General features: G+C 40.2%; 57 protein-coding genes and 2 pseudogenes (1 of these 59 running past the window's edge). 48 read left to right on the top strand and 11 right to left on the bottom strand.

The annotated features are described in order from the left end of the window. Positions 1–2538, top strand: the 3' portion of a protein-coding gene (locus K5Q29_RS02565; protein WP_105139460.1) for a S8 family serine peptidase. The gene continues 2211 nt to the left of window position 1, outside the view; only the last 2538 of its 4749 coding nucleotides appear in the window; its start codon lies beyond the left edge, outside the window; the stop codon is at positions 2536–2538. 43 nt (positions 2539–2581) lie between these two features. On the opposite strand, the gene K5Q29_RS02560 is transcribed toward K5Q29_RS02565, so the two are convergent. Beyond that, positions 2582–3445: an NAD(P)H-hydrate dehydratase gene (locus K5Q29_RS02560; protein ID WP_105139459.1), complete on the bottom strand. Its 864-nt coding sequence runs from the start codon at positions 3443–3445 to the stop codon at positions 2582–2584. A gap of 97 nt (positions 3446–3542) precedes the next feature. Between K5Q29_RS02560 and nth the strand changes: the two genes are divergently transcribed. From nth to lepA, 24 genes are all read left to right on the top strand, one after another. Then, positions 3543–4166 (top strand): endonuclease III, encoded by a 624-nt coding sequence (nth, locus tag K5Q29_RS02555; protein WP_024384233.1) that lies wholly within the window; start codon positions 3543–3545, stop codon positions 4164–4166. Positions 4167–4451: 285 nt separating this feature from the next. Then, positions 4452–5435: a GMP reductase gene (gene guaC, locus K5Q29_RS02550; protein WP_014637970.1), complete on the top strand. Its 984-nt coding sequence runs from the start codon at positions 4452–4454 to the stop codon at positions 5433–5435. Between the two features lie 69 nt (positions 5436–5504). Then, positions 5505–6854, top strand: coding sequence for an MATE family efflux transporter (locus tag K5Q29_RS02545; RefSeq protein WP_205032585.1), 1350 nt, complete (start codon positions 5505–5507; stop codon positions 6852–6854). Positions 6855–6951: 97 nt separating this feature from the next. Beyond that, on the top strand, positions 6952–7470 hold the full coding sequence (gene rimM / locus K5Q29_RS02540; protein ID WP_105139457.1) for a ribosome maturation factor RimM: 519 nt from the start codon (positions 6952–6954) through the stop codon (positions 7468–7470). Continuing rightward, positions 7460–8185 carry a tRNA (guanosine(37)-N1)-methyltransferase TrmD gene (trmD, locus tag K5Q29_RS02535; RefSeq protein WP_024406314.1) on the top strand — a complete coding sequence of 242 codons (726 nt, stop codon included), beginning with the start codon at positions 7460–7462 and terminating at the stop codon, positions 8183–8185. Before rimM ends, trmD begins: the two co-directional genes overlap by 11 nt. A gap of 30 nt (positions 8186–8215) precedes the next feature. Continuing rightward, positions 8216–9271 carry a histidinol-phosphate transaminase gene (locus K5Q29_RS02530; protein ID WP_172699674.1) on the top strand — a complete coding sequence of 352 codons (1056 nt, stop codon included), beginning with the start codon at positions 8216–8218 and terminating at the stop codon, positions 9269–9271. A gap of 102 nt (positions 9272–9373) precedes the next feature. Next, positions 9374–10123, top strand: a complete 750-nt coding sequence (locus K5Q29_RS02525; RefSeq protein ID WP_014637965.1) for a DeoR/GlpR family DNA-binding transcription regulator — start codon at positions 9374–9376, stop codon at positions 10121–10123. Then, positions 10120–11031: a 1-phosphofructokinase gene (gene pfkB, locus K5Q29_RS02520; RefSeq protein WP_105121183.1), complete on the top strand. Its 912-nt coding sequence runs from the start codon at positions 10120–10122 to the stop codon at positions 11029–11031. Before K5Q29_RS02525 ends, pfkB begins: the two co-directional genes overlap by 4 nt. Further along, positions 11028–12983, top strand: coding sequence for a fructose-specific PTS transporter subunit EIIC (locus K5Q29_RS02515; protein ID WP_105139455.1), 1956 nt, complete (start codon positions 11028–11030; stop codon positions 12981–12983). Before pfkB ends, K5Q29_RS02515 begins: the two co-directional genes overlap by 4 nt. A 95-nt stretch (positions 12984–13078) precedes the next feature. Then, positions 13079–13453 (top strand): DUF1149 family protein, encoded by a 375-nt coding sequence (locus tag K5Q29_RS02510; RefSeq protein WP_002934959.1) that lies wholly within the window; start codon positions 13079–13081, stop codon positions 13451–13453. 1 nt (position 13454) lies between these two features. Then, positions 13455–14306 (top strand): DegV family protein, encoded by an 852-nt coding sequence (locus K5Q29_RS02505; RefSeq protein ID WP_015646868.1) that lies wholly within the window; start codon positions 13455–13457, stop codon positions 14304–14306. Between the two features lie 8 nt (positions 14307–14314). Beyond that, positions 14315–15082, top strand: a complete 768-nt coding sequence (gene dapB, locus K5Q29_RS02500; RefSeq protein WP_105139454.1) for a 4-hydroxy-tetrahydrodipicolinate reductase — start codon at positions 14315–14317, stop codon at positions 15080–15082. Then, complete coding sequence (locus tag K5Q29_RS02495; RefSeq protein ID WP_105134246.1) at positions 15079–16290, top strand: CCA tRNA nucleotidyltransferase; 1212 nt, start codon at positions 15079–15081, stop codon at positions 16288–16290. Before dapB ends, K5Q29_RS02495 begins: the two co-directional genes overlap by 4 nt. Next, entirely contained in the window at positions 16283–18151 is a 1869-nt protein-coding gene (locus tag K5Q29_RS02490) for an ABC-F family ATP-binding cassette domain-containing protein (RefSeq protein WP_105139453.1), read from the top strand. The genes K5Q29_RS02495 and K5Q29_RS02490 overlap by 8 nt, the downstream gene beginning before the upstream one ends. After that, positions 18152–18487 (top strand): hypothetical protein, encoded by a 336-nt coding sequence (locus K5Q29_RS02485; RefSeq protein WP_105139452.1) that lies wholly within the window; start codon positions 18152–18154, stop codon positions 18485–18487. It begins immediately after the preceding gene. Between the two features lie 95 nt (positions 18488–18582). After that, positions 18583–19542: an ROK family glucokinase gene (locus K5Q29_RS02480; RefSeq protein ID WP_105139451.1), complete on the top strand. Its 960-nt coding sequence runs from the start codon at positions 18583–18585 to the stop codon at positions 19540–19542. A 126-nt stretch (positions 19543–19668) separates the two neighbouring features. Further along, complete coding sequence (locus tag K5Q29_RS02475; protein WP_105139450.1) at positions 19669–19947, top strand: hypothetical protein; 279 nt, start codon at positions 19669–19671, stop codon at positions 19945–19947. 12 nt (positions 19948–19959) lie between these two features. Then, positions 19960–20262, top strand: coding sequence for a hypothetical protein (locus tag K5Q29_RS02470; RefSeq protein WP_105139449.1), 303 nt, complete (start codon positions 19960–19962; stop codon positions 20260–20262). 52 nt (positions 20263–20314) lie between these two features. Then, positions 20315–21154, top strand: coding sequence for a thymidylate synthase (locus K5Q29_RS02465; protein ID WP_105139448.1), 840 nt, complete (start codon positions 20315–20317; stop codon positions 21152–21154). Positions 21155–21405: 251 nt separating this feature from the next. Further along, positions 21406–21918 (top strand): dihydrofolate reductase, encoded by a 513-nt coding sequence (locus K5Q29_RS02460; protein WP_105139447.1) that lies wholly within the window; start codon positions 21406–21408, stop codon positions 21916–21918. 197 nt (positions 21919–22115) lie between these two features. Further along, a complete protein-coding gene (gene clpX / locus K5Q29_RS02455) occupies positions 22116–23342 on the top strand; it encodes an ATP-dependent Clp protease ATP-binding subunit ClpX (RefSeq protein WP_105139445.1) in 1227 nt (408 codons plus the stop codon). 60 nt (positions 23343–23402) lie between these two features. Further along, positions 23403–23990 carry a ribosome biogenesis GTP-binding protein YihA/YsxC gene (gene yihA, locus K5Q29_RS02450; RefSeq protein WP_014638915.1) on the top strand — a complete coding sequence of 196 codons (588 nt, stop codon included), beginning with the start codon at positions 23403–23405 and terminating at the stop codon, positions 23988–23990. A 22-nt stretch (positions 23991–24012) separates the two neighbouring features. Then, positions 24013–24426, top strand: coding sequence for a nucleoside-diphosphate kinase (gene ndk, locus K5Q29_RS02445; RefSeq protein WP_105139444.1), 414 nt, complete (start codon positions 24013–24015; stop codon positions 24424–24426). 296 nt (positions 24427–24722) lie between these two features. Then, on the top strand, positions 24723–26555 hold the full coding sequence (lepA, locus tag K5Q29_RS02440) for a translation elongation factor 4 (protein ID WP_105139442.1): 1833 nt from the start codon (positions 24723–24725) through the stop codon (positions 26553–26555). 49 nt (positions 26556–26604) lie between these two features. On the opposite strand, the gene K5Q29_RS02435 is transcribed toward lepA, so the two are convergent. Next, positions 26605–26787 (bottom strand): 4-oxalocrotonate tautomerase, encoded by a 183-nt coding sequence (locus K5Q29_RS02435; RefSeq protein WP_105139441.1) that lies wholly within the window; start codon positions 26785–26787, stop codon positions 26605–26607. Between the two features lie 134 nt (positions 26788–26921). On the opposite strand from K5Q29_RS02435, the gene K5Q29_RS02430 reads away from it, so the two are divergent. The 12 genes from K5Q29_RS02430 to K5Q29_RS02375 all read left to right on the top strand — a co-directional run bounded on the left by K5Q29_RS02430 (position 26922) and on the right by K5Q29_RS02375 (position 37275). Continuing rightward, positions 26922–28235 carry an excalibur calcium-binding domain-containing protein gene (locus K5Q29_RS02430; RefSeq protein ID WP_105139440.1) on the top strand — a complete coding sequence of 438 codons (1314 nt, stop codon included), beginning with the start codon at positions 26922–26924 and terminating at the stop codon, positions 28233–28235. 386 nt (positions 28236–28621) lie between these two features. Next, positions 28622–29203, top strand: coding sequence for a thymidine kinase (locus tag K5Q29_RS02425; protein WP_012028098.1), 582 nt, complete (start codon positions 28622–28624; stop codon positions 29201–29203). Between the two features lie 279 nt (positions 29204–29482). Then, entirely contained in the window at positions 29483–30562 is a 1080-nt protein-coding gene (prfA, locus tag K5Q29_RS02420; protein ID WP_015646857.1) for a peptide chain release factor 1, read from the top strand. Further along, positions 30562–31395 (top strand): peptide chain release factor N(5)-glutamine methyltransferase, encoded by an 834-nt coding sequence (prmC, locus tag K5Q29_RS02415; RefSeq protein ID WP_105139439.1) that lies wholly within the window; start codon positions 30562–30564, stop codon positions 31393–31395. The genes prfA and prmC overlap by 1 nt, the downstream gene beginning before the upstream one ends. After that, a complete protein-coding gene (locus K5Q29_RS02410) occupies positions 31382–31990 on the top strand; it encodes an L-threonylcarbamoyladenylate synthase (RefSeq protein WP_172699673.1) in 609 nt (202 codons plus the stop codon). The genes prmC and K5Q29_RS02410 overlap by 14 nt, the downstream gene beginning before the upstream one ends. Beyond that, a complete protein-coding gene (locus K5Q29_RS02405; protein WP_015646854.1) occupies positions 31987–32418 on the top strand; it encodes a GNAT family N-acetyltransferase in 432 nt (143 codons plus the stop codon). Before K5Q29_RS02410 ends, K5Q29_RS02405 begins: the two co-directional genes overlap by 4 nt. Before the next feature lie 23 nt (positions 32419–32441). Then, entirely contained in the window at positions 32442–33701 is a 1260-nt protein-coding gene (gene glyA, locus K5Q29_RS02400) for a serine hydroxymethyltransferase (protein ID WP_024400565.1), read from the top strand. Next, complete coding sequence (locus tag K5Q29_RS02395) at positions 33701–34675, top strand: nucleoid-associated protein (RefSeq protein WP_024400566.1); 975 nt, start codon at positions 33701–33703, stop codon at positions 34673–34675. The genes glyA and K5Q29_RS02395 overlap by 1 nt, the downstream gene beginning before the upstream one ends. After that, positions 34676–35275, top strand: coding sequence for a lysozyme family protein (locus tag K5Q29_RS02390; RefSeq protein WP_105139438.1), 600 nt, complete (start codon positions 34676–34678; stop codon positions 35273–35275). A gap of 100 nt (positions 35276–35375) precedes the next feature. Further along, complete coding sequence (locus K5Q29_RS02385) at positions 35376–36134, top strand: SDR family NAD(P)-dependent oxidoreductase (protein WP_015646851.1); 759 nt, start codon at positions 35376–35378, stop codon at positions 36132–36134. Between the two features lie 16 nt (positions 36135–36150). Continuing rightward, on the top strand, positions 36151–36900 hold the full coding sequence (locus K5Q29_RS02380) for a DUF6287 domain-containing protein (RefSeq protein WP_024410072.1): 750 nt from the start codon (positions 36151–36153) through the stop codon (positions 36898–36900). A gap of 21 nt (positions 36901–36921) precedes the next feature. Then, positions 36922–37275 (top strand): HIRAN domain-containing protein, encoded by a 354-nt coding sequence (locus tag K5Q29_RS02375; RefSeq protein ID WP_002943204.1) that lies wholly within the window; start codon positions 36922–36924, stop codon positions 37273–37275. Between the two features lie 20 nt (positions 37276–37295). Here the strand turns inward: K5Q29_RS02375 and K5Q29_RS02370 are convergent, their stop codons facing one another. Further along, entirely contained in the window at positions 37296–38153 is an 858-nt protein-coding gene (locus K5Q29_RS02370) for a hypothetical protein (RefSeq protein ID WP_105139479.1), read from the bottom strand. A gap of 116 nt (positions 38154–38269) precedes the next feature. Beyond that, a complete protein-coding gene (locus K5Q29_RS02365; protein WP_105139437.1) occupies positions 38270–39058 on the bottom strand; it encodes a hypothetical protein in 789 nt (262 codons plus the stop codon). A gap of 195 nt (positions 39059–39253) precedes the next feature. Here K5Q29_RS02365 and K5Q29_RS02360 point away from each other — a divergent pair, with 195 nt between their 5' ends. From K5Q29_RS02360 to K5Q29_RS02345, 4 genes are all read left to right on the top strand, one after another. Beyond that, positions 39254–40951: an AAA family ATPase gene (locus K5Q29_RS02360; RefSeq protein ID WP_105139436.1), complete on the top strand. Its 1698-nt coding sequence runs from the start codon at positions 39254–39256 to the stop codon at positions 40949–40951. Beyond that, a complete protein-coding gene (mcrC, locus tag K5Q29_RS02355) occupies positions 40948–41997 on the top strand; it encodes a 5-methylcytosine-specific restriction endonuclease system specificity protein McrC (RefSeq protein WP_105139435.1) in 1050 nt (349 codons plus the stop codon). The genes K5Q29_RS02360 and mcrC overlap by 4 nt, the downstream gene beginning before the upstream one ends. Positions 41998–42161: 164 nt before the next feature. After that, positions 42162–43184 (top strand): hypothetical protein, encoded by a 1023-nt coding sequence (locus tag K5Q29_RS02350; protein ID WP_105139434.1) that lies wholly within the window; start codon positions 42162–42164, stop codon positions 43182–43184. Beyond that, entirely contained in the window at positions 43174–44790 is a 1617-nt protein-coding gene (locus tag K5Q29_RS02345; protein WP_105139433.1) for a hypothetical protein, read from the top strand. The genes K5Q29_RS02350 and K5Q29_RS02345 overlap by 11 nt, the downstream gene beginning before the upstream one ends. Positions 44791–44997: 207 nt before the next feature. Here K5Q29_RS02345 and guaA read toward each other — a convergent pair whose 3' ends face one another. After that, complete coding sequence (gene guaA / locus K5Q29_RS02340) at positions 44998–46548, bottom strand: glutamine-hydrolyzing GMP synthase (RefSeq protein WP_014637936.1); 1551 nt, start codon at positions 46546–46548, stop codon at positions 44998–45000. Positions 46549–46823: 275 nt separating this feature from the next. Between guaA and K5Q29_RS02335 the strand changes: the two genes are divergently transcribed. From K5Q29_RS02335 to xerS, 7 genes and pseudogenes are all read left to right on the top strand, one after another. After that, positions 46824–47522 carry a GntR family transcriptional regulator gene (locus K5Q29_RS02335; protein WP_105139432.1) on the top strand — a complete coding sequence of 233 codons (699 nt, stop codon included), beginning with the start codon at positions 46824–46826 and terminating at the stop codon, positions 47520–47522. Between the two features lie 101 nt (positions 47523–47623). Continuing rightward, on the top strand, positions 47624–47956 hold the full coding sequence (locus K5Q29_RS02330; RefSeq protein ID WP_002935001.1) for a putative DNA-binding protein: 333 nt from the start codon (positions 47624–47626) through the stop codon (positions 47954–47956). Between the two features lie 12 nt (positions 47957–47968). Beyond that, positions 47969–49543 (top strand): signal recognition particle protein, encoded by a 1575-nt coding sequence (gene ffh, locus K5Q29_RS02325; RefSeq protein ID WP_105139431.1) that lies wholly within the window; start codon positions 47969–47971, stop codon positions 49541–49543. Positions 49544–49737: 194 nt separating this feature from the next. Then, complete coding sequence (locus tag K5Q29_RS02320; RefSeq protein ID WP_105139430.1) at positions 49738–50406, top strand: SatD family protein; 669 nt, start codon at positions 49738–49740, stop codon at positions 50404–50406. A 3-nt stretch (positions 50407–50409) separates the two neighbouring features. Continuing rightward, positions 50410–51154, top strand: a pseudogene (locus K5Q29_RS02315) (DUF3307 domain-containing protein). Between the two features lie 65 nt (positions 51155–51219). Further along, positions 51220–51741 (top strand): AAA family ATPase, encoded by a 522-nt coding sequence (locus K5Q29_RS02310; RefSeq protein ID WP_221876903.1) that lies wholly within the window; start codon positions 51220–51222, stop codon positions 51739–51741. 168 nt (positions 51742–51909) lie between these two features. Continuing rightward, a complete protein-coding gene (gene xerS / locus K5Q29_RS02305; RefSeq protein WP_105139428.1) occupies positions 51910–52980 on the top strand; it encodes a tyrosine recombinase XerS in 1071 nt (356 codons plus the stop codon). A 340-nt stretch (positions 52981–53320) separates the two neighbouring features. Here xerS and K5Q29_RS02300 read toward each other — a convergent pair whose 3' ends face one another. The 6 genes and pseudogenes from K5Q29_RS02300 to K5Q29_RS02275 all read right to left on the bottom strand — a co-directional run. Then, positions 53321–54829, bottom strand: a complete 1509-nt coding sequence (locus K5Q29_RS02300; protein WP_105139427.1) for a phosphomannomutase/phosphoglucomutase — start codon at positions 54827–54829, stop codon at positions 53321–53323. Between the two features lie 176 nt (positions 54830–55005). Beyond that, positions 55006–55947 carry a sensor histidine kinase gene (locus K5Q29_RS02295; protein ID WP_105139426.1) on the bottom strand — a complete coding sequence of 314 codons (942 nt, stop codon included), beginning with the start codon at positions 55945–55947 and terminating at the stop codon, positions 55006–55008. After that, entirely contained in the window at positions 55944–56612 is a 669-nt protein-coding gene (locus tag K5Q29_RS02290) for a response regulator transcription factor (protein WP_024385222.1), read from the bottom strand. Before K5Q29_RS02290 ends, K5Q29_RS02295 begins: the two co-directional genes overlap by 4 nt. A 38-nt stretch (positions 56613–56650) precedes the next feature. After that, complete coding sequence (locus tag K5Q29_RS02285) at positions 56651–56917, bottom strand: type II toxin-antitoxin system RelE/ParE family toxin (protein ID WP_105139425.1); 267 nt, start codon at positions 56915–56917, stop codon at positions 56651–56653. Next, positions 56907–57146 carry a type II toxin-antitoxin system RelB family antitoxin gene (relB, locus tag K5Q29_RS02280; protein ID WP_015646833.1) on the bottom strand — a complete coding sequence of 80 codons (240 nt, stop codon included), beginning with the start codon at positions 57144–57146 and terminating at the stop codon, positions 56907–56909. Before relB ends, K5Q29_RS02285 begins: the two co-directional genes overlap by 11 nt. 179 nt (positions 57147–57325) lie before the next feature. After that, positions 57326–57671: pseudogene (locus K5Q29_RS02275) on the bottom strand (transposase); the annotation flags it as partial.

Below are 57671 nucleotides of genomic sequence, written 5' to 3'. Positions count from 1 at the left end.
CTTGAAGGTTTTGTTCGATTTACAGATGTAGCCGATGGTGGTGATATTGTCAGCATTCCATACGTTGGTTTCCGTGGGGAATTCCAAAATCTAGCCGTTCTAGAAAAGCCGATTTACAATCTTATTGCTGATGGTAAAGGGGGCTTCTACTTTGAACCTGTTGTAGCACAGCCAGATACGGTTGATATTAGCCATCACTACACAGGTCTCGTGACAGGAAGTAAAGAGTTAATCTATTCTACAAATAAGCGTTCTGACTTTGCACTCAAGACCCTCGGAACATTTAAAAACAAAGCAGGGTATTTTGTTTTAGAGCTCGATGAATCTGGTAAGCCTCACTTAGCTATCTCACCAAATGGGGATGAGAACCAAGATTTTCTTGCCTTCAAAGGTGTATTCTTAAGAAATTATACTAATTTAGTCGCAAGTGTCTATGCCGCAGATGATACTGAGCGCAGAAATCCACTTTGGGAAAGTCAACCACAGTCAGGCAATAAAAACTTCTATAGTGGCAATCCTAAAAATCCAAAATCAAGCATTGTTTACCCTACTGAATGGAATGGAACAGACAGTGAGGGGAATGCTTTAGCAGATGGTAAATATCAATATATTTTGACCTACTCATCTGAAGTTCCAGGTGCAGTAGTACAAACTATGATTTTCGATGTTATCATTGATAGACAATCACCAGTTATTACGACCGCAACCTATGATGAAACAAACTTTACATTTAACCCTCGCCCAGCCATTGAAAAAGGAGAGTCTGGTCTATATCGCGAGCAAGTATTCTATCTTGTAGCAGATGCAAGCGGTGTGACAACTATTCCTTCCTTATTAGAAAATGGTGATGTAACCGTTTCTGATAACAAGGTATTTGTGGCACAAAATGACGATGGTTCCTTCACATTGCCTCTTGATCTTGCAGATATTTCAAAATTCTACTACACAGTAGAGGATTATGCTGGTAACATCAGCTATGAAAAAGTAGAGAATCTGATCAGTATTGGCAATGAAAAAGGGTTGGTAACTGTCAATATTCTTGATAAAGACACAAATAGTCCTGTACCAATACTTTTCTCTTACTCAGTCACCGATGAAACAGGCAAGATTGTTGCAGAATTACCACGATATGCCGGCGATACTAGCGTTCTTAAGCTACCATTTGGTACCTACACCTTTGATTTATTCCTATATGATACAGAGTGGTCAAGCCTAGCAGGTGAAACAGAAGCAGTCGTGACGATTTCGGAAGAAAATAGCACTGCCGAGGTGAATTTCTATGTGACTTTGAAAGATAAGGCCAACTTGCTGGTAGATATTGATGCATTACTACCTTCTGGTTCAACCATCCAACTGGTAACTGCTGATGGCCAGACTATTCAGCTACCAAATGCTAAATATTCTAAGACTGATTATGGTAAATTTGTACCAGTTGGTACCTACACTATCCTTCCAACCCTCCCAGAAGGCTATGAATTTTTGGAAGAATTAGACGTAGCAGTACTAGCAAACCAGTCAAATGTTAAGAAATTAACCTTGATTAATAAAGTTGCTTTGAAAGAACTGATTGCTGAACTTGCAGGACTTGAAGAAACAGCGCGTTATTACAATGCTAGTCCAGAACTTCAAACTGCCTATGCTAAAGCATTAGAAGATGCCAATGCAATATATGCCAATAAACACAATCAGGCACAAGTAGATTCAGCAGTTGCCAGTCTTGTTGCGGCGAGAGAACAGCTAAACGGTCAGGTTACCGATAAGGAAAAACTAATTGCTGAAGTATCAAACTACACACCGACTCAGGCAAACTTTATTTATTACAATGCTGAAAATACCAAACAAATTGCCTATGATACAGCTGTTCGTTCAGCACAACTTGTATTGAACCAAGAGAATGTAACACAGGCAGTTGTCAACCAAGCGTTGGCTGACTTGTTAGCAGCGAAAGCCAACTTAGATGGTCAAAAGACTGATATTTCAGCCCTTCGTAGCGCAGTATCCGTTTCTTCCGTATTAAAAGCGACAGATGCTAAGTATCTCAATGCATCTGAGAACGTGAAACAAGCTTATGACCAGGCAGTTGAAGCAGCGAAAGCGATTCTAGCTGATGAATCTGCAAGCCAAGCAAGTGTCGATCAAGCTCTAGCTGTTCTGACAAGCACTCAGGCAGAACTGGATGGTGTTGCTACTTCAACAAATGATGCCAAAGAGCCAGCAAATACTGCCATTGACAAAAAAGATGAAGGCACTGTAACGCCTCCACCTATAGACTCAGAAAAAGTTGATGTACAGGCACCTCCTGTAAAAGATACTGGGAATTCAGGGCATGTACCGATAGGCCAGAAGCCAAACCCTCAACCAACTTTACCTCGTCCAGTCACTTTGCAAGCTAGTCTATCTAGCCCTAATCAAGAAAAACAGGTGACTCAACTACCAAATACTGGAGAAAATGATACGAAATACTATCTTGTTCTTGGTGTCATTATTGGGCTAGGGACTCTGTTAGTAAGCAAACGACGTCATAAGGAAGAAGTATAACCAACACTAGCTTTATCACAAGTTTGCTAAATAATAAAACCGCTTAATCATTGATTAGGCGGTTGTTTGTGTTTGAAATTGAAGCCATTGTCTTTTGGATGTTTCTTGAGACATCAGTTGGCTTTACAAGATAATAATCTTGAGCCAGTTGGTCGGCAATATAGGAGTGGAGGTAGGTTGCTACAAGGATTCTTTCATATAGTTGAACATGGGGAAATTGTACAGCAAATCCTGCAATCATACCTGCAAGAGTATCTCCCATACCTCCTGTTGCTTGGTAGGGACCACCAGCTCCTATTGGAGTGACTTGGTTTGGCTGGGTTTTTAGGATTTGAGTAGCAGAACTTTTAGCTACAAGGATTGTATTTTCTTGAAAAGATTGCAAGGCTTCAAGATTTCTTTGGCTTGTTTGGTCAGCAACCGGAATGGCTGATAACCGTTCCCATTCTTTCTGGTGGGGTGTCAGGATGACTTGTTTACACGGGAAGTTCTTCCTGTTTTGCTTTGCAATTAAGGTAAGGGCTGAGCCATCAAGAACTAAAGTCTGCTGGTCAGATAAATGTTCAAAAACAAAGTCCAATAACTGTTCAGCTCTGCTATTTTCCCCCAAACCTGGACCAATCAATACCAAGTCAGCATTTTCTAAGCTACTTATCAGCAAGGCTTGATCGTCAAATGAAAATGCCATGGCTTCAGGCAGATGACTATGTAAGGCTGGTATGTTGTCTTTTTCAGTAGCAACAGTTACCAAACCTGCTCCACTGTTGACGGTTGCTAGTGCGGCCATGATAATCGCTCCACCATAAGGATACAGTCCACCAATCAGCAAGACTCGACCATAGCTTCCCTTATGGCTATTGCGTGGTCTTGCTTGAATAACCTTTCTACAGAGTTCTTGTAAGTCCATACTTATTCCCCCTTTTCTTCTTATTATATCACGAGGAATGAGATTTATGACAATCCAGATTTTAGATAAATCCAAGTTTTCATGCTATAATGAATTCATGGTATTATCAAAAAAACGTGCAAGAAAAGTTATTGAAGAAATCATCGCTCTATATCCTGATGCTAAGCCAAGTTTGGATTTTCGAAATCACTTTGAGTTGGTATGTGCAGTGCTCTTATCTGCTCAAACTACAGACGCTGCGGTGAATAAGGCAACACCTGGTTTGTTCGCTGCTTTCCCAACGCCACAAGCCATGGCAGCAGCAGAAGTAAAGGATATTGAGCCTTATATTTCTCGTTTGGGTTTGTACCGTAATAAAGCCAAATTTTTGAAAGAATGCGCCCAGCAGTTATTGGAACGGCATAATGGCATTGTTCCGCAGACTCGTGAGGAATTAGAAGCTCTGGCAGGAGTGGGAAGAAAAACGGCCAATGTTGTCTTAAGTGTCGGTTTCGGAATCCCAGCCTTTGCAGTTGATACCCACGTGGGACGGATTTGTAAACACCACGATATTGTCAAAAAATCGGCTACACCCCTGGAAACAGAAAAACGAGTCATGGAAGTCTTACCTCCTGAACTCTGGCTCCCTGCTCATCAAGCTATGATTTATTTTGGACGAGAAGTCTGCCATCCTAAGAACCCTGAATGCGAAAAATTCCCACAATTATATGAATTTGACTAAAAAATCTTCTGTTTTTGAAGATTTTTTTAGTTTTTATATGAAATTGTTTGAGTAAATTCTGAACATTTTTTTAAATTTTATAAGAATAGTAACTCAGAAAAGAATTATACGAATGTTATGTTTTATAAACGAGTCCCAAAAGTGATATATCCGAATATTGTCTAGATAGGTTTCTTTTTTATTGACAAAACACAAACAATAAGCTATACTATATCTTGTAATAAGGAAAAAATACGAAAAACAAACTGTTTTTCTGTTCCAATGTTAAGAAAAAGAGGTAGAAGCATGTTCAACGAAACTCCAGTTTTTGACTACGAAGATATTCAGCTCATTCCAAATAAATGTATCATCAATAGCCGTTCCGAGGCAGATACAACAGTGACTCTTGGGAAATATAGCTTTAAATTACCAGTTGTTCCAGCTAATATGCAGACTATTATTGATGAAGATGTAGCAGAAATGCTTGCCAAAGAAGGGTATTTCTACATCATGCATCGTTTCGATGAAGCTGGTCGTATTCCATTTATCAAACGCATGCACGAGCAAGGTTTGATTGCTTCCATCTCTGTTGGCGTAAAAGAATATGAATATGAGTTTGTGACTAGCTTGAAAGCTGATGCCCCTGAGTTTATCACCATTGATATTGCTCATGGTCATGCAGAAAGTGTTATCAAGATGATCCAGCATATCAAGAAAGAATTACCTGAGACTTTTGTCATTGCAGGTAATGTCGGTACTCCAGAAGCAGTTCGTGAACTAGAAAATGCTGGTGCGGATGCGACAAAAGTTGGTATTGGTCCAGGTAAAGTATGTATTACAAAGGTTAAGACTGGTTTTGGTACAGGTGGTTGGCAGTTGGCAGCCCTTCGTTGGTGCGCAAAAGCTGCCCGTAAACCAATTATTGCGGACGGAGGTATCCGTACCCACGGAGATATTGCCAAATCTATCCGCTTCGGCGCAAGCATGGTCATGATTGGTTCGCTCTTTGCCGGTCACATTGAAAGCCCAGGTAAAACAATTGAAGTTGATGGCGAGAAATTCAAAGAGTACTATGGTTCTGCATCGGAATACCAAAAAGGTGCCTATAAAAACGTAGAAGGTAAGAAAATCTTACTCCCTGCCAAAGGACATTTGAAAGATACTCTGGTTGAAATGGAGCAAGATTTGCAGTCATCTATTTCTTATGCAGGTGGACGTGACATTACCAGCTTGAAGCATGTGGACTATGTTATCGTGAAAAACTCTATCTGGAATGGTGACTCTATCTAGTCAAAGAGGACTTGCAATGCAGGTCCTTTTCTTGTTACAATATTTATAGAAAATTGAAAGAGAATAAGCATGTACCAAACAAGAAATAACAAAGAAAAGCTCTGGCTTTTTATTAAGATTTTTTTACCCATATTAATTTATCAGTTCGCTAATTACTCCGCATCCTTTATCGATACCATGATGACAGGCCAGTATAGTACTATGGATTTGGCAGGTGTTTCCATGGCAACTAGTCTTTGGAATCCGCTTTTTTCATTTCTAACAGGGATTGTATCTGCATTGGTCCCAATCATCGCTCAACATTTAGGAAAAGGTGAAAGAGATAAGATTCGTGAGGAGTTTCATCAGTTTGTCTATCTAGCCATCGGATTAACCATTTTACTCTTGTGCTCGGTCCTATTTATCGCTGTTCCTTCCTTGGCTCAGTTTGGACTTGATGAATCTGTTTTTCAAGTTGGTAGGCAGTACCTCTATTTTATTTCCATTGGCATCCTGCCTCTCTTACTCTTTAGTGTCTGTCGCTCTTTTTTCGACGCCCTCGGCTTGACTCAGCTATCCATGTACCTCATGTTGCTCCTTGTCCCATTTAACAGTCTATTTAACTATCTCTTAATTTATGGGAAAATGGGCCTACCGGCCCTAGGCGGAGCTGGAGCTGGATTGGGTACTGCTTTGGCTTACTGGGCGGTACTGCTAGTAATCGTCATTGTCATGTGCAAAAATAAGACCATTGCTTCTTATGAGCTTTGGCGGTGGAGTCCGATTGATGGGTCTTTACTGAAAGAAGGACTGAAAATCGGACTTCCCATCGGTTTACAAGTCTTTGCAGAAGTAGCAATTTTTGCAGTTGTAGGGCTCTACATGGCTAAGTTTTCAGCCCAGATTATAGCAGCCCACCAGTCGGCTATGAACTTTGCGACATTATTATATGCCTTTCCTGCCTCAGTTTCTTCAGCCCTAGCTATTGTCATTGCTTATGAAGTAGGGGCTAAACGACCACAGGATGTGAAAGCTTACAGCCGTCTAGGACGCCTGGTTGCACTTGGTTTTGCAGGCTTAACACTCACTTTCCTATATTTTTTCCGCTCTAAAGTTGCCTACCTTTATGGTAATGATGCAGAATTTATCCGTCTGACTTCGCATTTTCTTAGCTTTGCCCTCATGTTCCAGTTAGCAGATGCCTTTACCGCACCTATTCAGGGGATATTACGTGGTTACAAGGATACGACTGTTCCCTTTATACTTGGTTTGGTTGCCTATTGGTCCATGACCTTCCCAGTCGCATTCTTGCTTGAAAGATTTTTCCAAATGGGACCAGAAGCCTATTGGATTGGTCTGATTTCAGGGATTTTTGTCTGCGGAATAGCTCTTAATTTGCGCTTGATCAAAATAGCTCATTCTCATTGGTCCGTGAAATAAATTAACTATGAAAGTCGGAGCAATCCGGCTTTTTCTCTCTTGTGAAAATATCTTGCTCATGTTAAAATAAAAGGATAGAAAATCAAATGGAGAAATTATGAATTATTTTAACGTAGGAAAGATTGTTAACACGCAAGGCCTACAAGGGGAAATGCGTGTTTTGTCTGTGACCGATTTTGCTGAAGAACGTTTTAAAAAAGGGGCAAAGCTTGCACTTTTTGATGACAAGAATCAGTTTGTCATGGAAGTGGAAATTGCTAGTCACCGTAAGGCTAAGAACTTTGATATTATCAAGTTTAAGGGCATGTACCATATCAACGATATCGAAAAGTACAAGGGCTTTAGTTTGAAAATTGCCGAGGAAAACTTGACTGACCTTGAAGACGGTGAGTTTTATTACCATGAAATTATCGGCTTGGATGTCTATGAAAATGACCAGTTGATTGGACAAATTAAGGAAATCTTGCAACCAGGTGCTAATGATGTCTGGGTTGTGAAAAGAAAAGGGAAGAAAGACCTGCTCTTGCCGTATATTCCGCCTGTTGTCTTGAACATTGATATTCCAAATAACCGTGTCGATGTGGAACTGCTCGAGGGCCTAGACGATGAGAATTGATATTTTGACCCTCTTCCCAGAGATGTTTGCACCCCTAGAACACTCTATTGTGGGTAAGGCGCGTGACAAGGGCTTATTGGAAATCAACTACCACAATTTCCGAGAGAAAGCTGAAAAGGCACGCCATGTGGACGATGAACCCTATGGCGGAGGACAAGGTATGTTGCTCCGTGCCCAGCCAATTTTTGATACCATGGATAGCATTGAACAAACCACTCCACGTGTTATCCTATTGGATCCCGCTGGGCGTACTTTCAATCAGGCCTATGCTGAAGAATTGGCACAGGAAGAGCAGTTGATTTTCATCTGCGGTCACTATGAAGGATATGATGAGCGGATTAAGACCTTGGTGACAGACGAAATTTCTCTCGGAGACTATGTTCTGACAGGTGGAGAGTTGGCAGCTATGACCATGATTGATGCTACCGTTCGCCTGATTCCAGAGGTCATCGGCAAGGAAGTTAGCCATACGGATGATAGTTTTTCATCAGGGCTATTGGAATATCCTCAATACACCCGACCATACGAGTATCGTGGAATGGTCGTGCCAGATGTATTAATGAGCGGTCACCATGAAAATATTCGTAAATGGCGTTTGGAAGAAAGTCTACGCAAAACCTACCAACGTCGTCCAGACTTGTTAGAAAACTACAACTTTACAGCTGAAGAGTTAACTATTTTTGAAAAAATCAAAGCAGAAGACACAGTTGATTAGACTGTGTTTTTCTTGCTAGAAGGAGAAATGATGAAACGCAAGGTATTTGAACACTACCAACCTTATAAAATCAAACAAAAGGCAAGATTTGATTTAGGAAATAACGAAAATCGTATCATTGATTGGGCCTTTTTGCCACAAGAGACCTTGGAAAATTTGGATGTCAGTCAATTAAGTTTTTATGGGGATAACACTTACTCCGAACTGATTGAGAAATATGCGGCCTATCTTGGAGTGAATCCCAAACAAGTAACAGTAGGTGTGGGCTCTGATCACCTTATTCACATGATTGTTTCCACCTTTATGGAAAAGGATGATACTTTTTTGACTGTCAATCCAGACTTCTTCATGTATGAAACCTATAATCACATGCATGGTAGCCGTTTTGAAGCCATTGATTTGGAAGCAAAAAACGATACACTCGTCCTGCTAGTAGAGAAATTGTTGGCGCGTGCAGAGGAGTTGAAGGCGAAGATAATCATGCTTTCCAATCCTAACAATCCTTCTTCAGTAGCTTATTCGCTAGAAGATTTGGAGAAATTGGCTATTTCTTTTAAAGGGCTACTCGTTGTAGATGAGGCTTATATTGAATTTGCACATGTCGAAAGCTTCATCAGTCGTCTACAACAATTTGACAATGTTTTAGTTTTACGGACCTTATCAAAGGCTTTTGGACTTGCAGGTTTACGAGTTGGCTTTGCGGTAGGAAATGAAGGGTTAATTTATGAATTGGACAAGGTCATTCCCCCATTCAGCTTGTCAAACTTGACTGCAAAAATGGCAGCTGTTGCATTGAATTATACAGACAAAGTTTTAGAAACGGTGGGAGTAATTCAGAATTTGCGAGAAGAAATGATTTTATTCTTGCAAGGGTTAGATAACTGTCAAGTTCTACCTAGTCAGGCTAGTTTTGTAACGTTTAAAGCACCGTGGGCAGAGGAGTTTCATCGACAAGCCTTGGCACAGGATTGGAATTTTAAATACTATCCAACAGGTAAATTAGAAGGGTATATTCGCCTGTCTATTGGCCGTCCAGAAGAAATGGACATGATGAAAAAAATGATTGAGAAACTAGTGGAAGCGTAGATTCTGCTAGTTTTTTTGTTTTTTTGAAAGAAAATGATAGAAAATGATTGACAATGGCAGAAAATCGTGTATAATGATTTTTGTAAACGATTGCAGGAGGTGTTGAACATACTCAAATCAGAACGAAAACAGATTATATTGGAGCGAATACACTCCCAACAGTTTGTTCGGCTAGAGGAATTAATCGAAGTTCTTGATACATCTGAGTCTACTGTACGTAGGGATTTGGACGAGTTGGAAAACGAAGGTAAGCTTCGTCGTGTACACGGCGGTGCTGAAGCGCCAGGAAATTTGCAACTCGAAGAGTCTATTCTAGAAAAATCTGTCAAAAACGTTCAAGAAAAACGAGAGATTGCGGAAAGAGCAGCTCGACAGATTGTTAACGGAGACGTAATTTTTTTAGATGCAGGTACAACAACCGGTGTACTGATTGATTATCTTCAGCAGGAAAATCTGACAGTCGTTACCAATTCTATTCACCACGCAGTGAGGCTGGTTGAACGCAAGATAAAAACAATCATTATAGGTGGTTTTGTTAAGCAATCAACAGATGCTTCCGTTGGAGCAGTAGCATTGGAACAAATTCGACAGCTCAATTTTGATAAGGCATTTCTGGGGATGAATGGTATTGATAAAAACTATTTTACAACGCCAGATATTGAAGAAGCGACCATCAAACGCACTATCATAGACAATGCCAAAGAAAGCTATGTTTTGGCAGATGCTTCTAAAATTGGTCAATTCTCCTTTGTTAAAGTTGCGGCAATCGAAAAATCCAACATTATCTGCCAATCTTCAGAAAGCAGTTTGTTGGACATCATAAAAGAGAAAACGAGGGTAATCGAGGTATGATTTATACAGTTACGCTCAATCCAGCGATTGACTATATCGTTCGTTTAGAACATGTCGAGACAGGCAGTGTCAATCGTATGGAGAGCGACGATAAGTATGCCGGCGGTAAGGGAATTAACGTTAGCCGTGTTTTGAAGCGCTTGGGCTATCCGAATACAGCAACGGGTTTCCTTGGGGGATTCACAGGTCAGTTCATCAAAGATGGATTGATTGCCGAAGGAATTGATACTGATTTTGTTCAGGTTGATCAAGATACACGTATTAACGTGAAAATCAAAGCTGATCAAGAAACAGAAATCAACGGTTTGGGTCCGATTGTGACAGATACACAGTTGGCCGAATTAGAAATGGTCTTAGCAGGATTGACCAAGGAAGACACCGTTGTCTTTGCGGGGTCTGCTCCAGCTAGTCTTGGAAATGAAGTCTACAATAGGCTGATTCCTGTGGCGAAAAAAGCAGGAGCGCAAGTTGTCTGTGACTTTGAAGGTCAAACACTTCTAGACTCATTAGCACATCAGCCACTCTTGGTCAAGCCAAACAACCATGAATTGGAAGCAATCTTCAACGTCGAGTTGAATGGCATTGCAGATATCGAGACCTACGCTAAGAAAATCTTAGATATGGGAGCTCAGAATGTTATCATTTCCATGGCAGGGGATGGGGCTTTGTTGGTCACTCCAGCAGCTACTTACTTTGCCAAACCAATCAAGGGAACAGTGAAAAATTCTGTCGGAGCTGGAGATTCCATGGTGGCAGGATTTACTGGCGAATACGTTCGCTCACAAGACCCAATCGAAGCCCTAAAATGGGGAGTTGCTTGCGGTACGGCAACAGCCTTTTCAGACGATTTGGCAAGTATCGAATTTATTAAGGAAACTTATGAAAAAGTTGAGGTAGAAACACTATGAAAATTCAAGACGTTTTGAGAAAAGATGTCATGTTGCTTGATGTGCAAGCGACAAGCAAGGAAGCAGTTATCGATGAAATGATTACTAGCTTGGTTGACAAAGGTTATGTAACTGATTTTGACGTATTCAAAACAGGTATCCTAAACCGTGAAGCACAAACGACAACAGGTCTTGGTGATGGTATCGCAATGCCACATGCTAAGAATGCTGCTGTAAAAGAAGCGACTGTTCTCTTTGCAAAATCAAACAAGGGTGTTGACTACGCAAGTCTTGATGGTCAACCAACCGACTTGTTCTTCATGATTGCAGCTCCAGAAGGTGCCAACGATACACACTTGGCTGCCCTTGCGGAATTGTCTAAATACTTGATGAAGCCTGGATTTGCTGATAGACTTCGTGCGGCAACAAATCCTGAAGAAGTCATTGCAGTCTTCGATACAGCTGAAGCAGCAGACAAGACTGCCGAAGAAGTGGTTGCAGCACCAAGTGGTGACCGTCCATTTATCGTTGCTGTTACAGCATGTACAACAGGTATCGCCCACACTTACATGGCAGAAGAAGCACTTAAGAAACAAGCAGCTGAGATGGGTGTTGACATCAAGGTTGAAACCAACGGTGCTTCAGGCGTTGGAAACAAACTAACCGCTGAAGACATCAAGAATGCAGCTGGTGTTATCATCGCAGCAGATAAGGCTGTCGATATGCCTCGTTTCAATGGCAAACCTTTGGTATCTCGTCCAGTTGCAGCTGGAATCAAACAACCAGAAGAATTAATTAACCTTATCTTGGAGGGTAAAGCATCAGCCTACACAGCGTCAGAAGGAGCTGCTACTGTGGAATCTTCAGAAAAACTCAGTCTTGGTAAAGCGTTCTATAAACACTTGATGAGCGGTGTTTCTCAAATGTTGCCATTCGTTATCGGTGGCGGTATCTTGATTGCCCTTGCCTTCCTATTCGATGGAGCTCTAGGTGTGCCGCAAGACAGCCTTGGTAGTCTTGGTTCATACCATGAAATCGCAGCTATGTTCATGAAGATCGGTGGAGCAGCCTTTGGCTTCATGTTGCCACTTCTTGCAGGTTACATTGCTTACTCAATCGCTGAAAAACCAGGTTTGGTTGCAGGTTTCGTAGCTGGTGCAATCGCTAGTAGTGGTCTTGCGTTCGGTAAAATTCCTTACGCAGCTGGTGGTGAAGAAACGCTTGCTCTTGCAGGTGTATCATCTGGTTTCTTGGGTGCCCTTGTTGGCGGTTTCCTTGCTGGTGGTGTAGTGCTCGTTCTTCGCAACGCTTTGCGCAACCTTCCAAAATCACTTCAAGGTTTGAATGCTATCTTGCTCTTGCCACTTTTGGGAACAGCAATCACTGGTTTCTTGATGTTCTTCGTCAACATCCCAATGGCAGCTATCAACACAGGTATGAACAACTTCCTTGCAGGTCTTGAAGGTAGCTCTGCTATTCTCCTCGGCCTTGTCCTCGGTGGCATGATGGCAGTCGATATGGGTGGTCCAGTCAACAAGGCAGCTTATGTCTTCGGTACAGGTACACTTGCAGCAACTGTTGCAGATGGTGGTTCTGTTGCCATGGCAGCGGTAATGGCAGGTGGTATGGTTCCACCGTTGGCAGTATTCGTTGCAACCCTTCTTTTCAAAGACAAATTCACACAAGAAGAGCGTAACTCAGGTTTGACAAACATCGTTATGGGTCTTTCATTCATCACTGAAGGTGCGATTCCGTTTGGTGCTGCTGACCCAGCTCGTGCAATCCCAAGCTTTATCGCTGGTTCTGCCCTTGCAGGTGCCTTGGTTGGTTTGTCAGGCATCCAATTGATGGCTCCTCACGGTGGTATCTTCGTTATCGCTTTGACATCTAATCCATTGCTTTACATCGCCTATGTTTTGATTGGTGCGGTTGTATCAGGTGTCCTTTACGGAGCACTTCGTAAAGCTAAATAATTTTGATTGAAACCTTGCTTCTGGCAAGGTTTTTTAGCTATTTCACGAGGATTATGGTATAATGTGAGTATTATTGTTATTAGAGGAGTCTTGAAATGGAAATCATTCGCGATAAAGAATTTGTCAATCAGTATCATTTTGATGCCCGCAATCACGCGTGGGAAAAAGAGAACGGAATTCCGGAAACAAAATTGAAAGTTGACTTTCAATTGATTGAACAAAATCGTGCGGAAAATCGAACATCTATGATTACCATTTTGCGCTTTATGATTGTACTAGATCATTTTGTAATTTCAGGTGCCATGAGTCAGGCCGTTCACTTACCAAATCGATTGGTAGAAGAGCCAACTGAATTTACTGATGAAGAAAAACGTGTTTTGGTAGAGCCTCTTTTGGACATTTTAAAACGAATGACTTATGAGGTTACTGAAATCGCCTTTGATGCACCGGGAGTGAATTTGGAGTTTTAATATGAAATTAGCAGTTATAACTGACTCATCGGCTGTTTTGAATGTTCAAAGTATTGAGCGGGATGACCTGTTTGTCCTAAGTATTCCAGTCAGCATTGATGGGGAAAATTATATCGAAGGGCAAAATTTGACGGTTGAAGAGTTTTATCAAAAAATGGCTTCATCGAAAGAATTACCTAAAACAAGTCAACCGAGTTTGATGGAACTAGAAGAAATTCTGGCTAAATTAACAGAGAAAGGTTATACACACGCACTTGGCTTATTCTTGTCATCAGGTATTTCAGGTTTTTATCAAAATATTCAATATTTGGCTGATGAATTTGAAGGATTAACCGTTGCCTTTCCAGATACCAAAATCACATCGGCTCCTTTAGGCATGATGGTAGAAAATGTTCTCAAATGGGCTGATGCAGGACTTAGTTTTGAAGAGATTACTGGGAAATTGGACCAAGAAATTGGTAAAACAACCGCTTTCATCATGGTTGATGACCTCAATCATTTGGTAAAAGGTGGTCGCTTGTCCAATGGTGCAGCCTTGCTTGGCAATCTTTTGAGCATCAAACCGATTCTGTATTTTACAGGTGAGGGCAAGATAGAAGTGTATGAAAAAGTTCGGACGGAGAAGAAGGCCATTAAACGCCTCTTGGAAATCCTCCAAGAACAAACGACCGAAGGACAGTATCAGATTGCTATCATACACGCCAACGCCCCTCAGAAGGCTGAAAACTTTAAACAGCAGTTGGAAGAAGCTGGGGTGGGAAGTGATTTGCCAATCGTATCATTTGGTTCTGTCATTGGTACGCATTTGGGAGAAGGGGCAGTGGCCTTTGGTATTTCTCCCATTATTGAATAGGAGTTTGCATGACAATTAAGGTAATTATCGCAGGATTCAAAGGAAAAATGGGCTCAACGGCTGTTGAGATGGTCAAAGGTGACACAGCACTTAGTCTGGCTGCCTTAGTAGATCCATTTGCGACAGAAACAGAAGTAGATGGTGTTCCTGTTTTCAAGACCAAAGAAGAAGTTGCCAGCCTAGACGCTGATGTCTGGGTGGATTTTACAACGCCAAAATTTGCCTATGAAAACACCCGTTTTGCCTTGGAAAATGGTTTCGCACCTGTGGTTGGAACGACAGGATTTACCCCTGAAGAAATCGAGGGATTGACCGCCTTGTCTGCTGAGAAGGGCTTGGGAGGTTTGATTGCTCCTAACTTTGCTATTGGCGCCATCTTGCTCATGCAATTTGCAGCACAGGCAGCCAAGTATTTCCCAAATCTTGAAATCATCGAACTACACCATGACAAGAAGAAGGATGCACCGAGCGGAACAGCTGTCAAAACGGCCGAACTCATTTCCCAAGTCCGTCAGTCACAGACTCAAGGTGCAATGGATGAAGAAGAACTGATTGCTGGTGCTCGCGGTGCGGAATTTGACGGCTTCCGTATCCACTCAGTACGCTTGCCAGGCCTTGTTGCCCATCAGGAAGTGATTTTGGGGGCACAGGGAGAAGGATTGACTATTCGTCATGATTCTTACGATCGCATTTCCTTTATGGGCGGTGTCAACCTCGGCATTAAAGAGGTAGTCAAACGCTCACAACTCGTTTATGGTTTGGAACACTTATTATGAAATTAAACAATCTGCCTTCTGAGTTTCAGGAGGCTTTGCCGATTTTAGAGAAAATTAAAGCAGCTGGTTACGAGGCTTATTTCGTTGGCGGTTCCGTTCGTGATGCCATTCTCGGTAGGCCTATTCATGATGTCGATATTGCGACATCCAGCTACCCTCAGGAAACGAAACAAATCTTTTCACGGACTATTGATGTTGGAATTGAACACGGTACGGTGTTAGTGTTAGAGGGGAAAAAGGAATATGAAATTACCACCTTTCGGACAGAGGAGGAGTATGTCGACTTCCGCAGACCGAGCCAGGTTTCTTTTGTGCGTTCCTTAGAAGAAGATCTCAAACGTCGCGACTTCACGGTCAATGCCTTTGCCCTTGATGAGGAGGCACAGATTGTCGACCTCTTTGATGGGATGACTGACTTAGAAAACCGCACCCTACGAGCTGTAGGCATCCCGGCTGAACGGTTTAATGAAGATGCCCTCCGTATCATGCGCGGATTTCGCTTTGCGGCGACCTTGGACTTTGAGATTGAGCCGACGACCTTTACAGCTATGGTTGAAACCGCACCTCTCTTGGAAAAAATCTCTGTAGAACGCAGTTTTATCGAGTTTGATAAACTTTTGATGGCGGATTTTTGGCGAAAAGGCTTACGCGCTATGATTGATTCCAAGGCCTATGATTTCTTGCCTGATTTAGCTGGAAAAAGTGATGAATTAGAGACCATGCTAACAAGCCTAACAGCAGAATTTCGCTTTTCGACTTCTGAACAAGCTTGGGCCATGCTCTTTGTCTGCCTAGGTATTGATAACATCAAGTCCTTCCTGAAAAAATGGAAAACCAGCAATGATTTCCAACGAAGCGTAATCAAGTTGGTAGAGATTTATCAGCTTCGCCAAGCAGGACCTGTTACCAAGCAAATCTGTTTCAAGTATGGCAAAGAATTCTTGTACTTGGTAGAGGAACTCCGTCAGGCACAAGGTCTTGTTACAGATTTTGCAGCAATTGACAAGATTGACCAAGCCTTGACTATCCATGACAAGCATGAAATTGTTGTCAATGGTGGTCATCTGATGAAGGCATTTGACCTCAAACCAGGTCCAGTATTAGGAGAACTACTCAAAGAGGTGGAATTCCAGATTGTGGAAGGACAGCTGGAAAACGAAGAGCAAGCGATTATGACATTTGTGAAAGGAATTTTAGAGAATGAGTGATTTTATCGTTGAACACCTGACTAAATCTGTCGGAGATAAAACGGTCTTTGCTGATCTGTCTTTCATCATTCATCAGGGCGACCGAATCGGGATTATCGGGGTCAATGGTACAGGAAAGACGACTTTGTTGGATGTTCTGTCAGGTCGCATCGGTTTTGATGGAGACGTGTCGCCTTTTCGCACTAAAAATGCCTATAAAATCGCCTATCTGACCCAGGAACCTGATTTTGATGACAGTAAGACGGTTTTAGACACAGTTCTTTCTTCTGACCTCCGTGAAACCCAGCTGATTCGTGAATACGAATTGCTCTTATCTCATTACGATGAAGCCAGTCAAGCAAGACTGGAGAAAGTCATGGCAGAGATGGATTCTCTCAATGCTTGGGAGATTGAAAGCCAGGTTAAAACAGTTCTTTCAAAACTAGGTTTAACAGACCTCAACAAAACCGTTGCTGAGTTATCAGGTGGTCTACGTAGAAGAGTGCAATTGGCCCAAGTCCTCCTTGGCAATGCTGACTTGCTCTTGCTGGATGAACCGACCAACCATCTGGACATTGATACCATTGAGTGGTTAACGACTTTTTTGAAAAATACTAAAAAGTCTGTTCTCTTTATTACCCACGATCGCTATTTCTTGGACAATGTAGCCACACGGATTTTTGAATTGGACCGCGCCAGCTTAACCGAATATCAGGGAAATTACCAGGACTATGTTCGTTTAAAGGCAGAACAGGACGAGCGAGATGCCGCCCTTCGCCATAAGAAAGAGCAACTCTACAAGCAGGAGTTGGCTTGGATGCGCAGACAACCTCAAGCTCGTGCAACCAAGCAGCAGGCTCGTATCAATCGTTTCCATGACCTCAAAGGCGATTTAGCCAACAAGATAGACGATAGCGAACTGGAAATCAATTTTGAAACCTCTCGTATCGGTAAAAAAGTCATTAACTTTGAAAATGTCAGCTTTTCCTATCCTGACAAGCCAATTTTAACGGACTTTAACCTGCTCATTCAAAACAAGGACCGCATCGGTATTGTTGGTGATAATGGTAAAGGAAAATCTACCTTACTCAATCTAATCGCAGGTGATTTGCAGGCAGACAGCGGTAAGGTAGATATTGGTGAAACCATCCGTATCGGTTATTTTTCTCAGACCATCAAGGGCTTGGACGAAAGCAAGCGGGTCATCAATTTCTTGCAGGAAGTGGCAGAAGAAGCTCAGACGACATCTGGTATGGTTTCTATTGCAGAACTCTTGGAGCAATTCCTCTTCCCACGTAATACCCACGGTACCTTGATTGAAAAGCTATCAGGTGGGGAGAAGAAGCGGCTCTACCTGCTGAAAATTCTCTTGCAACGACCCAATGTTCTCTTACTAGATGAGCCGACCAACGACTTGGACATAGCAACTCTGACAGTCTTGGAACATTTCTTGCAGGGCTTTACTGGTCCAGTCATTACCGTTAGTCACGATCGTTATTTCCTAGACAAGGTAGCCAATAAAATCTTGGCTTTCGAAGATAGCGGTATTGAAACCTTCTTTGGCAACTACACAGACTATCTGGATGAGAAGGCCTTTCTGGCTTCCAGCTCTGCCATTTCCTTGGAAAAACCAAAGGAGAAAAGCGAAAAGGTCAAAGAGAACAAGAAGCGGATGTCCTACTTTGAGAAGCAGGAATGGGCAACCATCGAAGAGGATATTGCTGGCTTGGAGGAGCGGATTGCGGAAATCGAGGCGGAAATGCTGACCTGTGGTAGTGATTTTACAAAATTGTCTGATTTGCAGAAGGAATTGGATGAGAAAAATGACCTGCTCTTGGAAAAATATGAGCGGTATGAGTATCTGAGCGAGTTGGAGGGCTAGATGAAAGTTCTTGTCATGTCATATATGGTCATCTATCTCTTGGTGACCTTGGGAGCGGCTTTGTTTAGCTATTTAAAGACCAAAAAAATGAATACACTTCGCTTGGTGTTAACTGTCTTGTGCACGCTTATGCTGGCTATCACGCTTTATTTTTATGGTCAGTCTTATCACGACTTGCAGATGGTGGGGTTTGCTCTAGGATTTACCTTTATTTCTACTCTATTTCTCTATAATGGAACGAAAGAAGGTAGTAATTTTACGACAGTTATGCTCTTTTCCATTGGAAGGTTTATCTTACATATTCAATTTTTAATTTTGCTCTATCTCTTTCGATAGAGCAATTTATTTTTATCCGTACAAATTTTTGAAAAGGCTTTACGCAAACCTTTGCATTGTGTTATAATAAAGAAAATACATTTGAGGTGATGATTATGTCTAAAAAAATTATCGGTATTGATTTGGGTGGTACATCTGTTAAATTGGCCATTTTGACTACTGAGGGAGAAATTCAAGAAAAATGGTCTATCAAGACAAATATTTTAGATGATGGAAGTCACATTGTTCCTGATATTATTGACAGTATTCAACATCGATTTGAAACTCATGGTTTGACAAAGGATGATTTCTTGGGTGTTGGTATGGGGTCTCCAGGTGTCGTTGATAGCGAAGCTGGTACTGTTATCGGTGCCTATAACCTCAATTGGAAAACCTTGCAATTGATTAAAGATCAGTTTGAATCTGCCCTTGGTTTACCATTCTTTATCGACAATGATGCCAACGTTGCAGCCCTTGGTGAGCAATGGGTTGGTGCTGGAAACAACAATCCAAACGTTGTCTTTATGACGCTTGGTACAGGTGTTGGTGGCGGTGTCATCGCTGCTGGAAACTTGATTCGTGGGGTCAAAGGTGCTGGTGGTGAATTGGGCCATATCACAGTTGACTTTGATGAGCCATTTGCATGTACTTGTGGTAAGAAAGGTTGTCTAGAAACAGTTGCTTCAGCAACAGGTATTGTCAATCTCAGCCGTCGCTATGCTGATCAATACGCTGGCGATGCAAAACTGAAACAAATGATTGATGATGGACAAGATGTAACGGCTAAGGATGTCTTTGATTTGGCAAAAGAAGGCGATGATTTGGCTTTGATTGTCTACCGTCACTTCTCAGAATACCTAGGTGTTGCTTGTGCAAACATTGCTGCAGTCCTCAATCCTGCCTACATCGTTCTGGGTGGCGGTGTATCAGCTGCAGGAGAGTTTTTATTGGATGGTGTTCGCAAGGTCTTTGCTGAAAATAGCTTCCCACAAATCAAGGAAAGTACACAAATTGTCTTGGCAACACGTGGTAATGATGCAGGTGTATTGGGCGCAGCATCACTCGTCTTGAAATAATCGTTAAAAGCAGAGGGAACTCTGCTTTTTTTTAAATCCGCCGTCACAATTTTTTTATATACATATATTGAAAAATGTAGTATTTAAGCGTACAATGAAAGTGTAAAGAGAAAGGAGTGTCACCTTATGAAACAGGTAAACATGTCTAAAATAATCAACTATCTGACCATTCTTGGTTTATTGATTTTGTTATCTGCCTTTTTCCTTGATAACTGGATTCGTGACTGGTTTTTCCCGTCTAGCTGGGGAAACGTAGCAACCATGATGATTTTGCCTTTGCTAGGGACATTGATTCTTATCTTGTCGATTTACTATAAAAAACTTTGGACGGGCATTACCAGTATTCTATTGATTATTTCCTTCCCCTTGATATTTGGACTGGGCTATGTTTTTTTTGGTCCCTAGAAGGAGTTTCTCATGAATATGACACTATTAAAACGGTTAAATCTAGTCTTGTATAGCCTTGCAGCTTTTCTCATCGTCTTGCTATTTTTACCAATAGGTCAATGGTTTGATATTGTAAATGTGAATTTCAAACTAGCATTTTTCATCATTCCCTTTTTCGGTCTAGCTAGCTTACCAACGGCTATTTATACGAAGAATGTTCGTCAGATATTGTTGAGTGTTCTCTTGGTAGCCTTGTATTTTATATTGTTCAGTCTAGTAACTGCCCTCGCTGGTTTGTTCCAGCTCAACCTCTACCCCTTGCTCTATAAATGAGGACTCCAGTTCAAAACTGGAGTTTTTTGCTAGAATTTGCTATACTAAACTCATGACAAAAGCAGATAGTATTTTTAAAGAAAACATTCGTAAGATTATGGCAGAGGGCGTTTTTTCGGAAAATGCTCGCCCTCGTTACAAGGATGGAAATGTAGCTAATTCCAAGTACATTACAGGTGCCTTTGCAGAGTATGACTTGGCCAAGGGCGAGTTCCCTATTACTACATTAAGACCGATCCCAATCAAGTCAGCTATTAAAGAAATTCTCTGGATTTACCAAGACCAGACCAATGATTTATCCGTCTTGCAGGACAAGTACGGTGTCCAGTATTGGAATGACTGGGAAGTTGAGGGAACTGGCACAATCGGTGAACGATATGGTGCCATTGTTAAAAAGCATGACATCATTTCAAAAATCCTCAAACAGCTGGAGGAAAATCCTTGGAATCGCCGCAATGTGATTTCTTTGTGGGATTATGAAGCATTTGACCAATCCGCAGGTCTCTTGCCATGTGCCTTTCAGACCATGTTTGACGTCCGCCGAGTTGATGGGGAGATGTATCTGGATGCAACCTTGACCCAGCGCTCAAATGATATGTTGGTAGCTCACCATATAAATGCTATGCAGTATGTAGCTCTTCAGATGATGATTGCTAAACATTTTGGCTGGAAGGTTGGGAAGTTTTTCTATTTCATCAACAATCTTCACATCTATGATAATCAGTTTGAACAAGCTGAAGAATTGCTCCGTCGAACGCCTTCAGAAATCGAGTCTCGTTTGGTACTCAATGTCCCAGACGGAACAAACTTTTTTGATATTAAGGCAGAAGATTTTGAGTTGGTGGACTACAATCCAGTTAAACCGCAACTTAAATTTGACTTGGCGATTTAACTGGATTAGCAGTGAAGAACTTCGTTCTTTTACCTCGCTTCTTTATTTTTAGGCTCGGGCTGAAACAATTCCTTGAATTAGCCACTTTTCTTTATCCCTGATTAGAGCTAGTTAATGACGGTGAACTTCAAGCCTTGGGCACAAAAATTTTGGAGCCACTTTTTGTATGATAAAAATTTGCACTAGACCTACTTGGTAAGTGCATTTTTTATGTTTTTTTGATAGAATGATAGGACGGAAAGTGAGAGAAAATGACTAAAAAGATTGTTGCTATTTGGGCTCAAGATGAAAATGGATTGATTGGAAAAGGCGATAAACTTCCATGGACTTTACCTGCGGACTGGGCTCATTTTAAAGAAACGACTACTGGACATGCTATGGTGATGGGACGTGTAACTTTTGATGGCATGGGAAAACGTGCTCTTCCTAATCGTCACTCCTTGGTATTGACCACCGATAAAAGCTATCAGGTAGAGAGTGACCGTGTTACAGTTCTACATGGTGTTGAAGAAGTTCTGGACTGGTACCACCAACAAGAAGGAACTTTATTTGTGCTTGGTGGTGGACAAATTTTTACTGCCTTTGCACCCTACATTGAAGAACTGATTGTAACGGATATTCAAGGGCAATTTGAAGGTGATAGTTTCTTCCCAGAAACTTTTCCAATGGAAGAATTCCAGCTACAAAGCGAACAATTTCGGTCAAAAGATGAAGCCAACCCAGTTGATTTCATCATAAGAAACTATAAAAGAAGAGAGAAATAGGCATGGAGAGAGGTTTATTTGGTTTATTTACAGCACTTCTCTGTGGAATATGTGTTCTTTGTGCGATTCAAGCTTTTAGAAAGAAACGATTTGGTTTAGCTATTTTATTTTTGTTGAATGCATTTACCAATCTGGTTAATAGTATTCATGCCATTTATGGCTTTTTATTTAGATAAGAGATATGAAAGAGGAATTACATGGCTGTTAAGCATACCCATGAGTTGATTTATTGCTCATTTTGTGGAAAAAATCAAGAAGAAGTTAAAAAAATTATTGCAGGAAATAATGTTTTCATTTGTAATGAGTGTGTGGAGTTAGCTCAAGAAATTATTCGTGAAGAACTAGCAGAAGAAGTGTTGACAGACCTAGCTGACACACCTAAGCCACAGGAATTGCTCGATATTTTAAACAATTATGTCATTGGACAAGATCGTGCCAAACGTGCATTGGCTGTCGCTGTCTACAACCATTACAAACGTATCAATTTCCAAGATAGTCGCGATGAAAATGATGTTGATTTGCAGAAATCAAACATTCTCATGATTGGTCCAACAGGTTCTGGTAAAACATTCTTAGCTCAAACCTTGGCTAAAAGTCTGAATGTTCCATTTGCCATTGCGGATGCGACCGCTCTTACTGAAGCTGGTTATGTGGGCGAAGACGTTGAAAACATCCTTCTCAAACTCTTGCAGGCGGCGGATTTTAATATCGACCGCGCAGAACGAGGGATTATCTATGTGGATGAGATTGATAAAATTGCCAAAAAAGGTGAAAATGTGTCCATTACCCGCGATGTTTCGGGTGAAGGTGTCCAACAGGCTCTCTTGAAAATTATCGAGGGAACAGTTGCTAGCGTACCCCCTCAAGGCGGACGCAAACATCCAAACCAAGAGATGATTCATGTCGATACCAAAAACATCCTCTTCATCGTAGGCGGTGCCTTTGATGGTATTGAGGAAATCGTCAAACAACGTCTTGGTGAGAAAATTATCGGTTTCGGTCAAAACAATCGTGCCATTGATGAAAAAGAATCCTACATGCAACATATCATTGCAGACGACATTCAAAAATTTGGTATCATTCCTGAGTTGATTGGTCGCTTGCCAGTATTTGCAGCCTTAGATCAATTAACAACTGAAGACTTGGTCCGTATTTTAACAGAGCCTAAGAATGCGTTGGTTAAACAATACCAGACCCTCCTGTCTTACGATGATGTGGAATTAGAGTTTGATGAGGATGCCTTGCTTGCCATTGCCGAAAAAGCAATTGAACGGAAAACAGGTGCACGTGGTCTTCGTTCCATTATCGAAGAAACTATGTTGGATGTTATGTTTGAAGTACCAAGTCAAGATGATGTTAAACGTGTTCGTGTTACAAAAGATGCAGTAGACGGTAAGGAAAAACCTTTACTTGAAACAGCTTAAAGAAGTACAAGGAGGGGTGTGAGCTACAAGCTTTCTCCCCTTATTTATGAAAGGTAAACAATGGAAATCAATACACATAATGCTGAGATTTTGCTCAGTGCTGTTTCAAAAGCCCAGTATCCTGGCGATGACATTCCAGAAATTGCCCTTGCCGGGCGATCTAACGTTGGAAAGTCCTCATTTATTAATACTCTTCTAGGAAGAAAAAATCTTGCACGTACGTCAGGAAAACCAGGAAAGACTCAACAACTCAATTTTTATAATATAGATGATAAAATTCGATTCGTAGATGTTCCAGGTTATGGCTATGCTAAAGTATCCAAAACTGAGCGTGCTAAGTGGGGCAAAATGATTGAAGAGTATTTGACGACACGAGAAAATCTACGTGTTGTGGTGAGTTTAGTAGACATGCGTCATGAGCCATCAGCAGATGATGTTCAAATGTATGATTTCTTGAAATATTATGAAATTCCTGTTATTATTGTGGCAACGAAGGCTGATAAAATCCCACGAGGAAAGTGGAATAAACACGAATCGATGATTAAAAAGAAATTGGATTTTGATAAAAATGATCAATTCGTTATCTTTTCTTCTGAGACTCGTCACGGATACGATCAGGCCTGGGATGCTATCTTAAGTAACATCTAATAAACAGTTCAGGAGAAAAATCATGGAACGTACTTTCATCATCATCAAACCAGATGCTCTTAAGCGTGGACTTGCGGGACAAATTCTTTCACGTATCGAACGCAGGGGATTTCAAATCCAAGATTTAAAAATGGTTACAGCGACAGAAGAGCTAATCAGTCAACATTATGAACATTTGACAGATAAACCTTTCTTCCCGCAATTAGTACAATATATGACGAGCGGGCCGATGATAGCTGGCATTATAGAAGGGTCAGAAGTTATCAAATCTTGGCGAGATATGATGGGAGCTACCAATCCAGTAAACGCCCTACCTGGGACTATTCGTGGAGATTTTGCGACAGCGCCCGTTGAGGGAATTGTGGCAAATGTCGTTCATGGCTCAGATAGTGCAGAAGCAGCCGAACGCGAGATCGGTCTTTGGCTGGGAAAATAGCAGAGCAGTTCAACCACAGCAATCCTACTCAAAGTTTGTGTCAACATCTCAGCGCAGTGGTTGATTGGCAGATTTGTTCGTGTTTCACACTCCAAATCTGTCCATTACGACTGTTGCGAACAACGTTCGCTTTATCTCCAACCTCAAACTGTCTCCCAGACAGTTTGAGCTGTGCGGGGGTGGGAAGACGAACTCTTCTATGAATGCAGGAGTTCTTTCCCACTCCCGTTTTTCTTATGGCAAGTTCTTGGTATTTCTGATATAATAAAGAGTAATACCCTTGTAGAGGAAGAAACATGAATTTAGAAGATTTGAAAAAACGACAGGAGAAAATTCGTAATTTCTCCATTATTGCCCACATCGACCATGGTAAATCAACCTTGGCTGACCGTATTCTTGAGAAGACAGAAACAGTTTCCAGCCGTGAAATGCAGGCCCAATTGCTTGACAGTATGGATTTGGAACGCGAGCGTGGTATCACTATTAAACTCAACGCAATCGAACTCAACTATACAGCTAAAGATGGAGAGACATACATTTTCCACTTGATTGACACACCAGGACACGTTGACTTTACCTATGAAGTATCGCGTTCGTTGGCTGCCTGTGAGGGTGCGATTCTGGTGGTGGATGCTGCTCAAGGGATTGAAGCACAGACCTTGGCTAACGTTTATCTAGCCTTGGACAATGATTTGGAAATCTTGCCAATCATTAACAAGATTGACCTGCCAGCAGCAGACCCAGAACGTGTTCGTCAGGAAATTGAAGATGTGATTGGTTTGGATGCTTCAGAAGCAGTGCCAACATCAGCTAAGGCAGGTATTGGTATCGAGGAGATCTTGGAGCAGATTGTCGAGAAGGTTCCAGCACCGACTGGTGATGTCGAAGCTCCTTTGCAAGCATTGATTTTTGACTCTGTCTATGACCCTTATCGTGGGGTTATCCTCCAAGTTCGTATCGTCAATGGTGTCGTGAAGCCAGGTGACACCATCCAGATGATGAGCAACGGCAAGACCTTTGATGTAACAGAAGTCGGAATTTTCACACCAAAAGCCATTGGTCGTGATTTCCTAGCAGTTGGAGATGTTGGCTATATCGCAGCTTCTATCAAGACTGTAGCTGATACCCGTGTCGGTGATACAGTGACCTTGGCGGAAAATCCTGCCAGCGAGCCACTAGCAGGCTACAAACAGATGAACCCAATGGTCTTTGCGGGTATCTATCCAATTGATTCCAACAAGTACAATGACCTCCGTGAAGCCTTGGAAAAGCTCCAGCTCAACGATGCCAGCTTGCAGTTCGAACCTGAAACATCGCAGGCCCTCGGCTTTGGTTTCCGTTGTGGTTTCTTGGGCCTCTTGCACATGGATGTTATCCAAGAACGGATTGAGCGTGAGTTTAACATTGATCTCATCATGACAGCTCCGTCGGTAGTCTACCATGTCAACATGACAGACGGTGAAACAATTGATGTAGCCAACCCATCTGAGTTCCCAGACCCAACCAAGATTGCAACTATCGAAGAACCATATGTTAAGGCACAAATCATGGTACCGCAGGAATACGTCGGTGCAGTCATGGAATTGGCCCAACGCAAACGTGGTGACTTTGTGACTATGGATTATATTGATGATAACCGTGTCAATGTCATCTACCAAATTCCACTTGCGGAGATTGTCTTTGACTTCTTTGACAAGCTTAAGTCATCCACTCGTGGTTATGCCAGCTTCGACTATGAGATTTCTGAATACCGTTCATCTAAGTTAGTGAAAATGGATATTCTCTTGAACGGCGACAAGGTAGATGCCCTTAGCTTTATCGTCCACAAGGAATTTGCCTATGAACGTGGGAAAATCATCGTGGACAAACTCAAGAAAATCATCCCTCGTCAACAGTTTGAAGTGCCAATCCAAGCTGCTATCGGTCAGAAAATCGTTGCCCGTAGCGACATCAAGGCCCTTCGCAAAAACGTTTTGGCCAAGTGTTATGGTGGTGACGTTTCCCGTAAACGCAAACTCCTAGAAAAACAAAAAGCCGGTAAGAAACGGATGAAAGCCATCGGCTCTGTCGAAGTTCCACAAGAAGCCTTCCTCAGCGTTCTCAGCATGGATGAAGACGATAAGAAATAAACTTGATACAAAGAAACACTCCTGCATTTTGTTGCAAGAGTGTTTTCTCTTATTTACGTTTCATTTCACCTTGTGGGTAGTAAGTCCCTTCAGGCATATCATTGATGAAGACATGAATGGCTTCTTTGGGCGCATTAGTATTACGAGATACAACTTCGGTAACTTCACATGCTAAGGCAATCTTTTGTTCCTCCGTGCGTCCTTCAAACAAATCAATACGTACAAACGGCATATATTTCCTCCTTTATTTTTCGTTTATTGTACCATAGTTTTTATGATTCTCCAAGGATATTTTCATAATGTATTGCAAAGTATATTTATATTTTGTTATAATAATATCACGATTAACAATAAGGAGAATGATTTATGTTTAAGAAAAAAGCAACTCAGATAGTTAGCGAAACGTCAATAAAAAAATCTAGAAAGTTTCTTAATCGGAAAACAGCAGGAATAACTGGCGGTGTCCTACTTACAACATTTATCGGTTCACAATTAATGACTGCTGAGCTTCCTAAAAAAGATGACCTTTATGGACAACAGTATGTAACAGTCGTAAAACATCTTCAGGAAGCAGGTTTTAAAAATATTCAGGGGGTGGAAATTACTGATTTAGAATTTGGAAAAATAGGTGAAAGCGATCTTGTCGAACTCGTCTCTGTTGACGGAGAAGATTGGAAGGAAGGACGGGCTTTAAAAAATATCCCTATTACAATATCCTACCATGTTCCCAAAAAAGATGCCGTTGAATTCAACTTACCAGCTTCTAAAAATTTAGCAGATGTCGAGAAAGAGCTGAAAGATTCAGGTTTTAAACAAGTCGAACTAACTCCTGTTCTGCTAGTAGAAGAAGGCAATGCGGACAAAAAAGATAAAATTGATCGCCTTCAAATCGGAAATCACACCTATCAATCCAATCATTTTTACTCTACTAGTCTCCCTGTTACATTAACCTATTTTGACGTTAGCAAAGATAACATCAAACTACCAAAAAATCTAGCAGAGGCTAAAACAAAACCAGAGCTCGAAAAACAACTAACAACAGCAGGATTTACAGACATCAAATGGACTGCTGTTGCGGATAAGGATAAAGCAAAGCACGAAAAAATTCAAAAAATTAGTCTAGGTGGCGCAGAGCTTCAGTTGCCCGCCAAACAGGAGATTATCAGCAAAAAATCAACCCCCATTGTAATCACCTACTACGATTTCTCTAGCTTCGCTGAACTGCCATCATCCATTTCAACAAAAACAGCTGCAGATACTAAAAAATTGTTTACTGACGGTGGTTTTTCTCAAGTATCTGAAGTAGCAACAGAGACCAATGAAATTGCTAAAAATGGACAAATCATTGCGGTCGAGATTGATGGAAAATCTTTTAACGAAATGAATGATAAGGTCATCAAAAAAGATAGCAAAGTCATTATCAAATATTGGAACGCTGAAAAAGCTATTGCTGAGAAAGCACGTAAAGAGGAGGAAGAGCGTCTCGCCGCCGAAGCGCAAAAAGTTGCAGAAGCAGAAGCACAAAGCCAAGTTCAGCAATTTGCTGCTACACCATCTCAAAATACATATTATCCAAATTGTAAGGCAGTTAGACAAGCAGGAGCTGCACCAATCTATCGTGGTGAACCAGGTTACGGTAGTCATTTAGACCGTGATGGAGATGGAGTTGGGTGTGAGTAAGAAAAAACATTGACAGCGTTTACATTTTTTTTTGCTACACTATCCTTAAAGGAGGGATTACTCATGGCCTATAAATACCGTATGATTTTATCGTTCCTACTCGCTGGATTATGTTTGTATCTAGTAGCAACTGTTTTTGCCAAGAGTATATGGGAAGGACCTTTGTTTCTTGCATTTTCTTTTTACAGCCTAATATATGGTTGTGTTATGCTCTACAAGTGGAAACCAACGGCAGCTAAAATCATTTTTGAGTGTGTCGGAAATTTCTTATCATTCCCCTGGTCTTAATATCAAACAAGCTCAAAACGGGCTTGTTTTTCTATTTCCATAAGGACCATTTTATGATAAAATGGAGGGAGTGAAAATTTAAGATTGGAAAGAGAAAAGTGGCTCAATTATATTATAAATATGGGACAATGAACTCAGGAAAAACCATTGAGATTTTGAAGGTTGCCCACAACTATGAAGAACAAGGAAAACCTGTTGTTATCATGACATCTGCACTTGATACTCGTGATGCCTTTGGTGTTGTATCCAGTCGTATAGGCATGAGAAGAGATGCAGTGGCCATTGACGATGATATGGATATCTTTGGTTTTATTGAAAAAATGGAACCACGTCCTTACTGTGTTCTCATTGATGAAGCACAATTTCTTCGACGTCATCATGTCTACGCACTTGCTCGCGTAGTCGATGAACTAGATGTACCCGTTATGGCTTTCGGTCTTAAAAATGATTTCCGAAATGAACTGTTTGAAGGTTCCCAACATTTGCTCTTATTGGCTGATAAATTAGATGAAATCAAAACAATCTGTCAATATTGTTCTAAAAAAGCGACAATGGTTTTGAGAACGCAGGATGGAAAACCTACTTATGAAGGAGAACAAATCCAAATTGGTGGCAATGAAACCTACATTCCTGTCTGTCGCAAACATTATTTTTCACCAGAAATTAAAGATTTACCCTAATTTTTGAAAATGAAATGAGAAGCGGCTGTAAACTGAGCATCTGTATAGAACTGAATTTGCCTATGACTCTGTGCCAATTTTCATGACTTACATATTACAGAAAGGAAATGAACACGCCCTACAAGCTAACTGGAAGTGTGTTCGGTCAAATATTTAGAAAGGAATTGAATACGGGCTACGAACTGTGCAAAAAAGATAGTTTTTCCTAGGACGCTTTCGTCCTTCGTCAAAACTCCTATTTTTGCTTTGTTCGTTTAACGCCCTTAATATCTTAAAATTATGAACATCTACGATCAATTACAGGCGGTGGAAGATCGCTACGAGGAACTTGGTGAATTGTTGTCTGACCCTGATGTGGTCAGCGATACCAAGCGTTTTATGGAGTTGTCTAAAGAAGAAGCTGCAACTCGTGATACAGTAACAGCCTACCGCGAATATAAGACTGTACTTCAAAACATTGTCGATGCAGAAGAGATGATTAAAGAATCTTCTGGGGATGCTGACTTGGAGGAAATGGCTAAGGAAGAACTCAAACAAGCTAAAGCTGACAAAGAGGCTTACGAAGAAAAGCTGAAAATCCTTCTTTTACCAAAAGACCCTAACGATGACAAAAACATCATCTTGGAAATCCGTGGTGCCGCAGGTGGTGATGAAGCTGCCCTCTTTGCTGGAGACCTTTTGACCATGTATCAAAAGTATGCAGAAGGTCAAGGCTGGCGTTTTGAAGTCATGGAGGCTTCTTACAATGGTGTCGGCGGTATCAAGGAAGTGGTTGCCATGGTCTCTGGTCAATCCGTTTATTCAAAACTCAAGTATGAATCAGGAGCTCACCGTGTCCAACGTGTCCCTGTGACAGAAAGCCAAGGTCGCGTCCACACCTCAACAGCAACCGTTCTCATCATGCCAGAAGTGGAAGAAGTGGAATACGACATCGATCCAAAAGATCTTCGTGTCGATATCTACCACGCATCTGGTGCTGGTGGACAGAACGTCAACAAGGTTGCAACTGCCGTGCGTATCGTTCACTTGCCAACCAACATCAAAGTAGAGATGCAGGAAGAACGGACCCAGCAGAAAAACCGTGAAAAGGCCATGAAGATCATCCGTGCCCGTGTTGCGGACCACTTCGCACAGATTGCCCAAGATGAGCAGGATGCAGAGCGTAAATCAACCATTGGTACTGGTGACCGTTCAGAGCGTATCCGTACTTACAACTTCCCACAAAACCGTGTGACAGACCACCGTATCGGCTTGACCTTGCAAAAGCTGGATACTATCTTGTCAGGTAAGATGGACGAAGTCGTAGATGCCCTTGTTCTCTACGATCAGACGCAAAAACTAGAAGAGCTTAACAAATAATGAATTACGCTCAATTATTTGCAGCATACGAAGAACAATTAGTCGCAATCGGTGAAGAGGCAGAATCCCTGTCCTTCACCTTTCGTGGCTTAAAGGGACTGAACTTTACGGAATTTCTCCTCCTGCTCCGTCAGGAAGTTACACCGACTGACAAAGAAGAGATTGATGCGATTTTTCAGCAACTTTCCCAGCACCGACCTGCCCAGTACATTATCGGAAAGGCTGATTTTCATGGCTTGGAGTTTGCGGTGGATGAGCGAGTCTTGATTCCAAGACCTGAAACGGAAGAATTAGTTGATTTGATTTTGCAGGAAAATAGCGGAGCAGGTTTGCGTATCTTAGACATCGGTACAGGAAGCGGTGCCATAGCTATTTCCCTTGCAAAAGCTAGACCTGATTGGGAAGTGGTTGCGGTTGATATTTCAAAGGATGCCCTAGCAGTGGCTCAGGAAAATGCAAGAACCAACCAAGTCTCTGTTCACTTTCTAGAATCGGATGTCTTGCAAGCAGTGAAAGGGCAATTTGACATCATTGTTTCCAATCCGCCCTACATCTCACCAGATGACACAGATGAAGTTGGACTCAATGTATTGACTTCTGAGCCACATCTGGCCTTATTTGCGGAAGAAGATGGACTAGCTATTTATAGACAAATTGCGGAGCAAGCAGGGACATTTTTGAAGGAGAATGGAAAACTCTACTTTGAAATTGGCTACAAGCAAGGGCAAGACCTAACTGACTTACTCGCTCTGCATTTTCCAAAAAAGCGAATTCGAGTCCTCAAAGACCAATTTGGACAGGATAGAAAGGTTGTCGCGGATGACAATGGATAAACTCCGAAAAATTCTTGAAAATGGTGGAGCCGTGGTTTTGCCGACTGAGACAGTCTATGGGCTTTTTGCCCAAGCCTTGAATGAAGATGCAGTCAATCGCGTCTATCAGTTGAAACAGCGTCCGAGGGATAAGGCAATGAACTTAAATGTCTCAAATCTGAACGATATCTATTTTTTCAGTCAAAATCCACCCCATTATCTGGAAAAACTGTATAATAGGTTTATGCCAGGACCACTAACGATTATCCTGAAAGCGAACGATAACGTTCCTTTTTGGGTTAATTCTGGTCTGGATACTGTTGGATTTCGTCTTCCCAATCACGAACAAACCTTACGTTTGATTTCAGAGACTGGCCCACTTATTGGACCATCCGCCAATATTTCAGGAAATGAAAGTGGCAAGAAGTTTTCGGACATCCAGGCACAATTTTCAGTTGATTTGCCTGGCATTGAGGATGACCAAGCTCTGACAGGCATTGATTCAACGATTTTGGACCTTTCTGGACAGAAAGCACGGATTTTGCGCCAAGGTGCTATCAGCCGCGAAGAAATTCAGAAAGCCATTCCCGAAATAGAATTTGAGGTAGTTTTATGATTCGTCCCATTGAGAAAGGTGACTTGGTAGTCATCCGAGAAATCAATGCTCAATCCTTAGGGTATGATTGTTCATTGGAACAAACTGAGCGACAGTTTTTTAGATGCACGAGTACATTGGGGCATATCTTATTGGTCTATATAGATGACATAAGTGGCGCAGTGCAAGGTTATATTCACGCACAGGTCTATGAAAGTCTCTATTCAGATACAGGTCTCAATATTCTCGGACTAGCTGTTTTGCCTAGTCATCAAGGACAAGGGATTGGAGCAAGTCTGCTGAAAGCCGTTGAGCAAATTGCACAGAAAGAAGGCTACCATTTTATTCGCCTCAATTCTGCTGAAAGTCGTCTCCAAGCCCATCTTTTCTACGAAAAGAATGGCTATCACTCCGATAAAATGCAGAAGCGTTTTATCAAGCACATTTAGCCCAATACAAAGGAGTACCGTATATGATTTTTGACAAAGTTAACTACAAAGAATTTGATAAAGAAGTTTGGGAAGCTATCCAAGCTGAAGAAAAACGCCAACAAAATAATATCGAATTGATTGCGTCTGAAAACGTTGTTTCTAAAGCTGTTATGGCAGCTCAAGGTTCTATTTTGACCAATAAATACGCAGAAGGTTACCCAGGTCGTCGTTACTATGGCGGTACGGAATGCGTTGACGTAGTTGAAAGTTTAGCTATTGAACGTGCTAAAGAAATATTTGGTGCAAAATTTGCTAACGTTCAGCCACACTCAGGAAGCCAGGCCAATTGTGCTGCCTACATGGCCTTGATTGAGCCAGGAGACACTGTTATGGGGATGGACTTAGCTGCAGGTGGTCACTTGACTCACGGTGCATCAGTTAGCTTCTCAGGACAAACTTACAACTTTGTAGCTTACAATGTTGACGAAGAAACTGGCTTGCTTGATTACGATGCAATTTTAAAACAAGCAAAAGAAGTGCAGCCAAAATTGATTGTAGCAGGTGCTTCAGCCTATGCACGTACAATTGACTTTGCTAAATTCCGTGAAATTGCAGATGCAGTTGGTGCCAAACTGATGGTAGATATGGCTCATATTGCTGGTCTTGTAGCTGCTGGTCTCCATCCAAACCCAGTTCCTCACGCTCATATCACAACAACAACAACTCACAAAACACTTCGTGGACCTCGTGGTGGTTTGATTTTGACCAATGATGAAGAGCTCATCAAAAAAATCAACTCAGCTATCTTCCCAGGCATCCAAGGTGGTCCATTAGAGCATGTTATTGCTGCAAAAGCCGTATCTTTCAAAGAAGTTTTGGACCCAGATTTCAAAGACTATGCTCAAAAAGTGATTGAAAACAGCAAGGCCATGGCCGAAGTCTTCCTTGCAAACCCTAACTTTAAAGTCATCACAGGTGGAACAGACAACCATCTCTTCCTCGTTGACGTGACCAAAGTTGTTGAAAATGGTAAAGTTGCTCAGCATCTCTTGGATGAAGTAAATATTACTCTCAATAAAAACTCAATTCCTTACGAAAAACTCTCACCATTCAAAACAAGCGGTATCCGTATTGGCTCTGCGGCCATTACTGCTCGCGGTTTTGGAGTAGAGGAAGCTCGCAAGGTTGCACAACTAACTATCAAAGCACTTGAAAATGCAGAAAATGAAACCGCTCTTGAGGAAGTCCGTCAAGAAGTGCGTGCTTTGACAGATCAATTCCCACTTTACGAAGGTTTATAATGGATATATTTGTAAAAAAAGCCATCATACATCAATTTAGTCCTGATGATACAGAGCTGGTCCTTGCCGACCAGCTTTTGACTGTTAGCCCAAAAATAGAAGAATATTTGCGTAAAAAGATTGAACGTGTCTTTTCTGATGAAGCAAAAACAGGACAATTTAACCCCGACAATCCTTTTCTTGACTATTTAGATGGCGACCTACTGACCAACTCTGTCAAGATTGCTAATCTCTGGAAAGAGGAATTCTCCATTTCAGAAAATCTCAAGACCAATGATTTAATCTTTATTGAGTTTGAACGAAATGGTGTGGAGCATTTCGCCTTTCTAAGAATTGCCTTACGTGAAAATCTCGCCCATGTTGGTCTGGAAAGTGGAAGTCCTTTAAAAATCACCCAGAATAATTTACCTGGAGCGGGTTCAGCACCTGATGAAGCCTTGATTGTCAATCTTCAAACGCGGAAGTATCATTTGATTGAGAAAAGAATCAAACACAATGGAGCCTTCCTCAATTATTTCTCATATAATCTTCTGCAAGTTACACCAGCTATTTCTGCAAAAAAATCAATCAAAGCAGTAGAGCAAACTGCACAGAAGATTGCTGACAATTTCCATCAAGGCGATTTTCAATTTCAATCGAAAGTCAAGTCAGCTATTTTCAACAATTTGGAAGAAGATAACGAGCTTTCACCTGAAAAATTGGCTGATCAGTTATTCGACAACAACCTGACCGCTCGTTTAAATTTCGTCGATCAACTGAAAGAGGTCATACCTGATAAGATTTCCTTCGATGAAATTGATAGTAGCCGTCAACTTAAGAAATTTGAAAATCAGAAGCTATCTTTATCAAACGGAATTGAGTTGATTGTGCCAAATGCAATCTATGAGGATGCAGAATCGGTTGAGTTTATTCAAAATGACAACGGGACCTATTCTATTCTTATCAAAAATATTGAAGACATAAAGAGCAAGTAAATGAAAAAACTGATACGTACGCTGATACTTCTTTTGCTGATTTTTCTCGGTTACAAATTCTATCAAACCTACAGTGCAGTCAAGCAAGTGATGACCTACCAAACTATGGTACAAGAAGTATTGGCAGAAAACGACACACCAGCTAATGAAGAACTAGTCCTAGCAATGATTTACACAGAAACCAAGGGACAAGAAGCAGATGTCATGCAATCAAGTGAGTCCGCTACTGGCTATGCTAACACCATCACGGATAGCAGAGAGAGTATCTGGCAAGGAATTATCTACCTGACAGAAAACCTACGGTTGGCTGAGGAAAAAGGAGTAGAGGTTTGGACAGCAGTTCAGGCATATAATTTCGGTCCAGCCTATATTGACTATATTGCTGAGCATGGTGGAGAACATACACTCTCGTTAGCGAAAGAATACTCCAGAACAGTAGTAGCACCAAGCTTAGGGAATACTACAGAAGAAACATATACCTATTTTCACCCCTTGGCTTTGCTAAATGGTGGGAAGTTATATGTAAATGGTGGAAATATCTACTATGCTAGACAGGTTCGTTTTAATATGCACCTGATGCGCCTCATTAATTTATTTTAATACCTATCAAACTCATCGGAAATCTGATGAGTTTTTAACTACAGCATTTTTACAAACTAGGTAAAATTGTAGTATAATAAAGAGAATAGGAGACAGAGTGATGAAACGAAATGTATTGATTACAGGTGCAAGTAGTGGTATTGGCAAAGCAATCGCTTATGTGTTTGCTGCTAATGGTGATAATATCATCATTACAGGACGAAGATTGGACAAACTAGAAGAAATTAAGCAAGATATTGAAAAGCAATACCATGTTCAGGTATCAGTTCATTCATTTGATGTTACGAATATGGAACAAACGATTGTAAATTGTCAAAAAATTTTAGAAGAAGTTGGTCAAATTCATATTTTGGTAAACAATGCTGGTCTGGCATTGGGATTGGACAAATTCCAAGACTATGATTTGACTGACATGATGACAATGATTGATACCAATATTAAAGGATTACTAACTGTGACACGTCAGTTATTGCCACAAATGGTTGAAAATAATGAGGGTCATATTATCAATATTGGATCAACGGCCGGTATTTACGCCTATGCAGGAGCTGCTGTCTATGCTGCAACCAAATCAGCTGTCAAGGTGCTTTCAGACGGGATCCGTATTGACACGATTGATAAAAATATCAAGGTAACTACGTTACAACCCGGTATCGTTGAGACTGATTTTAGCCAAGTCCGTTTTCATGGAGATAAAGAGAGAGCAGCGACAGTCTATCAGGGAATCGATGCTCTTCAAGCAAATGATATTGCCAACTGTACGCTATTTGTTGCAAATCAACCTGCACACGTGCAGATTTCTGATATGACCATTATGGCAACCAAGCAGGCAACTGGCTTTACTATTCATAGGGATTAGAGGGGAGATAGCTAGAATGAAAAGAAAATATTTAGCACTCGCTCTTGGCTTGCTCACTATCATGTCGCTTTCTGCCTGTCAAACTGAAAAGAAGGGTAGTTCCGCAAGTACCTCAACTGCTGATACCCAGGTTTCTAATGCCAATACAAGCACTTCATCAACAATCCAACGTGAGATTTCTCTTAGTTCTATGGATATAGATGCTCTAATGCAAGGCAATTACGATAGTATACTAGGCACCTGGCAAAATAGTCAAGGAAATTCACTGGTCTTCAATAGCAAAGGATTAGTAGCAGATAGCCAATCCTTACTTGGTCGCGGAAAAATAACTGACGGAATTTTTGAAACAGGCTATGTAGACGCAACGATTGGCGATGTAACACTATTAATGATTCCAAAAGGTACACAAGCAAATACAACTGAGACAGACACTACTGACTCTACGCGCGATAGAATGATTGTAATAAGCCAAGAAACAGCAGCAGACGTGGTAGATGTTTATTATCGCTTGACTAATTCAGCCACTAGCGGTATAGACCCATTAAAAAATACTGAAACAGGCGTCCAGTTGGATAGTGGGCCAAAAACGATTGATTATGCCAACTCAATTTTAGGCGAAAACAATTGGCGCGTCATTGAAGGTAACTACACGCGCACCGAATCTATTCCTTATAATATTTTGGAAGGTGATGATAATGCCCGTTACACTATTTACCAAAACGGCGTCATTATCAATGCAGATTATCAAATTGTTTATCAACCATAATGATTTTCTAGGAGGTTAGACATGACATTCACATCATTTGAACCAACACGCAATGTTCAAGATTTTCATTTGGCAGCCTTTGCCTACTATGATGGACTAGATGTAATCGACCAACTCAAACCAGGAACACCTGTTCAGCTAGTCGGAGAGCCTTCAAACCCACATGACTCAGAAGCTGTAGCAATCTTTTATCAGGGCACAAAGTTAGGATATATCCCATCGGATAAAAACTCACTAATCAGTCGGTTAATCTATTTTGGACACGGCGATATTCTAGAGGCACGTATTCAGATGTCTAATACAGAAAATCATCCTGATCGCCAGTTTCGAGTCGTTGTAAAACTAAAAGATAATCGTAAAAATGATAGTCGGTAATTTACCAAACTAACCATTTTCTACTTAACACGGAGTTGTGCTCTCCATTTTTGTTCTTCAATAATACTTAAAAAGGCTGCAAACTCCCTATCCAGGCGATGTTGGTAGGCCTTATTTTTTATTGTGAGGTCTTCAAGGAACACTGGATAGGTTCCTTTTTTATACAATTCTCCTTGAAAGAAGAAGCGGTCCGATAATTTATCAACTGAAACAAGCGAAGAACGCCAGCGGCTTTTACGAGAATGAGAAGGTTTCCAAGATATTTTTAATTGCTTCTCGTAAAAGTACCAGCCCATAATATAGATTTTAGTAATCTGATTTCGTTTTCTGTCTTGATAGAAACAAGGAACTGCATAAACATTTCCATGCTTTGTTTGCAAAAAAGGATGAAAATCTTTTATCTTTTCGTATTCTTTCTTTGGAATAAGGGTTAATTGATTATCCTTAATAACCTTTTTCTCATCAATAGTATACGAATATCGGTAGGGGTCATAAATGGTTGACTGCCCACGCGCTCTATAACGCTCTGCCATTTCCTTAAAAATAGGTAGATGTCCATAACCATCCATCAGACTAGATAGACTAAGTCCTCGTCGATTATTATTTTTCTTCACACCAAGAATCTGGCAGGTAGGCCAATAATTGATAGGAATGGCTCCTAATCCGACCAGAAGGCCGGCGCTGTCAAAATGACTGGCAAAGCGTACCTCACGAGTGTGACCAATCTCATTTTTCAAATCAACAAATACAGGTTGCTTGTCCTGTTCAAAAACAATTATATAATTTCCAGAAGACTCCGTATTTTCTCTAATTGGAACGGTGTAGAAGTGGTGAAAATTTGGTAATTCTAGTAACTTTCCAAGTGTTGATGTTTTCATAACACAAGTATAACAAAAAATATTTTTCAAATCCACAAAAATGTTTAATTCGTTAAACAAAAATAAAAAAAGCTGGGAAAGACATCCATGACGACTTTCCCACTCCCACCGTTTATTCAAGGATAGGTGATAATTGTCTTATCTACCGAATCTTCCAAAGCCTGGCGCGATTCTTCTGATAAACGCAAATCTGCAAGGGTTTGTTCTGAAAAATAGTAGGGATTTAAACTATCTACAAATGCAGAAATTGAAATGATAGCTTTCTCCAATATCAGAGATTTTTCAGTGTAAGCAAAGGGAATAGCAGACCAATCATCACTCTCAAACATTTCTAAAATATCTTTTTGAACTTGAATTTCAGCCTCATTTTTAGCTGAAACTAGGATTGCTTTTAGTGTAGTACGAAAACTCTCCTTGTCTTGCACCAAGTCTTCCAAGGTCAGCAAGCTTTCATCTGCCTTCTCATAAAAAATATCTAATTCCGTCTCTGACGAAGTAGTCACATGGAGCCAGTCAGCCTTGATACTGGTTTTCATTACTGCATAGGCAGATGTATTTTCAAAGGGACTGCTGCGCGTTTGAGGGTAGAGAACAATCCACTCTTTCTGGAATAGATTGTCAGGTTTAGCTATTTTCAATTCCTCCTCAGAAGCTGTACCAATCCGCTGGCTAATAGCAGTAGTGTCATCTTGCTGATAGAATCCAATGATACACGGATTTTGCGGACCACCTATGGCATCAATTTTCATTCCTAGATCATTAATAATACGTATGTTCAAGGAATGAAACTGCTCATTTAATAGTCGATTTTGCTCTTTTCCGAGCCAGTAAATTCCGATACAAGATAGACCAGTGGCAATAAGCAAGATAAGTAACAGCACTTTCGAGTATTTCAGCACAGCCATCACACCTTTCTAAAACGTTTTCATTCACATATTATCATATAAAAATATCAAAAGCAACTATTTTAAGGTACTGCATTAAACGGTTACGCTAGTATATAAATTCTAAGTTTACGACAGGAATGTTTAATGATAAAATATAGGTAAATTCGAACTCATAATTTAATAGGTGTAGATACAACACCGTTGGAGGATACTATGGATGAACAAAATCAATTCAATTGGGTAAACTTTTATAAGGAATTTGCTTGGAAATTAGTAGACTATAAAGATAATAGAGCAGAACTGGTTGAGAAAGTAAAAGCTATCTATACCAAAACAAAGATACATATGCCCACGTTAGAAAAGGACAATCAACTGAGAGATATTGATCCTTTTACGATATTTGGACTCTTCAATAAGCAAATAAAAGAGAAGAATCGCATCAAAATTCTGACAGCTATAGCAGAATTATTCCACCTCCAAGCGGAAATCCCATCCTCTTTTGAAAGCATACCAGTACTGAATAATCAGAATGCGACTTTCTATTACTTCATCGGAGATCGTGATGAGAAAGATATTGATGACTTATGGGAACTTTTCATTGCTGCTTTGACCTATAGCAAGGAGCCTACGGCTGAGAAGAAAGAAAAATTTTCACACTATTTTGATTTGGCTATAAACAAGAAAGGAAATGGTAACAGCAAGATTACGATGGCCTTGTATTGGATTGCTCCTGACTTTTTCTTGAACTTAGATAGCAGAAATAAGTGGTATGTGTACGAATCTGGGGAGATTCCTACTGATGTCATCAAAAAACTACCAAAGATGAAGTCAAAAATTTCTGCCGATGATTATTTTTATATATCGGACTCTATGCATCATTATTTAAACAGTGCAGAGAGCAAACTGAAAGATTTTAAAGAATTATCAGCCATGGCTTGGAAATACTCTAAACAAATCAATCACGAAGAGAAGGAAAGAAGTGCAAGAGCAATTTCTCCACTGACTGATGAAGCTGATACTGGAAACGAGATAGGTGGAGAAGAGGTAGTAGAAGATAGCTATACGAAAAATCACTTCCTATCAGAAGTCTATATGACAGAAGAAGAGTATGATAAATTAACCTCCATACTCCAAATGAAAAAGAATATCATCTTACAAGGAGCTCCAGGAGTTGGAAAGACGTTTGTTGCAGAACGCCTAGCATTTTCATTAATGGGTAAACCAGATTTAGAAAGGGTCATGACAATTCAGTTTCACCAAAGCTATTCCTACGAGGACTTCATCATGGGCTTTAGACCTTCGACAAGTGGCTTTGAGCTGAGAAGGGGGGCATTCTATACTTTCTGCAAAAAAGCAGAATCTGACAAGGGTCATGATTATTTCTTTATTATTGATGAAATAAACAGGGGAAATTTGAGCAAAATTTTTGGTGAACTGTTTATGCTGATAGAAAATGACAAACGAGGCAAGTCTTTACAGCTCCTCTACTCGGATGAGCAATTCTCAATTCCAGAAAATCTATATATCATCGGCATGATGAATACCGCAGATAGGAGTTTAGCCCTACTTGATTTTGCACTAAGACGACGCTTTGCCTTCTTTGACATTAAGCCAGGTTTTTCAACTGCGGGATTCAAAGATTATCAAATAAATCTGAAAAACGAAAAATTCGATAGACTCATTTCCTGTGTAGAAAAGCTAAATCAGGCCATTTCAACAGAGGAAGTACTGGGAGATAGCTTCTGTATTGGGCATAGTTACTTCTGCGGTTTATCGGCAGAAGTACTGGACCAAGGTTTGCTAGAAGCCATTGTTGAATATGAACTGATTCCCCTATTGAAAGAATATTGGTTTGATGAACCGACAAAAATTCATGATTGGAGTAGTAAGTTAAGGAGTACCATCCAGTGATACCTGTCCACAATATCTACTATATGCTATCTTACGCATTCAAAATCCTTCATAAGCAGGAATATAAACGGATTGCTACTGAAGAATTTAAAAATGCTGCAGATCTACTGGCGGAAATAATGAGCATTAGCCTCTCGATACAGGTAAAAAGAGGACTTGGTCGAGAGTATCGTTCTCAAACCGAGTCACTCTCGGCACTTAAAGGTAAAATACATATCGCTGAATCTTTAACACCTCCGAATTGGCGTAGAAAGCAACTTGTTTGCCAATACGATGATTTTTCTCTTGACAGTACAATGAATCGCATTATCAAAGCAAGCATTGAGATACTGCTAAAAGCTGATATAAGCAGGGACAGGAAAAAGAAATTGAGAAAACTCTTAGTTTTCTTTGGAGAAGTCTCAAAAGTTAATCTACACTCAATCAATTGGAATTTACAATATAATCGAAACAATCAATCGTATCAATTACTAATGTCAATCTGCTATTTGGTAGTGAATGGATTAATTCATACAGAGAGGGAGGGGAATAAGAAATTGATGAATTTTCTTGATGAGCGGAGGGAATCCTTGCTATATGAGAAGTTCATTCTTGGATATTATAAAAAGCATTATCCCCAAATACAGGTTACCGCCTCTCAGATACCTTGGGCACTAGATGATGGTTTTGGAGAAATGCTCCCAATCATGCAGAGTGATATTTACCTCAAATATAAAGATACTATATTGATTATTGATGCTAAATATTATTCTAGTAACACACAGATTCGCTTTGATAAGCGCACACTCCATTCAAATAATCTATACCAAATTTTTACCTATGTGAAAAATCAGGCTTATCGCCTGTCAGATTCAAACGATACAGTAGCGGGAATGCTTCTATACGCTAAAACAGATATAGATATTCAACCTAATCAGGTCTACCAAATGCATGGAAACCAGATTAGTGTCAAAAATTTGGACTTAAACCTGCAGTTTGCAAGTATTGCTGAACAACTGGATGACATCATTACATCGCATTTTCTATCCCCTCCAAAACGGTACTAGTTAGAGTTTTAAGCTAGAAAATAAAAAAGGTCTTGATAGGAATCAAGCCCTTTTTTATAAACACTTATCCAAACTAGGTAACTTCTTGTAAAGATTAAATTTAAAATACTTCTAATACCGAAATAATGATATAATATTTATTATAAAATTAGTGAGTAAAAGTTATGTATATTTTTGAGACAACTGAACAGAATAATTCCAAAGCAAATGATTTTGAAACAAAGTCGTTACTTTATTTAATGAGTTTTAAAACTGATAGTACAGATATAGATACATTTTTTGTAGATTGTTTTAATGATATTACGGGAGCAAGTAGTGACTTGTTGAAACTTTGGGATGTTCAAGCTAAGAACATTTCTTCTCTAAGACCTAAAACTATCGGGAAAAGTCTAATAACATTATTTCAAAACTTTATATCATCTGTTGATTTTTATGAGTATATTCTTTTTATTCCAAAGTTAAAATCGAACTATCTAATGGATATTTCATTAACTGAATTTAAAATTGATAATTTTAAAGATATAGCTAAAATAAGGGAGGGGCTTGAAGAAGAATATAAGCGAAGAAAGAAGCTAGGTTCGCTAAATATAAAACAATTGTCACAATTGAATACTTTTTTAGAACAGATACATTTTGTAACAGGTGATAGTTCAAAGGCCATCTATATCAAAAATATCATTCAATTTAAAAGTAATATTAGAGATGACAATTTCTTTGAGTCAGTTTTTAACGAAGTTAGAAGTAAACAAACCGAGTTAAAAAATATAAATATACATAATATTTCAATCAACAGCATTGAAGAAGTTTTAAAATTAAACAAACATCTTACTAAGAGACAATTGGAAACATTGGTTGTTAATAGGATAATTGGGGTTGAATTATTTAAACAACGTATTCCAAATGATTTCTTTGATGTAATCAATGATAAATCATCTTCGGATAGGAAAGACATTATTCAAGATTGCAACGCCAATTTATCCAGATTATTATTTGATAAAAATAGTAATAAGAAAAAATTTTGGTCACTTCTTGAACAAATATTGATTTTAGTAGAAGAGAAAGATGATATTTATCAAATTTTAAATAGAATCAAACAATATCAAATTCCTAAAATTATAAACGACGACTATACATTATTATACATGATTTCAATGGTTAAAGAAGGGATGGAAGAAAATGCTTGTTAAAAAGATTGCTTTCGGAAATTTAGAAGAAGCATTTATTGAGGAAGGTTTAACTGACGGTGTTAATATAATTTTTAGCGATGATAATAACAAAGGTAAAACGTTATTATTTCAAGCATTTATGTATTCAATTGGCAATACACCTATTTTTCCCGGAAACTTTAAAAAAGAAGATTACTATTTTTATTCAATGATTAATTGCGCAGGGGTTGATTACGAATTTTTACGAAAAAAAGACACATTTCTGGTTATTTTTCTTCAAGAATTTCATATTTTTGAAACTCTTTCGGAATTAAAATACTTTTTAAAACAACAAAAAATTTTTGATATTCCAGTGATTGAGAAAAACGGTAGGGAAAAAGTAGCAGATTTAGAACTTTTTTATGAGTTGTTTTTTGTAGGACAGGATAATAGAAATCCCTCAAATATTATTAATAAAGGATATTATAATAAGAGTGATTTTTTCAGTATGATAGTCGCACTGAAAGGATATTCTAATATTAGTAATAGTAAAGAATTAGATGAAATAAAAGAAGAAATCAATGCAGTCAAGAACGAAATTAAAGCCAATAAAAAATATTTAACATTACTTAAGACAGATAAACAAGTTTCTAGTTATTTGGATAAATTCACTAGTAATGAAGAATTTGAGAATTTTAAAAATCGTTCGAAGCAACTAAATGATAAAATTGGAGAAATAAAACGAGACCGAAATAGAGAACAAGCTAGACAGGATAAATTAGTTCAACTATTGAAAGAGCTTAATTCGCTTAATAGGGAAATAAAAAGCGGGAATGTTTATTGTACTGATTGTGGAAGCTCTCACATCAGCTTTAAAAATCGCGATGTTAATTTTGACTTAAGTAATGCTGAGGTTAGGAAGCATGTTTTAAATTCTATTGATTTTCAAATTTCAATGAGCAAAAATGAAGTTACCGAGTTAAATGAAGAACTTAATAAAATTCAAGATGAATTAAAAACTCTTTTAATGGATACCCCTAATGATTTTAGAAAAAGTTTATTGTATTCTGAAATTATCAAAACAGATATGAATTATGATGATAAATTGTTGGAACTAGATAGAAAACTACACAGCTTACAATTTGATAAATCAATTATAGAACAAAAAGGATTAACAAATAGGGATGGAATAAAATCAATTAAAGAGAATGTTGTTGCAAAAATGAATACTCTTTATAAAGTGATTGACCCAGATGGAAAGTTAGTCTTTGATGATTTATTTACTAAGAAGGAAGCTACATATTCGGGAAGTGACGGACAAGTATATTATTTTTGTAGACTAATCTCTCTAAATAATTTATTAAAACATACTTATCCTATTATCAATGATTCTTTTAGAGAGGGGGAAATTTCAACTAGAAAAGAGGAACTAATGATTGATTATTATAAGAAATTAAATAAGCAAGTTATTCTTTCAGCTACCTTAAAAAATCAAGAGTATGCTGTTGATAAATACTCAAATATAGATGGTGTAAATGCCATTGACTACAGTATAAATGATGACAGCAAGATTCTTAATTCAAAATATACTGATGAGTTTATACTTATTTTAAAAAAGTTTAATATAGAAACATCGACAATTTATTAAAAATCTTTTTCAGTTTTACGAATTCCTGTATTAATTTTAAAAAAGAAATAGAGTATAAAAAAGAATTAGCTAGAAATTTTTTCTGGCTAATTCTTTTTTCGGGGGGATTTAGGGGGGAATCAAACGAAGATTCGCCCTTTTTAGACTAATTTGTTCCTGCTAAACTGCTGTAGAATCGCTATTTTGAAGGTAAATCAAGCCTCTCCATTATTCCCACTCAACTGTTGCTGGTGGTTTACTTGTTATATCATAGACGATGCGGTTGACGTGGTCTACTTCGTTTACGATGCGGACAGAGATTTTTTGAAGAACATCCCATGGTAGTTTGGCAAAGTCAGCTGTCATTCCATCGACAGAAGTGATAGCACGGATGGCGATAGTGTAGTCGTAGGTACGACCATCTCCCATGACACCTACGGAGCGAACGCCAGTATTAACCGTGAAATATTGCCACACATCGCGGTCAAGACCCGCTTTTGCAATTTCCTCACGCAAGATAGCGTCAGATTCGCGAACGGTTTGAAGTTTTTCCTCAGTGATTTCACCCATGACACGAATGGCAAGGCCTGGTCCTGGGAATGGTTGGCGCCATACAACTTCATCCGGCATACCAAGAGCAGTACCGAGGGCACGAACTTCATCCTTAAAGAGAGTATTGAGCGGTTCAATCAACTTGAACTGCATATCTTCTGGCAGACCACCAACGTTGTGGTGAGATTTAATTGTTTCAGCAGTATCCGTTCCTGACTCGATAATATCGGTATAAAGTGTTCCCTGAGCCAAGAATTCAACATCCGTCAATTTGCTTGCTTCGTCGTCAAATACGTAAACAAATTCATTACCGATGATTTTACGTTTCTTCTCAGGGTCAGATACGCCAGCAAGTAAATCCAAGAAACGCTTAGCAGCATCAACGCGAATAATATTGAGACCGAACTTGCCACCCAACATCTCCATAACCTGATCGCCTTCATTCTTACGAAGAAGTCCGTGATCAACAAAGATACAGGTCAATTGGTCACCAATAGCGCGTTGGAGCAGGACCCCAACAACAGAAGAATCGACACCGCCTGACAAACCGAGCAAGACTTTCTTGTCACCGACTGTTTGGCGGATTTTTTCAATTTCTGTTTCGATGAAGTTTTCCATTGTCCAGTCGCCTTTGGCTCCACAGATACCAAACGCAAAGTTTTTCAAAATATCGTTTCCATATACGGAATGACGAACTTCTGGATGGAATTGGATACCGTAGATACGGCGTTCAGTATTTTCAATAGCAGCAAAAGGACAGTCAGCAGACAGACCAACCAAGTGGAAATCAGCAGGAATTTCAGTTACAGCATCCCCGTGGCTCATGAGTACAAGCTGCTCTTCTGGTGTTCCAGCAAAAAGCGCTGATTCAGTCTTCAGTTGAAGATTTGATTGACCATATTCACGATTTCCAGCCTCACCAGCAGGAACAACCTTACCTCCCAATTTATGGGTAATTAACTGCATACCATAGCAAATCCCTAAGATAGGAATACCCAATTCAAAGATTTCTGGATCAATATCAAAGGCATTTTCTGCGTACACAGAGTTTGGTCCACCTGAAAGAACGATACCAATTGGATTGATGGCACGGACTTCCTCAGCTGTAATTTTATGGTTTTTCAATTCTGAAAAGACACCAAATTCACGAATTCGACGTGAAATAAGTTGGTTGTACTGGCTACCATAATCCAATACAATAATTTTTTGGACATCTTGTTTTGTCATGTTTTTCCCTTTCGTTTTGAAAAAAATTCAAATACTAGTAGTTATTTTAACATAAAAGCGAACATTTTCCAAATTTTATTTGTTAAATATCTGTTTTGCAAACTATGAATGATAATAAAAATGTTAGTGTTCGTATTTTTATTGTTTTTACTTACTTTATTTTAGGTAATCTGACTTCATTGTTTGCCTAGGAGAATTTTACCAATAGAGTGTGGCCTGAATTAGCCAAACGCCTTTATTTTTGGTAAACTAGAAAGAAGAGAAAGGCTAGATAAATGAAAGCAGCATATATCACAATTCACGATAAAATTAAGGAACAAATCGATAACGGAATCTGGAAAATTGGTCAACGTTTACCAAGTGAACGCGATTTAGCAGATGAATTTGGTGTTTCTCGTATGACGCTCCGTCAAGGAATCACACTTTTAGTGGAAGAAGGGGTGCTACAACGCAAGATTGGTTCCGGTACTTATGTCGCCAGTACACGGGTTCAAGAAAAAATGCGAGGAACGACTTCCTTTACTGAATTAGTACAACTCCAAGGAAAGACGCCACGCAGCAAATTATTATCCTATACACGAACCAAACCTAATGAAAAAGAAGTTGAACAATTAGGTTTATCCCGGGGTGAGTATGTTATTCGAATGGAACGGGTCCGCTATGCAGATAATGTTCCCGTCGTGTATGAGGTTGCCAGCATTCCTGAACGCTTGATAAAAAATGTCCCCAAAGAAGATGTTACCAACCATTTCTTTAAAACACTTATGGACAATGGTTATCGAATTGGAACGAGCAAACAAACCATTTTTGCTCGTTTAGCCAATGACAAAGTGGCTCAATATTTACAAATTTCTAAAAACCAGGCTATTCTCGCACTAAAACAGGTATCTTATCTCGAAGATGGTCAAGCATTTGAATTTGTAAATAGTCAGTACGTTGGAGAACGTTTCGAATTCTATTTAGAAAATAATTAACATAAAAATAATTATGTAAAACATTTTAAAATCCGTAATCTTTCTGGTGATGACGGATTTTCTTATTTATAAAATATGGAATTTTTGATATAATAAAGTTTATGGAAATTGAAAAAACCAACCGAATGAATGCCTTATTTGAATTCTACGCAGCCTTGCTAACAGACAAGCAAATGAACTACATTGAGCTCTATTATGCCGATGATTACAGTTTGGCTGAGATTGCTGAAGAATTTCAAGTCAGCCGTCAGGCGGTCTATGATAACATTAAACGAACAGAAAAATTACTGGAAGACTACGAGATGAAGCTACATATGTATTCTGACTATGTGGTGCGTAGCCAGATTTTCGATGAAATACTGAACAAGTATCCAGAAGATGCTTATTTGAAGGAAAAAATCGCTATTCTAACCAGTATTGATAATAGAGAATAAGAGGAGAAGTATATGGCTTTTGAAAGCTTAACAGAACGTTTGCAGAATGTGTTTAAAAATCTGCGTCGTAAGGGAAAAATTTCTGAGAGTGATATTCAGGAAGCAACCAAGGAAATCCGTCTAGCCTTACTAGAAGCCGACGTTGCCTTGCCAGTTGTCAAAGACTTTATCAAGAAAGTACGTGAACGTGCTATCGGTCATGAAGTCATTGATACTCTGAACCCTGCTCAACAAATCATCAAAATCGTTGATGAAGAATTGACGGCTGTATTGGGTTCTGAAACTTCAGAAATTATCAAATCACCAAAAATTCCAACTATCATTATGATGGCTGGTTTGCAGGGTGCTGGTAAAACGACCTTCACAGGTAAGTTGGCTAACAAACTCAAGCAGGAAGAGAATGCCCGTCCACTCTTGATTGCTGCTGATATTTATCGTCCAGCTGCCATTGACCAGTTGAAGACCCTTGGTCAACAAATTGATGTACCTGTATTCGAGTTGGGCAATCAAGTCCCTGCCCTGGAAATCGTTCGTCAAGGTTTGGAGCAAGCTAAAGCTAATCATAATGACTACGTTCTGATCGATACAGCAGGTCGTTTGCAAATTGACCAAGCCCTTATGGCCGAATTGAGAGAAATCAAAGAGTTTGCTCAGCCAAATGAAATCCTCTTAGTCGTCGATGCCATGATTGGTCAGGAAGCTGCCAACGTTGCGCGTGAGTTCAATGATCAACTGGCTATTACTGGTGTGATTTTGACCAAGATTGACGGTGATACACGTGGTGGTGCAGCCTTGTCTGTCCGTCACATTACTGGTCAGCCAATCAAATTTACCGGTACTGGTGAAAAAATCACCGACATCGAAACCTTCCACCCAGACCGTATGTCCTCGCGTATTCTGGGCATGGGTGACATGCTGACCTTGATTGAAAAAGCCAGCAAAGAATATGATGAGAAGAAATCATTAGAACTCGCTGAAAAAATGCGTGAGAATACCTTTGATTTCAACGATTTCATCGATCAATTGGACCAAGTTCAGAATATGGGACCGATGGAAGACCTGCTGAAGATGATTCCAGGTATGGCTGGTAACCCAGCTCTTGCCAACTTGAAAGTTGACGAGCGTGAAATTGCACGAAAACGAGCTATCGTATCTTCTATGACGCCAGCCGAACGTGAAAATCCTGAATTGTTGACACCGAGCCGTCGTCGTCGTATTGCTAATGGTTCTGGAAATAGCTTTGTCGAAGTCAATAAATTTATCAAGGATTTCAACCAAGCGAAAAACATGATGCAGGGTGTTATGTCAGGCGACATGAACAAAATGATGAAACAAATGGGAATCAACCCAAATAATCTACCTAAAAACATGCCAAACATGAACGGTATGGATATGTCTGCTCTTGAAGATATGATGGGCGGTGCAGGCATGCCTGATATGAGCCAACTGATGGGAGGGGCTGGTATGCCAGACATGTCCCAAATGTTTGGAGGCGGTTTGAAAGGTAGAATCGGCGAGTTTGCTATGAAACAAGCCATGAAACGCCAAGCCAATAAAATCAAGAAAGCCAAAAAGAAGAGAAAATAATCTCTTCTTTTTTACTTTTTATTCGAAGAAGTAAGATACAGCAATATAAAATAGAAGTAGCAAAGCAGAAAAAATGATTTTCGAACCCAAATTATTTCCATTATAACGGAAATAATCAAAAATGTCCTTTTTAGTGGACAATCTTTATATTGTCCGTTATAATGGAAAAAATAATAGAAAACAGAGGACAAGTTATGAATTATATCGCAATAATAGGAGATATTGTCAATTCAAAACAGACTTCCAACCGCTCTAGTATCCAAGAGCGGCTAAAACAACAGCTGAATAGAATCAATCATTCCTTCGCTCAGGACTTCGCATCTCCTTTTACCATTACAAAGGGAAATGAATTTCAAGCCTTATGTAAGCCTAACCCTTATATTTTTTTGATGATTGACCAAATCCAATTAGCCTTTCGTGATGAGGTGGAGATTCGATTCGGAATTGGTTTGGGTGAGATTCTAACAGCTATCGATCCCAAGCTAAGTATTGGAGCAGATGGTCCAGCTTATTGGGAAGCACGCAAGGCTATTGACTTCATTCATGACAACCACGACTATGGCACCAGCAAAATTGCATTTTCATCTGAATACAAACAAATCGATCGTGTGATCAACCCCTTGCTAACTTCTAGCGATTTCATCAAAGCTGCTTGGAATCGTTCGCAAACGGATCTGTTTGAAACCTTAATCTCCCAAAAAATCTATCAAGAAGATTTCACACAAAAGCCAATTGCTGAGAAAATGAAACTCAGTCAAAGCGCCTTTACCAAACGTTTGAAATCCAGCGGAATCAAACTCTACCTGCGTAATCGCCAAACTGCCATGAATTTGATTCTCCAGCTCAGTCAGAAAGAAGGATAAAGCATGTCATTTTCAGTTATTTCTAGCTATCTTATTCAACATCCAGTTTTAACCGCCTTGCTTATTGCCCACTTTTTAAGTGATTTCACCTTCCAAAGTCAAGCACTGGCAGATGCTAAAAAGCTTCAGTTGAAAGCTCTTTTCATGCACCTTTTCATTGTTGCTATCCCTCTTCTTATTCTAGCCTTACTCACCCCCGTTCAAAACGGAGATTTATTTTTTCAAGTTTGGCTGAGTCATCTTGCGATTGACTATGTCAAATATTTTCTCAACAAACACCATTGGATAAAGGACTCCTGGGAAGCTGGAGCATTCTTAGCTGATCAATTGCTACATATCATCTCAATCATCATTCTTTATCACACTATCGGTGTTAATGTCGCTTCACACTCACTCTGGATTGAACCAAATTATCTCCTCCTGCAAATCCTTTTTATCCTTCTGATCAGCAAGCCCGTCAGTCAATATTCTTTTCAAACTCTACTTTAGCAAATATCAGGTAGCGGAAGGAGAAGAAGAGCAGACTGTGACAGGTGCAGGAGCCTTGATTGGTCAATTGGAGCGCCTCATAATGGGAATTTTTCTGCTTCTAGGCCAATACACAGCTATCGGACTGGTATTTACAGCAAAGTCCATCGCACGCTATGATAAAATATCCAAAAGCCAAGCCTTTGCTGAATACTATTTAATTGGTTCGCTATTTAGTATCATTAGTGTCCTAGTATTATATGTTTTATTGATTTTATAGAAGAAAAAAGTTTACATAATTTATTTTGTGTAAACTTTTTTTGTGAAAATAGAAAGGAATACTATATGATTATTTGGTTAAACGGCCCATTCGGTGTCGGAAAGACTACTTTAGCAAATATATTACACAAACGAATAGAAAACTCATATCTCTATGATCCCGAGTTACTAGGTAATTTCTTACAACATCAATTACCTCAAACTGTATGTCCTGAAGATTTTCAAGATTATTCCGTTTGGCGACAGATTACTTATAAAATAGTATTTGATTTAGCGGCTAAAACTGATAAGATTATTATTATTCCCATGACAATCTATAAGAAACAATATTATCAGGAGATTATTCAGCAATTGATAAAGGATAAGATTCCTTTGGAACATTATATTTTGTTAGCTGACAAAACAACCATTTTAGAACGTTTAGATAATCGAGTCAATGAAGACAACATCTGGGCCAAAAGGCATCTTGATGTTTGTTTAAAAGCTTTTGAAAGTCATATTCCGGGGCAAAGGTTAAACACAGACAGTTTGAAGCCAGAAGAGGTTGCGAAGGAGATTCTAATGCTCAGTGAGTTTACCTTGAAATAATGTAGATTTTTGAAATTTTGGGTGTGAAAAAAATTTCCAGTTATAGCAATTTTCTTTGGTTATATTAAAAATATCCTCACATACATCTTTCCGAAAAACTATAATTTTCTTGAAACTTATATAAGATTATGCTATACTACTCATATAGTTAAAAATCAGGAGAAAATGATGAGACGCGAGTTATTATTGGAAAAAATTGATCTGCTGAAGGAAATTATGCCTTGGTATGTTTTGGAATATTATCAGTCCAAGTTGGCTGTGCCCTACAGTTTTACCACCTTGTACGAATATCTAAAGGAATACCGTCGTTTTTTTGAGTGGTTACAGGATTCAGATTTGGTCGCTGTCGAACGGATTGTTGACATTCCGCTGGATGTTCTGGAACATCTGACCAAGAAAGATATGGAGGCTTTTATTCTTTATCTGCGGGAGCGTCCCTTGCTGAACGCCAATACCACGCAGAATGGTGTGTCGCAGACCACCATTAACCGTACCCTGTCGGCACTTTCTAGTCTCTTCAAGTATTTAACCGAAGAAGTGGAAAATGAGCAGGGCGAGCCCTACTTCTACCGCAATGTCATGAAGAAGGTGTCGACCAAGAAGAAAAAGGAAACCTTGGCAGCGCGGGCGGAGAATATCAAGCAAAAGCTCTTTTTGGGCGATGAAACGATGGAGTTCTTGGACTATGTTGATAAAGAATACCAGGTAAAGTTATCCAAACGTGCCCTCTCATCCTTCCAGAAAAATAAGGAGCGGGATTTGGCGATTCTGGCACTTCTCTTGGCTTCTGGCATCCGTCTGTCAGAAGCGGTGAATTTGGACCTTCGAGATGTAAACCTCAAGCTGATGATGATCGAAGTAACCCGTAAAGGAGGTAAACGGGACTCGGTCAATGTAGCTGGATTTGCTAAGCCTTATCTGGAAGCCTATATGAGCATTCGTCAGCAACGCTACAAGGCTGAAAAAACGGATACAGCCTTCTTCTTGTCTGAATACCGTGGTCTGCCCAATCGTATCGACGCTTCTTCTATTGAAAAAATGGTGGCTAAGTACTCTGCGGACTTCAAGATACGTGTGACACCCCACAAACTCCGTCACACGCTGGCAACACGGCTCTACGACGCCACCAAGTCGCAAGTTCTGGTCAGTCATCAGCTGGGCCACGCCAATACCCAGGTCACCGACCTCTACACTCATATCGTCAACGATGAGCAGAAAAATGCTCTTGATCAGTTGTGATGTTGCGTAAATTAAATTATGTAAATAAAGTATTAAAAGAGCTGGAATCAAATCCAACTCCACTACTAAAAGTTTGTGTCAACATCTCAGCGCAGTGGTTGATTGGCTTTAACAGTCTGGGAGACTGTTAAAGGTGGGAGATAGGATTTGCTTCGCAAATCTCAGCACTTCGTGTTTCACACTCCAAATCCGACCTATACGACTGAAGCGAATAGAGTTCGCCTTATTTCCAACCTCCAACAGTCACTACTCTGACTGTTGGAGCTGTGCGGGGGTGGGGATACGAACTCCTTTTTATTTGTCGAGTTCTTCCCCACTCCCACTCCTTTTTCTACTAAATCTAAATCAATTCTTTCAATTTGTCCTGATTGACAGCTAGGTATTGGTCCAAAAAGGCTGAGAGTGTTCGTAAAACGGCAGGAATATAGCCAGTCTGGTCATTCTCCACCTGCAAGACCAAGAGTGGCTCGTGGAGGCTCATACGGAGCAAGAGCCAGCCGTCACCATAGGGTTCGGTCAGGTCAAACCGCACTCCTTCTTCGTTTTCTGGGTTAAAAGCAAAGCCTTCGATACTGGTTTGGCGGAGGTTAGCAATGACCTGTTCACCCAGTGCGCGATAATCTTCTGCTTCTAGTTTGAACCGCACTTCTTGGGTTTCCAGCGGTTGTTTGAGCTGGGCAATCAAGTCGTCCAAGGACTTGCCTTCCGCTTGTAGTTTTGGTAAGAGCATGAGAATCTTAGCCGCCACATAGGTTCCGTCATCGAGGAAGTAATTTTCTTTAAAGGCAGCATGTCCAGAGGTTTCGATAGCCAACTGGCAATCAACTCCCTCTTGGTTGGCTAAAATAGCACGGTTAATCACGTTGCGGTAGCCTGAAATATAGCGAATTTGTTTGCCACCCAGGCTTTCTATAAAGACTTTAAGATGCTCAGTTGTTGGGGAATTGGTCACAATGCTGGTTCCTGGATGTTCAGCTAGGACAATCTGGCTGAGAACGGCAATCAGGTTGTTACGATTGAGAATTTCTCCTGACTTGGTGACCAGGGCGGCACGGTCAACGTCTGTATCAAAGATAATGCCTAGATCTGCCCCTTGCTTCAAGACGGCCTGGCGAATGCTTTCCATCGCTTCCTTGTTATCTGGGTTTGGAACATGGTTTGGAAAGTTTCCGTCGGGATCTAGGAATTGTGAGCCTGTGGTATCTGCTCCCAATTCTGCTAGAACTTTCTCAGCAAAAAATCCGCCTGCACCGTTTCCAGCATCGACGATGATATTAAGTCCTGTCAGTGGTTTTTCTTGTCCACCACAGGCGGTACGAATTTTACCAACCAAGTCTTGGGCATAAGGCGTAATCAGGTCTGCACTGGTAACACTTCCAAGGGAAGAAGCTGGCAAGTCTTCACTATGCGAGAGGATGAAGTCAATATCTTCGTGCTCCGCTCCGCCATTTTCCGAAAAAATCTTAATGCCGTTGAAGTAATAAGGCAGGTGGCTGGCAGTGATCATGACACCAGCGTGGCACTTGAACTGAGGATACTGGGTGCTCATGAAGAGAGCTGGCGTGGTGGCCATGCCAAAGTCAATCAGCTGAACCCCCAGACGAACGGCTTCTTCTGTAAAGGCTGCGACCAAATCTGGACCACTGAGGCGGCTGTCTCGACCGATACCGATGGTCAATTGGCCTTTTTGATAGGCCTGCGCTAGTTCTGGCTTCTGTGTTAGCCAATGAATAAGTCCGCGAGCCACTTCCTTGGTAGCTTGTGGAGTGAGATTGACAGCATATTCGTCTGTAGCGATAGCAATGCCGCGAATATCTGATCCATTTTGCAAGATGTGATGATGGGACATAGTAACCTCCTAATCGTCGTTTAGTTTATCTTTTATTACGTCGTTAACTCGCTTTGCCGTACTCCAGTACTGCCTGCAGCTCGTTGCCTAGTACTAAAAGCAAACTAAATGACTTTATCAGTTATTCTAGTATAGCATAATTTCAAAACGCTTTCAAAATGAAAAAAGCACAGCTTTTACTGTACTTTAGTGATGCTTACAGTTGTACCAACTTCCAGTTGACTTTCCACTGAAATAGCTAGTTCCAACTGATTCAAGACCCGCTTGGTCAGATACAATCCAAATCCTGTCGCTTTTTGATGTTCACGGCCATTAAAACCTGTAAATCCTTCGTCAAACAGGCGCGGAATGTCCTCTGCAAGAATCCCAATTCCCGTATCGGAAATGGAAATTCCCCCATTCAATTCAATGGCCACCTTACCACCAGTCTTATTGTACTTGAGGGCGTTGTCGATGATCTGCGATAGGGCAAAACTGAGCCATTTCTTATCGGTCTTCAATAGCCAATTTCCATCGATGGTCACTGAAATGTCTTTTTGCAAGAACTGATTGCGGTATTTTTTGACCAAGTCCACAACCACTTCTCTCACTTCTACCTGTTCAAATCGAAAATCGCTGGCATGGTTAGTCAGTTTGAGGTAATTGAGGAGATTTGCCATGTAATTGTTCAAGCGTAAGAGCTGGTGATTGACATCCTGCTGGTTGAGATTATCAGTCTGGCTCATCAAAGACAGGGCAGCCAAAGGCACTTTCATCTGATGAGACCACATTTTGACCATGGCTTGCAGGTCCTCTTCCCTCGACTTATAATCCAAGAGCTGCTCCCGCGTCGCCTCCTTCTCCGCTTCAATCAAGTTGAGATAGGCAAGGTCCACAGGCTTATTAAGCAGGGGCAGAGCTTCTTCATGGACATAGTCTTCCAAGGCTCTCATGCGGTTGCGAAACTTCCAGAAAAGGCCCACTGTCAGTAGGATTAAGAGGGTTAGGGACAATAGCAGAGCGTTTTGCAGGAATTCGGTGGGCAGTTTGTAAAGTAAAAAGAGCAAGATAAAACTACCAGCCAAGACCAGATAGGCGAAATAAAAACTACGGTATTCTCGTATAAATTTTGCTATCATTTGACCAAGTACCCCACGCCACGAACAGTATGAATTCGGTCAAAACCCACTTCACTCACCTTCTTACGCAGACGAGTCATGTTGACATTGAGGGTATTCTGATCGATAAATTCTTCATTTTCCCAGAGTTTTTCCAAGAGTTCTTCCTTGCTGACAATCTGTCCTTGTCTTTCTAGTAAGGTGGACAAAATCTTGGTTTCAGTAGGTGAAAGCTGAACCTGTTCCGATTCGCTTGAAAAACGCCCATCCAAACTAAGCTGGAATTGGTCGATAGACAAGTCAGTTGATTTGCTGAATTGATTGACCCGACGCAGGAAGGCACCGATTTTGGCATCCAAAATTCCCAGTGAAAAAGGCTTGGACACAAAATCATCGCCACCCATGTTCATAGCCATGACCGCATTCATCTCATCATCGCTAGAAGAGATAAAGATAATGGGCATGGTCATGGTTTTACGGATTTCTGTCGTCCAATAAAAGCCGTTGTAATAGGGTAGGCTAATGTCCATCAGCACCAAGTCTGGTTTGATTTCCGCCACTTCCTGACTAACAGCTCGGAAATTCTGCACACTTTCTACTTGATAAGATTTTCCCAAATGCTGCTTCAAGAGTTGGACGATCATCTCATCATCTTCAACAATATAAATCTTTTCTTTTTTCATCATCTTCATTCTGCAAAAGCCAGGACACAGGTCTTGGCTTTCTATTTATATATTTCTTTCCGATGCCCGACTTCAAGGGCCGTTACAATCAATTTGTCACCTTCAATACTGACGATAACCCTGTAATTGCCGATACGATAGCGCCATTGGCCAGAACGATTAGCAGTCAAGGCTTTTCCGTATTGTCTAGGGTTGTCGCAACCGTCAATATGCTTGTAGAGATAGCGCAAAATCAAACTTGCAGCGGTTTTATCCATCTTTCGAATTTGCTTTTGGGCCTTAGCAGACAAAATAACCTTATAACTCAATGCCCAACTCCTCAGCCATTTGTTCTAGTGTTATCGGCTCAATGCCGTTTGCCAAGTCTTCTTGGTATTCTGCCCAGGCTATATCTGCCACACGCGCATCATACTCATCTTCAAGGGCTTCAAGGGTTTTAGTCCGAATGAGTTCTGACAAACTCACGCCTTCAAACTTTGCCATAGCCTGCATAAAAAGCTTGTCCTGCTCAGAAACTTTCAATGTAATAGCTGCCATTTTCTCACCTCTTCTAGTATTCCATTGGTATTACCATTGTAACACCATTTCCTAAAAAAAGCAAAAAGAGACTGGGCAAAAACTAGCCAGTAAATAAAAAACACAGATAGATTCAAGCTGATTCTGATGAAATTCAGCCGAACTGTCTGTGTTTTTCTTTCTGCTTCTACTATCTTGGACTAATTTCTTAGCCAATTTCGTGAGATTCATGCTCATTAGGAGGAATCCTATCTCAGTTTCAACCACCTTTTGACCTCTGACATGGACTCTGCGCACGCCAAAAACACCCTTCATCCTACCAAATACAGGTTCGACATCCACCTTGCGTTTGGCATAAATGCGGGCTCCCTCTTTACTTGTCAATTTCTCTTTGACTAAGTTCTTGAAATAGTTCCACGTAGGATTATACTGAATTTGTTTGAGGTTTCCTTTCTCTGTCCGTGCTAACTGGTCCAATTCCTCGCTAGCTTGTACTGGATCAGCTTCGTAAATCTTAATATCTTTCTCAAATCCATTCTGCTCCGT

The sequence above is a fragment of the Streptococcus sp. 2018037 genome, from assembly GCF_019754195.1.
GTDB lineage: Bacteria > Bacillota > Bacilli > Lactobacillales > Streptococcaceae > Streptococcus > Streptococcus hashimotonensis.
The sequence above is the reverse complement of the archived record's forward strand: the minus strand, read 5'-3'. Positions and strand labels throughout refer to the sequence as shown.

Excerpts from the sequence above, each read along its gene's own strand:
- K5Q29_RS02560 (WP_105139459.1), bottom strand. The coding sequence starts at position 3,445 with ATGGACTTACAAGAACTCTGTAGAAAGGTTATTCAAGCAAGACCACGC.
- nth (WP_024384233.1), top strand. The coding sequence starts at position 3,543 with ATGGTATTATCAAAAAAACGTGCAAGAAAAGTTATTGAAGAAATCATC.
- guaC (WP_014637970.1), top strand. The coding sequence starts at position 4,452 with ATGTTCAACGAAACTCCAGTTTTTGACTACGAAGATATTCAGCTCATT.
- K5Q29_RS02545 (WP_205032585.1), top strand. The coding sequence starts at position 5,505 with ATGTACCAAACAAGAAATAACAAAGAAAAGCTCTGGCTTTTTATTAAG.
- rimM (WP_105139457.1), top strand. The coding sequence starts at position 6,952 with ATGAATTATTTTAACGTAGGAAAGATTGTTAACACGCAAGGCCTACAA.
- trmD (WP_024406314.1), top strand. The coding sequence starts at position 7,460 with ATGAGAATTGATATTTTGACCCTCTTCCCAGAGATGTTTGCACCCCTA.
- K5Q29_RS02530 (WP_172699674.1), top strand. The coding sequence starts at position 8,216 with ATGAAACGCAAGGTATTTGAACACTACCAACCTTATAAAATCAAACAA.
- pfkB (WP_105121183.1), top strand. The coding sequence starts at position 10,120 with ATGATTTATACAGTTACGCTCAATCCAGCGATTGACTATATCGTTCGT.
- K5Q29_RS02515 (WP_105139455.1), top strand. The coding sequence starts at position 11,028 with ATGAAAATTCAAGACGTTTTGAGAAAAGATGTCATGTTGCTTGATGTG.
- K5Q29_RS02510 (WP_002934959.1), top strand. The coding sequence starts at position 13,079 with ATGGAAATCATTCGCGATAAAGAATTTGTCAATCAGTATCATTTTGAT.
- K5Q29_RS02505 (WP_015646868.1), top strand. The coding sequence starts at position 13,455 with ATGAAATTAGCAGTTATAACTGACTCATCGGCTGTTTTGAATGTTCAA.
- dapB (WP_105139454.1), top strand. The coding sequence starts at position 14,315 with ATGACAATTAAGGTAATTATCGCAGGATTCAAAGGAAAAATGGGCTCA.
- K5Q29_RS02495 (WP_105134246.1), top strand. The coding sequence starts at position 15,079 with ATGAAATTAAACAATCTGCCTTCTGAGTTTCAGGAGGCTTTGCCGATT.
- K5Q29_RS02490 (WP_105139453.1), top strand. The coding sequence starts at position 16,283 with ATGAGTGATTTTATCGTTGAACACCTGACTAAATCTGTCGGAGATAAA.
- K5Q29_RS02485 (WP_105139452.1), top strand. The coding sequence starts at position 18,152 with ATGAAAGTTCTTGTCATGTCATATATGGTCATCTATCTCTTGGTGACC.
- K5Q29_RS02480 (WP_105139451.1), top strand. The coding sequence starts at position 18,583 with ATGTCTAAAAAAATTATCGGTATTGATTTGGGTGGTACATCTGTTAAA.
- K5Q29_RS02475 (WP_105139450.1), top strand. The coding sequence starts at position 19,669 with ATGAAACAGGTAAACATGTCTAAAATAATCAACTATCTGACCATTCTT.
- K5Q29_RS02470 (WP_105139449.1), top strand. The coding sequence starts at position 19,960 with ATGAATATGACACTATTAAAACGGTTAAATCTAGTCTTGTATAGCCTT.
- K5Q29_RS02465 (WP_105139448.1), top strand. The coding sequence starts at position 20,315 with ATGACAAAAGCAGATAGTATTTTTAAAGAAAACATTCGTAAGATTATG.
- K5Q29_RS02460 (WP_105139447.1), top strand. The coding sequence starts at position 21,406 with ATGACTAAAAAGATTGTTGCTATTTGGGCTCAAGATGAAAATGGATTG.
- clpX (WP_105139445.1), top strand. The coding sequence starts at position 22,116 with ATGGCTGTTAAGCATACCCATGAGTTGATTTATTGCTCATTTTGTGGA.
- yihA (WP_014638915.1), top strand. The coding sequence starts at position 23,403 with ATGGAAATCAATACACATAATGCTGAGATTTTGCTCAGTGCTGTTTCA.
- ndk (WP_105139444.1), top strand. The coding sequence starts at position 24,013 with ATGGAACGTACTTTCATCATCATCAAACCAGATGCTCTTAAGCGTGGA.
- lepA (WP_105139442.1), top strand. The coding sequence starts at position 24,723 with ATGAATTTAGAAGATTTGAAAAAACGACAGGAGAAAATTCGTAATTTC.
- K5Q29_RS02435 (WP_105139441.1), bottom strand. The coding sequence starts at position 26,787 with ATGCCGTTTGTACGTATTGATTTGTTTGAAGGACGCACGGAGGAACAA.
- K5Q29_RS02430 (WP_105139440.1), top strand. The coding sequence starts at position 26,922 with ATGTTTAAGAAAAAAGCAACTCAGATAGTTAGCGAAACGTCAATAAAA.
- prfA (WP_015646857.1), top strand. The coding sequence starts at position 29,483 with ATGAACATCTACGATCAATTACAGGCGGTGGAAGATCGCTACGAGGAA.
- prmC (WP_105139439.1), top strand. The coding sequence starts at position 30,562 with ATGAATTACGCTCAATTATTTGCAGCATACGAAGAACAATTAGTCGCA.
- K5Q29_RS02410 (WP_172699673.1), top strand. The coding sequence starts at position 31,382 with ATGACAATGGATAAACTCCGAAAAATTCTTGAAAATGGTGGAGCCGTG.
- K5Q29_RS02405 (WP_015646854.1), top strand. The coding sequence starts at position 31,987 with ATGATTCGTCCCATTGAGAAAGGTGACTTGGTAGTCATCCGAGAAATC.
- glyA (WP_024400565.1), top strand. The coding sequence starts at position 32,442 with ATGATTTTTGACAAAGTTAACTACAAAGAATTTGATAAAGAAGTTTGG.
- K5Q29_RS02395 (WP_024400566.1), top strand. The coding sequence starts at position 33,701 with ATGGATATATTTGTAAAAAAAGCCATCATACATCAATTTAGTCCTGAT.
- K5Q29_RS02390 (WP_105139438.1), top strand. The coding sequence starts at position 34,676 with ATGAAAAAACTGATACGTACGCTGATACTTCTTTTGCTGATTTTTCTC.
- K5Q29_RS02385 (WP_015646851.1), top strand. The coding sequence starts at position 35,376 with ATGAAACGAAATGTATTGATTACAGGTGCAAGTAGTGGTATTGGCAAA.
- K5Q29_RS02380 (WP_024410072.1), top strand. The coding sequence starts at position 36,151 with ATGAAAAGAAAATATTTAGCACTCGCTCTTGGCTTGCTCACTATCATG.
- K5Q29_RS02375 (WP_002943204.1), top strand. The coding sequence starts at position 36,922 with ATGACATTCACATCATTTGAACCAACACGCAATGTTCAAGATTTTCAT.
- K5Q29_RS02370 (WP_105139479.1), bottom strand. The coding sequence starts at position 38,153 with ATGAAAACATCAACACTTGGAAAGTTACTAGAATTACCAAATTTTCAC.
- K5Q29_RS02365 (WP_105139437.1), bottom strand. The coding sequence starts at position 39,058 with ATGGCTGTGCTGAAATACTCGAAAGTGCTGTTACTTATCTTGCTTATT.
- K5Q29_RS02360 (WP_105139436.1), top strand. The coding sequence starts at position 39,254 with ATGGATGAACAAAATCAATTCAATTGGGTAAACTTTTATAAGGAATTT.
- K5Q29_RS02350 (WP_105139434.1), top strand. The coding sequence starts at position 42,162 with ATGTATATTTTTGAGACAACTGAACAGAATAATTCCAAAGCAAATGAT.
- K5Q29_RS02345 (WP_105139433.1), top strand. The coding sequence starts at position 43,174 with ATGCTTGTTAAAAAGATTGCTTTCGGAAATTTAGAAGAAGCATTTATT.
- guaA (WP_014637936.1), bottom strand. The coding sequence starts at position 46,548 with ATGACAAAACAAGATGTCCAAAAAATTATTGTATTGGATTATGGTAGC.
- K5Q29_RS02335 (WP_105139432.1), top strand. The coding sequence starts at position 46,824 with ATGAAAGCAGCATATATCACAATTCACGATAAAATTAAGGAACAAATC.
- K5Q29_RS02330 (WP_002935001.1), top strand. The coding sequence starts at position 47,624 with ATGGAAATTGAAAAAACCAACCGAATGAATGCCTTATTTGAATTCTAC.
- ffh (WP_105139431.1), top strand. The coding sequence starts at position 47,969 with ATGGCTTTTGAAAGCTTAACAGAACGTTTGCAGAATGTGTTTAAAAAT.
- K5Q29_RS02320 (WP_105139430.1), top strand. The coding sequence starts at position 49,738 with ATGAATTATATCGCAATAATAGGAGATATTGTCAATTCAAAACAGACT.
- K5Q29_RS02310 (WP_221876903.1), top strand. The coding sequence starts at position 51,220 with ATGATTATTTGGTTAAACGGCCCATTCGGTGTCGGAAAGACTACTTTA.
- xerS (WP_105139428.1), top strand. The coding sequence starts at position 51,910 with ATGAGACGCGAGTTATTATTGGAAAAAATTGATCTGCTGAAGGAAATT.
- K5Q29_RS02300 (WP_105139427.1), bottom strand. The coding sequence starts at position 54,829 with ATGTCCCATCATCACATCTTGCAAAATGGATCAGATATTCGCGGCATT.
- K5Q29_RS02295 (WP_105139426.1), bottom strand. The coding sequence starts at position 55,947 with ATGATAGCAAAATTTATACGAGAATACCGTAGTTTTTATTTCGCCTAT.
- K5Q29_RS02290 (WP_024385222.1), bottom strand. The coding sequence starts at position 56,612 with ATGATGAAAAAAGAAAAGATTTATATTGTTGAAGATGATGAGATGATC.
- relB (WP_015646833.1), bottom strand. The coding sequence starts at position 57,146 with ATGGCAGCTATTACATTGAAAGTTTCTGAGCAGGACAAGCTTTTTATG.